Annotated in this window: 34 protein-coding genes; 17 read left to right on the top strand and 17 right to left on the bottom strand. The window is 45.7% G+C overall.

Annotation, left to right across the window (positions count from 1 at the left end):
- Window positions 1-494 precede the first annotated feature (494 nt).
- The 3 genes from J2T20_RS23720 to J2T20_RS23730 all read left to right on the top strand — a co-directional run bounded on the left by J2T20_RS23720 (window position 495) and on the right by J2T20_RS23730 (window position 4,841).
- On the top strand, window positions 495-1,724 hold the full coding sequence (locus tag J2T20_RS23720; RefSeq protein ID WP_307592181.1) for a Zn-dependent hydrolase: 1,230 nt from the start codon (window positions 495-497) through the stop codon (window positions 1,722-1,724).
- A 538-nt stretch (window positions 1,725-2,262) separates the two neighbouring features.
- Window positions 2,263-3,396: an alanine dehydrogenase gene (ald, locus tag J2T20_RS23725; RefSeq protein ID WP_307592182.1), complete on the top strand. Its 1,134-nt coding sequence runs from the start codon at window positions 2,263-2,265 to the stop codon at window positions 3,394-3,396.
- Window positions 3,397-3,581: 185 nt separating this feature from the next.
- Window positions 3,582-4,841 (top strand): PucR family transcriptional regulator, encoded by a 1,260-nt coding sequence (locus J2T20_RS23730; protein WP_307592183.1) that lies wholly within the window; start codon window positions 3,582-3,584, stop codon window positions 4,839-4,841.
- An 81-nt stretch (window positions 4,842-4,922) separates the two neighbouring features.
- Here J2T20_RS23730 and J2T20_RS23735 read toward each other — a convergent pair whose 3' ends face one another.
- The gene (locus tag J2T20_RS23735) at window positions 4,923-5,885 is read right to left on the bottom strand and encodes a GGDEF domain-containing protein (protein WP_307592185.1); all 963 of its coding nucleotides are present in this window, start codon (window positions 5,883-5,885) and stop codon (window positions 4,923-4,925) included.
- A gap of 470 nt (window positions 5,886-6,355) precedes the next feature.
- Here J2T20_RS23735 and J2T20_RS23740 point away from each other — a divergent pair, with 470 nt between their 5' ends.
- The 4 genes from J2T20_RS23740 to J2T20_RS23755 all read left to right on the top strand — a co-directional run bounded on the left by J2T20_RS23740 (window position 6,356) and on the right by J2T20_RS23755 (window position 9,687).
- Complete coding sequence (locus J2T20_RS23740) at window positions 6,356-6,685, top strand: ArsR/SmtB family transcription factor (RefSeq protein WP_307592187.1); 330 nt, start codon at window positions 6,356-6,358, stop codon at window positions 6,683-6,685.
- Between the two features lie 31 nt (window positions 6,686-6,716).
- The gene (locus tag J2T20_RS23745) at window positions 6,717-7,226 is read left to right on the top strand and encodes an SRPBCC family protein (protein ID WP_307592189.1); all 510 of its coding nucleotides are present in this window, start codon (window positions 6,717-6,719) and stop codon (window positions 7,224-7,226) included.
- A gap of 901 nt (window positions 7,227-8,127) precedes the next feature.
- Window positions 8,128-8,868, top strand: coding sequence for a hypothetical protein (locus tag J2T20_RS23750; RefSeq protein ID WP_307592190.1), 741 nt, complete (start codon window positions 8,128-8,130; stop codon window positions 8,866-8,868).
- A gap of 84 nt (window positions 8,869-8,952) precedes the next feature.
- A complete protein-coding gene (locus tag J2T20_RS23755; RefSeq protein WP_307592192.1) occupies window positions 8,953-9,687 on the top strand; it encodes a protein-glutamine gamma-glutamyltransferase in 735 nt (244 codons plus the stop codon).
- Between the two features lie 82 nt (window positions 9,688-9,769).
- Here the strand turns inward: J2T20_RS23755 and hflX are convergent, their stop codons facing one another.
- The 8 genes from hflX to J2T20_RS23795 form a co-directional block, all read right to left on the bottom strand.
- Window positions 9,770-11,035, bottom strand: coding sequence for a GTPase HflX (gene hflX / locus J2T20_RS23760; protein WP_307592194.1), 1,266 nt, complete (start codon window positions 11,033-11,035; stop codon window positions 9,770-9,772).
- Window positions 11,036-11,402: 367 nt separating this feature from the next.
- Complete coding sequence (locus J2T20_RS23765) at window positions 11,403-12,641, bottom strand: glycosyltransferase family 2 protein (RefSeq protein ID WP_307592196.1); 1,239 nt, start codon at window positions 12,639-12,641, stop codon at window positions 11,403-11,405.
- 11 nt (window positions 12,642-12,652) lie between these two features.
- Complete coding sequence (locus tag J2T20_RS23770; protein WP_307592197.1) at window positions 12,653-14,191, bottom strand: lipopolysaccharide biosynthesis protein; 1,539 nt, start codon at window positions 14,189-14,191, stop codon at window positions 12,653-12,655.
- On the bottom strand, window positions 14,166-15,287 hold the full coding sequence (locus J2T20_RS23775) for a polysaccharide pyruvyl transferase family protein (protein WP_307592199.1): 1,122 nt from the start codon (window positions 15,285-15,287) through the stop codon (window positions 14,166-14,168). The genes J2T20_RS23770 and J2T20_RS23775 overlap by 26 nt, the downstream gene beginning before the upstream one ends.
- A 30-nt stretch (window positions 15,288-15,317) precedes the next feature.
- Window positions 15,318-16,370 (bottom strand): glycosyltransferase family 2 protein, encoded by a 1,053-nt coding sequence (locus J2T20_RS23780; protein ID WP_307592201.1) that lies wholly within the window; start codon window positions 16,368-16,370, stop codon window positions 15,318-15,320.
- A 53-nt stretch (window positions 16,371-16,423) separates the two neighbouring features.
- Window positions 16,424-17,326, bottom strand: coding sequence for a glycosyltransferase family A protein (locus J2T20_RS23785; protein WP_307592203.1), 903 nt, complete (start codon window positions 17,324-17,326; stop codon window positions 16,424-16,426).
- Between the two features lie 172 nt (window positions 17,327-17,498).
- The gene (locus J2T20_RS23790; RefSeq protein WP_307592205.1) at window positions 17,499-20,471 is read right to left on the bottom strand and encodes a DEAD/DEAH box helicase; all 2,973 of its coding nucleotides are present in this window, start codon (window positions 20,469-20,471) and stop codon (window positions 17,499-17,501) included.
- Entirely contained in the window at window positions 20,468-22,087 is a 1,620-nt protein-coding gene (locus J2T20_RS23795) for an SWIM zinc finger family protein (protein ID WP_307592206.1), read from the bottom strand. Before J2T20_RS23795 ends, J2T20_RS23790 begins: the two co-directional genes overlap by 4 nt.
- A gap of 570 nt (window positions 22,088-22,657) precedes the next feature.
- Here J2T20_RS23795 and J2T20_RS23800 point away from each other — a divergent pair.
- From J2T20_RS23800 to kdgT, 4 genes are all read left to right on the top strand, one after another.
- Window positions 22,658-23,398, top strand: a complete 741-nt coding sequence (locus J2T20_RS23800; RefSeq protein WP_307592208.1) for a CPBP family intramembrane glutamic endopeptidase — start codon at window positions 22,658-22,660, stop codon at window positions 23,396-23,398.
- 194 nt (window positions 23,399-23,592) lie between these two features.
- Window positions 23,593-25,911, top strand: a complete 2,319-nt coding sequence (locus J2T20_RS23805; protein WP_307592210.1) for a helix-turn-helix domain-containing protein — start codon at window positions 23,593-23,595, stop codon at window positions 25,909-25,911.
- 111 nt (window positions 25,912-26,022) lie between these two features.
- Window positions 26,023-27,039 carry a tripartite tricarboxylate transporter substrate binding protein gene (locus J2T20_RS23810; RefSeq protein WP_307592212.1) on the top strand — a complete coding sequence of 339 codons (1,017 nt, stop codon included), beginning with the start codon at window positions 26,023-26,025 and terminating at the stop codon, window positions 27,037-27,039.
- A 164-nt stretch (window positions 27,040-27,203) separates the two neighbouring features.
- Window positions 27,204-28,196 carry a 2-keto-3-deoxygluconate transporter gene (gene kdgT / locus J2T20_RS23815; protein ID WP_307592214.1) on the top strand — a complete coding sequence of 331 codons (993 nt, stop codon included), beginning with the start codon at window positions 27,204-27,206 and terminating at the stop codon, window positions 28,194-28,196.
- 95 nt (window positions 28,197-28,291) lie between these two features.
- Here the strand turns inward: kdgT and J2T20_RS23820 are convergent, their stop codons facing one another.
- The 4 genes from J2T20_RS23820 to J2T20_RS23835 form a co-directional block, all read right to left on the bottom strand.
- Window positions 28,292-29,887 (bottom strand): glycosyltransferase, encoded by a 1,596-nt coding sequence (locus J2T20_RS23820; protein WP_307592215.1) that lies wholly within the window; start codon window positions 29,885-29,887, stop codon window positions 28,292-28,294.
- Between the two features lie 154 nt (window positions 29,888-30,041).
- Window positions 30,042-30,668, bottom strand: a complete 627-nt coding sequence (locus J2T20_RS23825) for a glycosyltransferase family 2 protein (protein WP_373457851.1) — start codon at window positions 30,666-30,668, stop codon at window positions 30,042-30,044.
- 137 nt (window positions 30,669-30,805) lie between these two features.
- Window positions 30,806-31,693 (bottom strand): hypothetical protein, encoded by an 888-nt coding sequence (locus J2T20_RS23830; protein ID WP_307592217.1) that lies wholly within the window; start codon window positions 31,691-31,693, stop codon window positions 30,806-30,808.
- Window positions 31,694-32,243: 550 nt separating this feature from the next.
- Window positions 32,244-33,083: an SDR family oxidoreductase gene (locus tag J2T20_RS23835; RefSeq protein WP_307592218.1), complete on the bottom strand. Its 840-nt coding sequence runs from the start codon at window positions 33,081-33,083 to the stop codon at window positions 32,244-32,246.
- Between the two features lie 225 nt (window positions 33,084-33,308).
- Between J2T20_RS23835 and J2T20_RS23840 the strand changes: the two genes are divergently transcribed.
- A complete protein-coding gene (locus J2T20_RS23840; protein WP_307592220.1) occupies window positions 33,309-34,313 on the top strand; it encodes an AI-2E family transporter in 1,005 nt (334 codons plus the stop codon).
- Between the two features lie 112 nt (window positions 34,314-34,425).
- On the opposite strand, the gene J2T20_RS23845 is transcribed toward J2T20_RS23840, so the two are convergent.
- On the bottom strand, window positions 34,426-34,818 hold the full coding sequence (locus J2T20_RS23845) for a hypothetical protein (RefSeq protein ID WP_307592222.1): 393 nt from the start codon (window positions 34,816-34,818) through the stop codon (window positions 34,426-34,428).
- A gap of 171 nt (window positions 34,819-34,989) precedes the next feature.
- On the opposite strand from J2T20_RS23845, the gene J2T20_RS23850 reads away from it, so the two are divergent.
- The 3 genes from J2T20_RS23850 to J2T20_RS23860 all read left to right on the top strand — a co-directional run bounded on the left by J2T20_RS23850 (window position 34,990) and on the right by J2T20_RS23860 (window position 38,389).
- Window positions 34,990-35,685: a response regulator transcription factor gene (locus J2T20_RS23850; protein ID WP_307592223.1), complete on the top strand. Its 696-nt coding sequence runs from the start codon at window positions 34,990-34,992 to the stop codon at window positions 35,683-35,685.
- On the top strand, window positions 35,682-37,148 hold the full coding sequence (locus J2T20_RS23855) for a sensor histidine kinase (protein ID WP_307592224.1): 1,467 nt from the start codon (window positions 35,682-35,684) through the stop codon (window positions 37,146-37,148). The genes J2T20_RS23850 and J2T20_RS23855 overlap by 4 nt, the downstream gene beginning before the upstream one ends.
- Before the next feature lie 125 nt (window positions 37,149-37,273).
- Window positions 37,274-38,389, top strand: a complete 1,116-nt coding sequence (locus J2T20_RS23860) for a hypothetical protein (protein WP_307592226.1) — start codon at window positions 37,274-37,276, stop codon at window positions 38,387-38,389.
- Between the two features lie 168 nt (window positions 38,390-38,557).
- Here J2T20_RS23860 and J2T20_RS23865 read toward each other — a convergent pair whose 3' ends face one another.
- Window positions 38,558-38,707: a hypothetical protein gene (locus J2T20_RS23865; protein WP_307592227.1), complete on the bottom strand. Its 150-nt coding sequence runs from the start codon at window positions 38,705-38,707 to the stop codon at window positions 38,558-38,560.
- Between the two features lie 40 nt (window positions 38,708-38,747).
- Between J2T20_RS23865 and J2T20_RS23870 the strand changes: the two genes are divergently transcribed.
- Window positions 38,748-39,626 carry a CapA family protein gene (locus J2T20_RS23870; RefSeq protein ID WP_307592229.1) on the top strand — a complete coding sequence of 293 codons (879 nt, stop codon included), beginning with the start codon at window positions 38,748-38,750 and terminating at the stop codon, window positions 39,624-39,626.
- A gap of 369 nt (window positions 39,627-39,995) precedes the next feature.
- On the opposite strand, the gene J2T20_RS23875 is transcribed toward J2T20_RS23870, so the two are convergent.
- Window positions 39,996-40,511, bottom strand: coding sequence for a PAS domain-containing protein (locus tag J2T20_RS23875; RefSeq protein ID WP_307592231.1), 516 nt, complete (start codon window positions 40,509-40,511; stop codon window positions 39,996-39,998).
- Window positions 40,512-40,731: 220 nt separating this feature from the next.
- A complete protein-coding gene (locus J2T20_RS23880; RefSeq protein ID WP_307592233.1) occupies window positions 40,732-40,920 on the bottom strand; it encodes an alpha/beta fold hydrolase in 189 nt (62 codons plus the stop codon).
- 266 nt (window positions 40,921-41,186) lie between these two features.
- Between J2T20_RS23880 and J2T20_RS23885 the strand changes: the two genes are divergently transcribed.
- A partial coding sequence (locus J2T20_RS23885) for a helix-turn-helix domain-containing protein (protein WP_307592235.1) occupies window positions 41,187-41,791 on the top strand: 605 nt, incomplete at its 3' end.

The raw sequence follows: 41,791 nt of genomic DNA on the forward strand, positions 1-41,791 counted from the left end.
TTGGCTCTGTGGATGAATCAGCAATAAAAGAGAAAAAGTTTTTTCTTTCGAAGCCCCCACTTCAAAACCTTTGGTTTAAGTGGAGGGTAGTTCACATGAACTAAAGAATTAATTGATGAAAAAGGTAAGAGTAATGAAGGGGGGAGTTTGGAACTGTAGGAGCGATAGCGACCGCCTCCCTCCTTATGATTCGGTTTTCTTTGTCTCTGGATTTCATCCGCGAGAAGCGGTATATTCCAAGAGATCTGGGGATAACAGCGGCCGAAAGTCTAAACATTCCCGTAGTTACGGCTGACTCCTTAAATGCAAAATCTCTAGTTCATCACATACAGTTCAAAAAACCCCGTTTACCCCTGTCTTGTAACATAAAATGCCTCATTCCAAAAAATAATTATTACATTATGTAAAGTGAAAATATTTATTATTGGTATAACATATATAGAAAGCAGTTATTTGTTTTTAATCTACCTAATTGTTCGAACGGAGATGATGTGATGCAGTTGAGAAAGTTAACCGTGAACGGCGAGCGACTGAAGAATACCATCGAGACCTTTGCGGATTTTGGCCGTACGGACAACAATGGTGTGACGCGGCTCTCTTTATCAGAAGAAGACATCAGAGTCCGGAGTTACTTCCGTTCTTGTTGTGAAGAGTTGGGAATGTCGGTGAAGGTTGATGATATGGGTACGATGTATGCGACACTTGCGGGTGTTCAGGAGAAACCACCTATCGTGATTGGATCGCACATGGATACTGTAAAAAAGGGCGGACGGTTTGATGGTGTGCTTGGAGTAATCGCCGGATTGGAGATTGTACGAACTCTGGTGGATCATGGGGTTAAGCCTGAGATTCCAATTACCGTTATGAATTTTACTAATGAAGAGGGAGCTCGATTTGAGCCTTCGATGATGGCATCCGGTGTCTTGTCTGGAAAATTTGATAAGGCCGTAATGTTAGGCAAAAAAGACCCGGAAGGAACTACGTTTCAGCAGGCGCTCGAAGCAAGCGGATATGCAGGTGATTCTGCGAATCGAATTCAGGAAGCCACCGCTTATCTGGAGCTTCACATTGAACAGGGTCCTGTCTTAGAGAGAGAGAATTTAACCATCGGTTTGGTGGATTGTGTAGTGGGCATGGTTTGTTATGAGATTGAAGTTACCGGTGAATCCGATCATGCGGGCACAACACCCATGGAGATGCGGAAGGATGCCTTGTTTGCCGCGAATGATCTAATTACAGAGCTGCGCAGCAAGTTGGGGGAACTTGATTCCGAATTGGTCTATACCATGGGACGCATGAACGTCCTGCCTAATATTCATACCGTTATCCCTAATCAAGTGATTTTTACGGTTGAAGCCAGACATAAGGATATGGATGTGGTTCACGAAGTCGAAGCCATCATTCAAGGTCTACCCTCGCTGCAAGGGGAATGTGAAGTCACAGCAACCAAGCTTTGGGGCCGTGATACGGTATGGTTTGATCCCGACATTTGCAACCGGGTGGAGCAAGCAGCATTGAGCTTAGGATATTCCCATAAAAAAATGGCCAGCGGTGCGGGTCATGATGCGCAGTTCGTAGCCAGTTTTCTTCCATCCGCGATGGTATTTGTGCCCAGTGTAAATGGTAAAAGCCATTGTGAGGAAGAACTCACCTCCTATGAGGATTGTGAGAAGGGTGTAAATGTCCTGCTGGAAACGGTGCTGTCTTTGTTATCTTCTTATTGAAGAAGCAGGAATGTAAATCGGACCCATTACTGATGTTATGTTTGTGAGACTAAACATCCCTTCACTTACTTTAGTTTGAACTTGATGTTACCTTTATGCACAATAGGCTTTGCTTTTCATGTTCCACCTAACAGCCCGCTCATTGAGCGGGTTGTTTATCTTTTTATACTTAAACAAAGGTGTCTAGGTGAAAAGTAACGTAGGAGAAGTTTGGAACTGTAGGAGCGACAGCGTTCGCCCAAAAGCTTTCCGTAGGAAAGATCGCTTCGAAAGCATGAGCTGTCCCCGGATTTCAACCGCGATCAGCGGTACGATTAAAGAAATCTGGAGACAACAGCGACCGAAAGTCCAAACATTCACCGTAGTTACGGCTAGTTACCGGACATCCATTTTTGTTTAAGTATTTGTAATAAATAGCCCCGTTGTGTAAAAACACAATCATGACAGATAATGTTTTTCTTTTTTAACAAATTGAAAAAAGAATTCATATGTTATGATTCTTCACATAAGAGATACACACAAGACAGGAGAGATTAAAATGATTATTGGAGTTCCTAAAGAAATTAAAAACAGCGAAAATCGTGTAGGCATAACACCGGCTGGTGTAGTTACTCTACTTAGAGCAGGGCATGAGGTTCTGATTGAGACAGGTGCAGGTCTGGGCAGTGGATTCCCGAATGAAGAGTATGAGCTGGCTGGAGCCAAGCTAATTGAGGATGCCGGAACACTTTGGGGCGCTTCCGACATGGTCATTAAGGTAAAAGAGCCGCTGGAGAGCGAATATGAATATTTCCGTCCAGGCTTAATATTGTTCACTTATTTGCACCTTGCTCCCGAGCCTGCTCTGGCAGCGGCGCTTCAACAGCATGGCGTGATCGGTGTTGCCTACGAAACGGTGGTAGATGGACGTACTTTGCCGCTGTTAACACCTATGAGCGAAGTGGCCGGACGCATGTCCGTACAGCTGGGAGCCCAGTTTCTGCAAAAGAATTACGGCGGACAAGGCATTCTTCTCTCCGGTGTTCCCGGGGTCAGCAGAGGTAAAGTCAGTATTATCGGCGGCGGTGTAGTGGGTACTAATGCAGCCAAAATGGCGATCGGCTTGGGAGCAGATGTGACTATTGTTGATCTGAGTGCAGAGAGACTGCGCCAGCTGGATGATATTTTTGGATCACAAATCAATACGCTGATTTCCAACCCTTTCAACATTGCCAAAGCGGTTGCTGAAGCTGACCTGTTGGTAGGCGCTGTGCTGATTCCGGGTGCTAAGGCTCCTAAATTGGTTACCGAAGAGATGGTTAAGAGTATGAAACCCGGCTCCGTTATTGTCGATGTGGCGATTGACCAAGGTGGTATCGTGGAGACGATTGACCGAATTACCACACATGATCATCCGGTATTTGAGAAATTCGGCGTGCTTCATTATTCGGTAGCCAATATGCCGGGTGCAGTTGCCAAAACATCTACTATTGCATTAACGAATGTTACAATTCCATATGCCCTGCAAATTGCTAATAAAGGCGTGGTTAAGGCTATTGAAGACAATGAAGGACTGAAAAGCGGTGTTAATGTAGCTAATGGGAAGATCACTTGCGAAGCCGTAGCAGAAGCTCTTGGGGAAGAGTATTACACGGTTGAGCAGGCCTTGGAGCAAGAGCCTACTTTAATATAAATATAGAACCAATAGAAATGAAATAAACAATAAAAGAGAATATGAGGGTAACCTAGAAACAGTCCAATCATACCGTGGGCTGTTCTTTTTTTCATGTCATATAGTCAGCTTAGGATAAATCATACTATAATAAAATCACTCTTTATTGCTAGATTCGGCTATTTTTCAGGTTGGGGTGGGGACATTTGACAGGATCAGATTCATCGTTTGATCGATTTTTTGACAGCATGGAATCCCTTGCGGATACCATCAGTGAAGCACTTCAGTCTCAAGTCACCATAGAAGACAGTAACCATCACGTCATTGGATATAGTTCTCATCAATTTGAGAGTGATCCCGCAAGAATCTCCACGATTATAGGCAAGCGTGTGCCTAACCATGTGATTATTGGTTTACGCAAAAAGGGTGTCATGCAGCAGCTTGAGACCGCCGTGCATGCGATCCGAATTCCTGCTGTTATGGAGGTGGGGCTAGGTCCCCGACTGGCTATATGTATTAAGCATCAAAAAGAAATTCTAGGTTATATATGGGTTGTGGATACCGGAAATCTGGCTGATGGACATGCGGAGAGCATAATAGAAAAGGCCGCCGGCATTGCCGGTCGTTATCTGTTGAAGCAGCGGGGCTGGAAAATGAAGCAGGAGAAAACGCAGGAGGATTTTTTCTGGAAGCTGCTGACTTCGCATTATGATTCAGAGCCGGCGATCAAGCAGGAAGCGGAAGCATGGTCGATTCTGCTGCCGAATAACTATTATATCGGTGTATTTGAGACTACTAAAGTGATCGATGATGCCTTTGTTCTCAAGGTTCGCCAAGCTGTGGCCTCCTATCCCGGGCTTCGTCTGCTGCTGCTTACAGCGGAGCACGACCGCCTAATTATTCTGTTCAGCTTCACCTTTACTATCGGGGGTACCCATGCCCTTTCCTCGTTTATGCGTAAGCTTGTGAAAGAATTATCTAAGAGTGAAGGCTGTCAGATATTGGCTAGCTGCAGTCATGATTATGACGAATATACGTCAGTTTCCAGTGCCTACCGGGAAGCAGTCTCTATTCTTAAGATCAAGAAGCTGCTGCCCTTTCACGGCCGGGATTTACTGTTGTATGAGGAAATTGGATTATGGGCTTATTTTCCGGCAATTATGGAGCATAAACGAATTCAGACCCGCAAAAGCCCTTTGCTGCATCTTCTTAAGGAACATGACCGCGAACATAAGAGCGATTTCTTAAAAACAGTGGCTGTCTACTTATCCCTAAACGGCAATCTAAAAGAATCCGCCTCTTTTTTGCATATCCACACCAACACGCTGATGTATCGATTGAACCGGATCGCAGAGATTACAGGCAAAAGCCTGAAGGACACGGATTACCGAACCTCGATGTATTTGGATCTATTGACGGAGGAGACCGGGCAGTTGAACGAGTGGTTTGTGGAAAACAGGGAATAGTATAAAAAGGCGATAAGACCACGCTGCCGAGTAACGGAGGTGCGTCTTATCGCCTTTTATTGTTAAAGCCCTAACGCTGCACTACTCTACAGTCTCAAGCTTCGATGAAACCCTGTTTCTGCCAAGTACCTTGGATTCCAGCAGCAGCTGATCCGCATTGACATATGCCTTTTCTATAGATACCTTAGGATTGATTTTATAGTAGTATAAGCCGAAAGAAGCTGTGTAGGTAATTTCTATATTTTGATCTTTATATTCGGCTTTGACTGTGCTTTTTTCAATGCCATGCAGAATCTCTTCTACTAAAAAAAGGGTTTGCTCAAAGGTTTTATTTCTCATGAAAAGAGTGAATTCCTCACCGCCGCTTCTGAATAAGTAATCATCATTATTTAGGAACGAGGTTAAGGTATCAGCAAAATGCTGGATGACACGATCACCCACGGCATGATTATAGGCATCATTAATTTTTTTGAATTTATCGATATCTGCGACGGCAACGCCAATCCACTCTTCGCCTTGTTCCAGCTCTTTCATTGTCTTATCCATGTAAGAACGGTTGAAGGTGCCCGTCAAGAAATCCTGATAAGCCATTTGCTCGAACTTGTCCCGTTCAAACTTATTCTGAACACTTTGAGATTTGGAATAAAAAGAACGGCTTACAATGTAATTCAGCAGGAACACGCTAATTAATCGGTCCCAATTCCCTTCTTGGAGGAATAACAGTAGCAGTCCGTTTGAAAGGGCTATTTTTCCCATATCCAACATACTTCTGTTCCCGATGTAAAGGTTAATGATTTCCTGACGTGTAGTGATATCTCTTGAGATCCAACAGGTTATCGAAATAAAAGTAGAGGATAATACGCTAGAAATTACAGTTAGCAGAAAGATTAATAGCCAGAAGCCAAATGGAAAGCTTGAAAAACCAGGGTACAAATATTGGTACAAGTAATAGGAAATCGAACCTGTTAAGGCAAAGGAGCCTATGTTGTAAAAGGTATCCAGAAATTCCTCGGGATCATCCGTTTTGGTGAGTTTTTTATACAAATATACAGTGACCCTATAAAGGGATTCGAATATAAAGACGCCTAGAGGACCGGAAAATATGCTCAAGGAGGCAGTGTAACTGATCCCATATTCTATGTTTGAGTTGCGGTTGGTGCTTACTATGCGCAGGTGATAATAAATACTGGAAAAAACCCAGTACACCAGCAGAGCTATCAGATAAGTGTTGCCAGGGATCGTAATGCGCCCTGAATTCCAGGCAATGGCTATGGAAATGAAAAATAACAAAAAATCGAAAATCCTTGCTTTCGACATAGTTACGAACTTTCCTTCCCCCTAAAGTATTGTAACTATTATACTCCAATACTTTTTAGTAAAGAAAAGATATTTTGTATCGGGGATTGAGGGGTGACTAATAATATTCCTTTACAGGAATATTCCCGTTGTGGTATATTTGGTTTGTAAGTAAGTGCTTTAGGATAAAACAGTATGGTTAAAGGAACATCAAACTCATGGAAACAACAACATTTAGTGCACTGGCTGAACCGAATCGCTTACGAATTGTGGAGCTCTTGCTTAGTGTTAAGGGTCCCTTGACTGTAGGAGAAATCGCAGATCGTCTGGGGTTACAGCAGCCGCAAGCTTCCAAACATCTGCGTGTCCTGCTGGAGGCAGGATTAGTGGAGGTAGAGGCCGTCGCCAATCGCCGTAATTACAAGCTTCGAGTCGAGCCGCTTCAAGCCCTTGATGTATGGCTAGAAACCTATCGAAAGGTCTGGGATGAACGATTTGACAATCTGGAGGCCTATCTGCAGAAGCTGCAATCCAAAGAGAATAATTGATTTAAAAATCGATTTTCAGGAGGAATTTGAGATGTCTAACAAAATGATCACCTCGGTAGAAGGACAGGAACTGATTCTGGAGCGGGTTTTTAATGCGCCGCGCGAGCTGGTATTCAAGGCTTTCTCAGAGGCTGAGCATCTTAAACAATGGTGGGGACCGCGCGGCTGGATCCTTCCCGTTTGCAACATTGATTTTCGCCCGGGCGGTATTTGGCATTACTGCATGAAGTGTATAGATGAGAAGCAAGGTGAATTTTACGGAATGGAGTCATGGGGTAAGGCTATCTACGAGGAGATCGTGGAGGGAGAATCAATTGTCTATGTGGACTACTTCTCGGATGCCGAAGGTAATGAAACGGAAGGGATGCCTTCCTCGCATGTTACGATGATTCTTGAGGAGCAGGATGGCCAAACGAAGCTTATCAGCCGTTCTAAATACGTTTCACCGGAAGCCCTCCAAACCGTTATGGATATGGGGATGGAACAAGGGATTTCGGAAACTTGGGATCGTCTTGAAGAGCATTTGCAGTCGATACAATAACCCTATAAGGTTCAGTTGTAACCAATACATGGAGAGGGCCGTCCCAAAAGCCATGCAAATGGCTATTGGGACGGCCCTCTCTTTGGTGAAAATGGAGTTATCACACAACCATTTCAAAGGAGAGGTTTCTTTTGTACCTTTGAAGTACAAAACTATCTCATTCGTCAAAAATATCTGCTTTTGAGACACCCCTTTCTTGCTTCAACGAGAATTGATGTATAGAAAACAACATTTGCCCATTAAAAATGCCTCTCTCGCACCGAATATTACATTTCATACAACAATTCAGCGCCCAACACCCCGTTACCCACCAATTCCTGTACTTTCTACAACAATTCAGCGCCCAACACCCCGTTACCCACCAATTCCTGTACTTTCTACAACAATTCAGCGCCCAACACCCCCGTTACCCACTAATTCCTGCACTTTATACAACAATTCAGCTCGCAACCCCCCAGTTACCCACCAATTCCTGTACTTTCTACAACAATTTAGCTCGCAACCCCCCAGTTACCCACTAATTCCTGCACTTTATACAACAATTCAGCTCGCAACCCCCCCCTTACCCACCAATTCCTGCACTTTCTACAACAATTCAGCTCGCAAGCCCCCCGTTACCCACTAATTCCTGCACTTTCTACAACAATTCAGCGCCCAACACCCCCGTTACCCACCAATTCCTGCACTTTCTACAAGAATTCAGCGCCCAACACCCCCGTTACCCACCAATTCCTGCACTTTCTACAACAATTCAGCGCCCAACCCCCCCGTTACCCACCAATTCCTGTACTTTCTACAACAATTCAGCCCCTGATAGGTGAATACGCCTTTTTAGGTTGCAACCTTTTAGGGTAATATACGTTTGGAAAGGTAAGATAAGGTGAGGGAAAGGGGCGCGGTCATGTACAGAATGAGAAAAGGTGGATATATTTTCTTGGGGATCATCATGCTGCTGCTTGCCGCCTGTAACGGAACGCCAAATACAGAGCCAGAACCTAAGGGGCAAACACTGGAGCAGCCCCAAGTGACAGAGGCAACGGCCGAGCCACAAAAAACTGTTGAGCCTCAAAAGACTATAGAGCCTTCAAAAACCATAGAGCCACAAGAAACTGAGGAGGCACCGGAGGAAGGGCAGCCGCCAACGGCCTTGGAAGCAGCAAAAACTGTAATATCTGCTCTAATGTCAGGCAACATGAGTACGCTGGCATCCTGGGTGCACCGCGAGAAGGGTGTTAGGTTCTCTCCTTATGCATATGTCGATACAAAAACCGATCTCGTATTTACCAGAGATGAGGTAGAGGGATTGATGAAGGATCCTAAGGAACTTGTGTGGCGGACGTTCGCCGGATCTGGTGAGCTGATCAAGATGCCGTATGCGGAGTACCATAAGCGGTTCGTCTATGATGCGGATTTTATAAAGGATGCCAAGATTTCATTAAATAAGGGGCTTGGACAAGGTACAACAATCAATAATTTAAATGAAGTTTATCCTAAAGATAGCTACGACTTCATCGAGTACCATATTGCCGGGATTGATCCTAAGTTCGAAGGGATGGATTGGCGCAGCCTTAGATTGGTATTTGAAAAAATCGGTCAAGACCATATACTTGTAGGTATTATCCATGATCAATGGACGCCATAAGTAATTATTACTCCGCACCAACCCAAGACCCGACACGTACACTAACCTATATTGGGGGAACTCCATCATGAAGGGGGAATTGCGGTGTCGTATTATTATCAACATCCTGATGTAATGGGTTTTGAGCGGAAGATGAGGACTGCCATTATGGAGGCGGCGGCTGCTTTGAATGCGAGCGGAGCGGATTTCGCCGTTTATGAAGACTCCCGCGGGAATCCGCAGTTTTGGACGCGGACAGCTAACGGAGGTTTGCTGCTGAAGAAGGGAGTTCTCCCTTCAGTCGGACTTTCCGACATCTTTCGAAACGGGCATTTATATGCCTTTGAGTGTGGGACTGCAATGGTAATTGTATTGTACAGGGCTACGATAGAGGTTATAGGAGAGAATGCGTTTAACAGGTATTTTCAAGATTTGTTCCTGTGGGATTGGCACTATGACAGCAACCTGCGGTTAATCGCCACCCATCATATATCTGAAGCTTCCCCAGGAGATGTGGTGTATTTCAAAAATCCTGACCATGCCCCTGACAAGGTCGAATGGCAAGGCGAGAACGCAATTATGCTTGAAGGCGGCCTGTATTACGGGCATGGAATTGGTATAGCGCCAGCAGAGGTGATCATTGATTCCCTTAATCAAGAAAGATTTCCCGGAAGTGTAACTTCGTCTTATCTGACCAATGAAGCACTGCACCCGGATTTTGCGTATTTGCAATCACTGTCTCTAGGAAGAGAGCCCTCGCCGGTAGATCATAGGAATTTGGAGTCTACAATATTCTCCAGAATCGGTACCCAAAGCTATATCCATAAGATGAAACGATAAGATGTCCATATAAGAGAGTATTCTAAGCCGAATTATGGCCGATGGAATACTCTCTTTATATTTTCATGGGTCCATAGCGGTTTTAAATCTCTATGAAATCGCTCCGAAATCTCTCGTAATCGGCAACCCTGCATTCCAATGTAAGCCGGGTTCCCTCTTCTTCATAGCTGGCCGATTGAACATGGGCATGCTCATTGAAATAGGAGACGACTGCGCCGCGGTCAAACGGAACCAGGATCTCACACTGAATATAGTCATTAAATACATGACTTCGAATCAGTTGAGTAAGCTCCTCGGCTCCGCTTTTTTCTTTGGCGGAGAGATAGACAGAGTCCCCTTGGACAAGCGGATAAGGCTGCTCCGTTAAATCGGCCTTGTTGTAAGCGTAGATTGTCGGAATTTGATCCGCACCCAGCGCCTTTAAGGTCTCATCAGTTACCGCCATATGCTGCTTATACTCGGGATCGGCATAATCGACTACGTGAATCAGCAGATCGGCTTCCGTCACCTCTTCGAGCGTAGAGCGGAAAGCTTTAACCAGATGATGGGGAAGCTGGCTGACGAATCCGACGGTGTCTGTCAGTAGAAACGTTTTGTGATCAGGCAGCATGATGCTGCGTACGGATGTCTCAAGCGTCGCAAACAACATATCCTTGGCAAACACTTGTTTGTTGGAGCCTGGGTGATAGGTTTCTACCATCACATTCATTAAGCTGGACTTGCCGGTGTTGGTATAACCTACTAGACAGACGACCGGCACTTCATTCTTGTGGCGCTGCTTCCGCTGAATCTGACGTCTGGACACCTGGTGCTGAAGCTCCACCTGCAGGGCTGAGATTCGTTCTTCAATTCTTCTGCGGTCTAACTCCAGCTTCGTTTCACCTGCGCCCCTATTCTTTAATCCGGCGCCTCCGCCTTGTCTCCCCAAAGATTCACGCAGCCCGGTCAGACGGGGCAGCATATATTGTAATTGGGCCACTTCGACTTGGAGTTGGGCTTCCTTGGTTTTGGCCCGCTCCGCAAAGATATTCAAGATCAGAATCGTCCGGTCAATGACCTGTCGATCCAATGAAGACTCCAAATTACGAATCTGGGAAGGAGTAAGTTCATCATTAAATATAACAATGGGGGCATCCTCCGCTTCTAAGAGCGCAGACAACTCCTGAATTTTACCGGTTCCAATATAATGGGAAGGGTTAACGCGGCTGGCCTTTTGACTTAATTCTCCCGTGACCCTTAGATCACAGGCGGCAGCCAAATTACGCAGCTCCTCCATTGAATAGGCGAAGTTGGTATCATTTTGGAGCTGGACACCCACAATTACTGCTTTTTGCTGTATAGATTCCATATTATTATTCATCCTCTCGGTACTGAAAAGTAGACCCAAAAAAGCACAGGCCATCTGCCTGTGCTTACAGTATCTGTAGAGGACTCAGAAATTCACATAGAATGAATACACCAAAGAAAGGCTCGGAAAGGCAAGATCATACGTGATCTTACCGGCGAGCAGCAGGTTATTCGTAAGCTTCTATGGGGTTAAATGGATAGACCAATCCTGAGTCCTCTGCACAGCGGCAGAGCTTCTTGCGCTATTTAGTTTAGCCGCGAAAAGTTCTAACTCGGATATAATCTATCACACCTAACCCCTCCGTTCCTGTAGTTAAAACGATTTTACCACGATGACCATTATATGGCAATGTAGTGGCGAGGTTTCTTTATTTTTTAAGCAAAGTGCGGATAAGAGATACCCTTAACAACTGCTTTTTCATTAATTTCACGCGGAATTCACGTCTTAACCTGTCGTAAATGCCCGGGCAATGGGTGTGGGCCCATACATACATCGCCTCGAAATCCTTGTAGCTTTTGGCTGAATTCATAAGGTAATAATAGATGGTATCGTAGACATTATGGTTGAACCATTGATTCATTTCCTTTGCGTTGTAACCGTATTGTTCAATCGCCATATTCTTAATGAGCATTTTCTCTTCCAAATTCTCGATGAGAAAACTCTGACTTAAGTTGAACGTAATATTGTTCCCGTGGATTCGATAGACACCCGCAATCACATCTATAAATCCGGCATCTCCAATAAGTAATGAACGCAGATAAATGGAGGCATCATTGACCATATTCATATTCAGGATATCCATTTGGATCAAAGCTTCACGCTTAAAGACGGTGGTTAGGGTGGAAGCAGGCTTGGGATACCCTTTTTGCTCAAAATTCATGAAATAATCCTGTTTGTTGATGATTTCACTAAGTCCCAGACTGGAGATCTTCAACTGCTCGGTCTGCGAGTATTTAAGAAATACATTTGCGGCCACAAAAGATGTTTCAGGATGGAGGAGATGAAAATCCACCGCTTGGCTTAAATAACTCCGGTCAATCAGATAATCGTCATCATCTAAAAAGAGGATATACTCCCCATCAGCATGTGCAGCAAAGGCTAAGCGCCGATTATGGCCTGGCCCGCGGTTCTTTTCGTTACGCATATAGATTACACGCGCGTCTCCGCCAAAACTTTGCTTCATTAGAATATCAGTGCCGTCTGTAGAACAATCATCAATCACAATAATTTCTTTACGGGGATAGTCCTGCATGAGAATACTTTGGATCGCTTGATTGAGGAACTCTTTTCGATTGTACGTGGTAATGATAATGCTGACTTTCGGAAGTTCAGCTTCAAGACTAGCTGCCGATGGGTTATTCTCCGGTGGAGGGAAGTTACGTTTCATGTCCACAAGACCCATCACCAGCTCAGGAAGCTGCTCTTTCTCCACATGGAACTGCTCTGACAGGTAGTAAAGCAAGGTATCTTCTGAGGCTTTCCCCCATAAAAAAGCCTGAACAACCCCGGATAAAGTCTCTAAATTAGTTGCAGTAGGGTTAAGAGTATCCGTTAGCTGATCCAATAACTCGTCATACGATTGCTGCCAATCCTCGCTATGATTCATAATCAATCCTCCTACACGCTTACTTTAGATCCGGAATTCACCTTACGCTTCATTTTCGCCCGATACCCTTTGAAATGGTCCCAAGCATACAGGAAGACGGATTTCTCCATCAAGGAGGAGATCAAGAAATAGATAGGGAGAATTACAATTCCCAAGATCGCCCCCCAGACGATAATTTCGATATAGGAGGAGATGTTCATATTCATCGTTTCGGTAACCGCAATAATGACTAAAAAGACGCCTATGTTCATGAACCATCTTTTGAAGGTTACCCAAGGGCTCCGGTTCAGCAGTACTTTATTAGCATAGATAACGATATCAATAGAACGGTATAACAGGGCTGCAATGGTCCCCAGCAAAACTCCGTATATCCCAAAGAAAAGAACGAACACGATGGAGGCTATTAAATTAATCGCCGATTCCAGGATGGATCGATTCTGCGTTTTCTGAAAGTGTCCGGCTATCGTAATCACATTGTTCGCGGAAGTTCTTACATTGGTTAACAGCTTAATCGCTACGAACAACACAGGCAGCCAGAAATTGATATAATTCACATCGGTTACACCGGCGGTATACAACCGCATAAAGGGCAGAATTAAAATGTAAGCCACAGTGAGAATGGCAAAGATCAACCCCATGAAATACACTTCGAAGGCATCATAGAGCTTAAGGAAGGCTTCTTTGCTCTCGTGATAGCTTTGCCCAAGGGCGGATTTCACGCTGCCATTCACGGTTTGGACGACGTTGTCTACAATCGTAAAGATCATGTTGTACATGACATAGATACTGACAATTTTCAAATTGGTAAATAGGGTTAGAATGAGTACATCTGTGTTTCTGAATACCAAATAGGAGATTTCATGAACCAATACCGAGTTCTTTTGTCCAATCGCTGCAAAATCAGGCTTCAGGCTTAAATCGATCCATTTGTAATTCTTTTTCATGTATACATAAAATACGACAATTTGCAGCAGGGTCAGCACGAAGAAGGAAGCTTGAACCGCAATAATGTTGACGCCTTGCAATAACAGGATAATGCGCACCACGTTGTTCAGGACATTGGCTGCGGTAACGATGGAGGTTTCAATATAGCTTTTTCCCTCAGCGATGAGGAGAATTCTGAATTTCCCTTGAAAATAGTAATTAATTGCCCCGCCCAGCCCTGTCAATAAAATAATGAACACGATACTAAGCTTATTAATCTCCGAATGGATCACCAGCGGATACACGATAGCTATCATTAATACCGCGAAAAAGTAGTACACCCCTGTTTTTTTATAATAGCTGGAGGTAGCTGCCAGAATAGAGTTGATGTGGCTCCGGTCATTTTGAGCTATCGGTTTATACAGTGCTTGTAGGGAGGCTGCCCCGACACCCGCTTCCAGAAGAGCCAAATAACTGATGATCTGGACGATCGAAGCAATTAATCCGTTGGCCTCCGAGCCATAGTTGACCATGATCAGCCGAGGAATAAAGAAACCGAGAAAGATGGTGATGAATTGACTTCCTAGCCCAAAGGACAAGTTAAGAATACTCCGTTTTGCTCTCATAAGTCCTCCTGCCCAGAAGCGATAAATATGAGTCAAGCTTCTCGAAGTGTCTCTCTGCTTGTATAACCTGTACGGATACATCGATTCCGTTGGTATGAAAGCTGTTAAAAACCTGTTCCGGCTGGAGGTCTTCCATACCTTTGAAGTCGGTGTATAAGCCTGTAAAGCCTGCATCCTGCATGACATTGATCATTTTGTTGCTGTAGGCGATCGGGAAGACCGGCTTCTCGAATACCCAGCCTAGGATCATTGCATGAAATCTGGAGGCTACAACAAAGCTTGATTCGGCAAGCACAGACAGAATTTCCTCAATGTTTGTTGTGAACAAATGTGTTCGGGTTCGACCAACGAACTCCTGCGGCAGTCGGTTCACGATCTGTTCAATCGCTTCATGATCCCCTTCATGCTCACAAAAGGACAGGAAATGCACCTCAAAGCCTTGTTGAATGCAATACATTGCAACTTCTTTCATTTTTTCATAATAGAGCAGGTCGTAACTGCCCAAACCCTTGGAGGACGGCTTGATCACGGATATAGCCACGTAATTCTCCTTAGCCTGTTCTTTCGGTGGAGTGAGCTGAAATATAATGTCGGGCGCCAATCGTACATTTCGTAGATCCTCAAACAGCTGATAGGAATATTCCTCGCGGAAGCATATATCCGTATATTGCGCGAAGAGCTCCTTATGCGTCTGATAATACTCGTCATCTGTGAAGGGACCGAAGTTAGCACCCAGTAAAAAGTAGGGTTTCGACTTGTTCCGGATCGATTCTGCTTTGTGGAAATACTCTTTCCAGTACTCCCCCTGCATGAAAATGGAGCCGCCGATATGCACGATTCCATCACTATGGTTCACCAGAAACCTTTGCATGAAATCCGGCTGCTTTATTTTTTTGAATAGAAAGTTAATGCCTCTGATCCAGAGGGAATCCGAAGCGTATACCCGGAGATTCTTCAGGTCTTTGAAGGAAAGCTTATACTTTCCCGGAGCGAGGATGGCGAATCGGGCATCCGGATATCGCTCGCAAACAACCTTAATGAATAAATCATCACCCAAATTGAACTCCGTATAGGCATATATCAATATTTTTTTCATCGCTCCATCTCCTTTCCGGCTCAATTCACCCTAGCTGTTTGCTTGAACCTTGATCACTGTCTTGATTCTGCTTTTCAAATGAATAATGCTTCGATCCAAATGAATGAACCTCTGATATAACACGGGGGAGAACAGGAAGGCCTTGATCTGAAAGGACAGTTTCTTGTCAGCTCCGTTATAATGCTTCATGATTCCATGCATTTCTTGCGTGAGCTTCGGGTACGTCTGATCAATATCCTGAAGTAAATCTTGAATCCGTACGCCTTGAGTGCTGCTGAGACAGGTATTAAGGTTGAAAAAGTAGTTCTCTGTCATTTCCCTGTTCAACAGCAGATCAGATATGGGTTTTAATTCGCCGGAGAAATGGGCCTTGAAATACGCATCCACCCGCTTAAAAGCTTCCACAACATCGAATTTTTTGACATTATAGCTGTTGGAGATCGAGGAACCCCGCTGCAGGTAAAAGGATAGGACCTCCGGAAGGGAAGTTACTTTAGATGCTCTGGACAAGGCTTTATAGATAAATTCCTGATCTTCGCCGTTTATACACTGCTCTGTATATTGGATTTCATGCTTCAGCAGGAAGTCTCTCTTGTAAGCAATACTTCCGGTCCAGATCCGCAAACTTTTTTCGACGAAAATCTGCTGTAACGCTTCAATGCCCGTGATGTGGTTTAAACTTGAAGTGAAGCTGACAATCGTTGATTGATCCTCCCTAACCAGGTTATATCCCCAACAAATGATGTCGGGCTCCCGGTCGGTTACATTCGTCTGAAGGGTCTGCACCAGGTCTGTTGAAACGTAATCGTCACCGTCCAGAAACATCACATATTTCCCGGAAGCGGCGTATAAGCCTGTATTTCTGGCAGCGCTTACTCCATGGTTGTCTGTTCTTAGGATCCTGCACTGCAGGGAAGGGTGAATCGCCATAAAGGCATCAATAGTGTTATACGTCTGATCGGTAGAGCCGTCATCGACAATAATGACCTCGAATTGTTTTTCACTTTGGTGAAGAAGTGAATCCAGCATCGGGGCCACATGACTTTCCAGATTGTACACAGGAACCACAATGGTTAAATTCACTTGAACACTCCTTTCTTTGAAAAAGAACGGGAAATTACGCGGCAGACGATTACTTAAATCAGTTGTCTTGAGAATATTTGTTTTAGGCCTTTTTTGTAGCCTTTAATGGCAGGATAGTTCTTCTTAGGCCGCTCTCTGAGAATCAAGTAGAGTGTTGTCCATAACAATGCAAGGTAACCTATGGGTCCTGACTTTTTATCTTTAAGCAGATGGACGTGGTTAAGTACCCGGGTGTAAGCGACATCCTCCAGATTATCTCTGGAAGCCGGTGATTCATGATGAATGAGCTTAAGTTCGGGGTTGATATAAAGCTGGCCTTTATTCAGTGCAATTCGGGACATGAGGATATCCTCGCCGACGCTGTAGCTCTTTAACCAAGGGACCGGCTTCAGATCTTGAATAGCCTCTTTCTTAAAAGACATATTGCAGCCGTGCTGAAATTCTGTCTTGAAGGTTCTCCTAGCCTTGTGCCAATTGTACATGGAACCGGCTTGACCGCTCAGGGACAGTTTTCCACTGAATAGGGACTGTTGAAACGAGAGAAGGCATCGAATAGTGCCCAAAAAGCTGTTTGTCATTCCGATAGCTACGCCGCCGACACCTACACAATCCGGATGATCGCGGTAGGTTTGAAGTAAGGTGGAGAAATAATGGTCCGGAATCTCAACGTCATCATCAAGGAACAATATCGTGTCCATGGTGGCTAATTCCACCGCCTTCACTCTGGACAGCCACAATCCCGGGTTCTTCTTGTTGTAGTAGATAAAAGAATAACCGTTCTCGTCTAAAATAGACTGATACTCGTCAAGTTGCTGCATGGGTAGATCGCCGTCATCTACGATGATAACTTCAATGTTGTGGTGTGCACTTAGGTTTTGATTAGTCATAGAATGAATGCACCGTGTCAGATCCTGTACCCGATTCCTCGTGCAGATTACCACTGACAATCCTTGCATGGACTCCACTCCTCTTTATCTAAATATCCACAGCTAACTTAAACTTACTATTGGAGTCAAAAGGTTGTATATACTACTTTAGTTTACTTATTTGTCATATTTACATATTTTAGGAGGGTGAATTTACGCAAAAAAAGAACATCCAAGGCTGCTGGATGTTCTTTTTTGGGGTTTAATCCATCCATTCCCGACGCAGGGTGAACAGATCCTTCAGCGCCTCGGTGGACAGCTCGGTAATCCAGCCTTCGGAGCTCGATATCACATTATCACTGAGCTGCTGTTTGCTCTCCAGCATCTCGTCAATCCGCTCTTCAAGCGTTCCAAGGGCAATGAACTTGTGTACTTGAACATCTCGGGTCTGGCCCATTCGGTAGGCACGGTCCGTGGCCTGATTCTCAACCGCCGGATTCCACCAGCGGTCGAAGTGGAATACGTGATTCGCCGCCGTCAGGTTCAGTCCAACACCCCCTGCTTTCAGGGAGAGAATAAATACATTAGGCTGATCACTAGGCTCCGATTCCTGGATAGAATGGTCTGCATTGAACTGAAATTGTTCAATCATCCGATCCCGGGCCGTTTTGGAGCTGCTTCCGTTCAGATAAAGCACAGGCTCCTGCAGCTCCTGCTGCAATACCCGCTGGAGCATTTGACCCATGCCGATATATTGGGTGAATATCAGACACCGCTCTCCTTCTTCGCGCAGCTCCTTGACCATGGCCATAAGCCGTTCCAGCTTGGAGGAGCGGGTAATTAAAGTCTCTGTGTCCAAGATACTATCGAGGGGTGGCAAAGGCTCCTTCTTCAGCAGCATCGGGTGATCGCACAGTTGCTTGAGCTGTGTGAGTGCTCCGAGAATAGCGCCCTTACGCTCTATTCCCTCCAGCTTTTGCATCCGTTCCATGAGACTGTTCACGGCCTGATCGTAGAGGGCACCCTGCTCTGCTGTGAGATGGACGTAGGTCTTCATTTCATTTTTATCGGGAAGATCCAACTGGATATTTGGGTCCTTTTTCTTACGGCGGAGCATGAATGGCTTAACTAGCTTTTGCAGGTCGGCCGTGCGCCTTTCGTCCCGTTCCTTTTCAATGGCATTACTGAACCGGTCTTGGAAAGCCTTCGCGCTGCCCAAATAGCCCGGTGTTATGAAATCATAGATTGACCATAGCTCTGAAAGCCGATTCTCGATGGGTGTTCCGGTAAGCGCAATGCGGTGCTGAGCCGGGAAGCTGCGTACGGCAGCGGATTGCTTGGTCTGGGCATTCTTAATATTCTGAGCCTCGTCCAGGCAGACCGTTGCCCAAGTAAATTCCTTCAGCAACTCCTGGTCCAGAGCTGCTGTCGCATAGGAGGTTAGCACCACATCCGCTTGCCCGGCCGCTCCCTGGAAGAACCCCCCGTCCAGACGTCTGCTCCCGTAATGAAGCATTACATTGAGAGAAGGGGCGAACCGGGTCAGTTCCTTCTGCCAGTTGCCCAGAACAGAAGTAGGGCAAATAATCAGGGAAGGCCAGGAGGACTGATGATCAGCCGTATTCTCCTTCAGATGAAGCAGATAGGCAATCAACTGCACCGTTTTTCCTAGTCCCATATCATCGGCTAAGCAGGCCCCAAGTCCAAAGCGGCGTAAAAAGGCGAGCCAGGCAAAGCCCTGACGCTGGTAGGTACGAAGTTCTGCCTGAAGAGCAGCGGGTACGTCAAGCTCCGGCCATTCCTTCTGCTGTCCAAGCTGGGCGATCAGCTGGATAAGGTGGCTGTTCAGTTCCACCTCCAGCCGGAGGCGGGTTGGGTCCTGTTCCGATGCATCTGTAGAGTCGCCGTTTCCGTCACCCTCACTATTTCCGAGCAAATGCAGCTGTAATACATCCTGGAAAGATAGGCCCTGACTCTTATCCATACCGTCCATAGCCCTGCGAATCTGGGCCAGTAGGGCTGGGTCCAGTGTAATCCATTGCCCCCGGAAGCGAACGATCCGTTCATTGCGGGCAACCAGATCATTGAACTCCGCTTCGGTCAACTCGGCATCGCCAATAGCTACTCGCCAATCGAAATCGATAATCGAATCTAACCCGAACAGAGATTGGTTCCCGCGGCTTCCCGATTCTGCACTCACCTTGGCGCGCAGCCGGGGTTTCTTCCGGCTGGCGGTTTCCCACCAGGCAGGCAGCAGGACCTGCCAGCCTGCATCCAGCAGACGTCGGCTGTCGAGTGTCAAGAACCGCCACGCCGTTTCACTGTCCAACGGATGTCCGAGTACATCGCTGCCGCCGGAGAACCGTTCTTCCGGCAGAGCTGCTCTTAAACGCGTCAGCCAACCGGAAGAACGTTCCCGCACATGCGGCATCCACTCCGCCGGCCATAAGCCGGAGGCTTCGCCGTCGTCATCAAGACGTACGGGAACGAGCGCCGACTCATCCAGCTTGTCCTGCAGAACAAGCTTAAGCCGCCAGTCGGTTTCTTCTTCATCCGGTTCGAGCAGCTGCAGGGCGGGTCGGAACGGCGCTGTATCCGCCTTCCAGCCGACCGCCATAAGCCAGTCGCTTGAATCCATTCCCATTGCAGCGGTACGGTCCATGTCGAACAACCGCGGAAATTCTCTCCGTAAATCGCCCGCTTCCTGCTGGGTTCCATAATACAGCTGAGTTACGGCGGCCGAGAATGCTGCCCGCAGTCCTTCAAGGAAGGCGGAATTCTCTGCACTTTCCCGGAGAACATCCAACTCTATATCTTCCGAAGCAGCCATAGCCGACAAGGCTTTATCATCCCAAATCCATTGGAGCTTGCCCGTTTGAAAGGCTGAAAGACCAGGGACATACTTCTTGTCATTCAGACATCCGGCGAGTAAAGGAGACAGCCTTATCAACTGAGCGGCTTCGCCTTCCCAAGCCCACTCGATATGGGTTAGCAGCTTCTGTTCCGCGAAGAAGGGAATGACCTGCTCGGCAGGAAGAATAATGAGCTGAGTCCCCTCTGTAGGTTCAATGGTCAACTCGGTTCCATAGAAGGAAGCCTCATGCCAAGCAAACAACCGCTGTTTAAGAAGAAAACCCGGCACGTAATCATCTGTTTCTGTAGATCCGAAGATCAGAGCGTCCCCATACTGGCTTAAGGCAGCATGAACGGTAATGGTTTGTATATACTTACTCATGGTATAAGCTTTCCTCTCCGAAGCTCCTCCTGCAGCGCACGAAGCCGGCTGTGACGAACGGTGAATGCGCCGAGGAAGGATTCCCAGCGTTCTTCCTGCTTCATTTTTTTATATAATTTTTGCAGACGTTTCAGCAGTTTGACCGCAGCTTTATAGCTGCCGCGGTTTTTCTCGGATACATATCTTTCGACCGCCTGATGGTAGAAGGGCAGCAGAATTTCTGGTGCATTCTTCTCCAGCGGCTGCAACTTCGTAACGCGGAAATTAGCAGGCTCCCGCCCTGCGGATAGCTGGTAATCCATCCATTCCTGCCATTTGCCGTACGCTAACAGCTTCTCATCATAGATGTCACGGGAAGCAGGAAGCATCGCGACCAGTGAAGTCCACATCAGCGGCTGTGCATCCGGAAGCTCCTGAACGGCCTTCTCCCAATACAGAGAATACTCATCCAGCTTATAAAATCGGCGATGGCTGAGCAGGTTGCTAGTATACACAAGCCATGTCACTAAACGGGGCCATTCCCCAGCTTCAGATAAAGGTGTAAGAAAGCGCGTTAACGCCTCGGGGTGGAAGTCAGGACGTTCAGCGGCAGTTTTAAGCAAGGTCCAGGCTTCTTCATCTTCAGATAGCTGGAAGTGAATCCAGCTTTGGGCCAGCAACCAGGAATAACGGGATAAGGTTGAACCCGACTTCTCTTCAAGCTGCCGGAGCTGGTCCAATTCCTCGGAATAGAGGGACTTGTCCTGCATATTAGGGATGATCCAATGGCTCCAGAACAAATAATAGCAGGTTGAGAAATGGAATGGATCACGAGTTTCTGTAATCATTTCCTGACGGAGTTGGGCTAAGGTATCTGTTACACGGTGCCATTGCTCCGGCTCGGCATCCAGCTGAAGCGTGCTGTCAAAGCTGTGTTCAATGGTCTGCTGCAGCTCAGACACCGCGAGATGGGTATAATAACCCATGAAATTGCCAAAGGAATGGCTTTGATTCCGGGCGGGCTTGATTAACATTTCTAGCAGAAATAGCTGGGCGTGCAGCCTGAACAGCTGCTCTGTGACAGGGCTAAGTGATGGTTTTAATTTAAATATGAGGGCTAATGCGGCTTCGACAAATTGCGGATTTCGGACTTGCTGCGACAAAGGAGCAATGCAGCGTTCGAACCAATCATGCCATTCCCTAACCTTCATGGAAGGGATGTGAAGGGCTGCTTCTTGCAGCTTAGACTGAGGACTATGGCTATTTCGCTGGGTACTGGATTCCGTGAACACCGCCGGGGCGGCTTTGGCATTGACCAGCGCGGGGACAGAACGATTCTGCCAATCCGCGAAATTCAGCAGTACAGCAGCCATATGTTTACAGGGCCCGTTAACCGGACAGTCGCAGTGGTTACGCGAAAAGGACTCCAGATTGATTTCAACTGCATATTCTTCTCTTCCCTCAACAATGGCCTCCATTTCAGGAGGATTGGTCATGGAGAACTGAAGGACACGGCCCTGTTTATAATATTGAAATCCGCGTTTAAGCGTCAAATCGTCGAAATAATAAGCGGCATTTTGAATGAGGATACTCCACTGAGCATCATCTATGGCATAGGTAGGCGTTGTTTTCATCATAGTAGCTCTCCTGATGGTTCAATAGTCTCTAATTCATTCTGTTCATGGCTCTTTCTCGAAATCAGTGCTTGATTTTCCGTTTACGTCACTGTGCCGGGAACGATTTCGATTTAACTTCGCCTGATGTTTCACCGGGTTTGGGGTAACTACGTCTTACAGGTAGCGAATCCGGGTTGCGGACCCGTCCTTCGGTGAATTAGAGGGGAAAATGCCCGCTAATACTGACCAAAACGCCATGAATATGAGATTAAAGGGAAAATACCCTTATAATTTTACCCATACCGTCCCAAAGAGGTATATCCTCAAAATTAGCGGGCGAAATTTCCTCTAATTTCCCAAACGGGGTACCGGGAGCAGAAATAGAGGGAGAAAATCTCTCTATTGGGCGTAACGGATTTCTGTCTTTCTCGTCACCTGTCAAGAACTGATTTTAGTGTTGAGTCCTCTTTATTATATCACTTTTGCCGGAGCTGGCCTCGCTATACCAAGAATTCACTCTTGCGAATCGATTGAAGGTACCTACTATATCAAAAGTCCTTGTGCAGCTTGAAGCAGAGAGAATATGATCTAGTGAGTGCTACCCAATTGGAAATAGAATACGAGGGATCGAATATGATCGTGCTGCACTTGTTAATCCTATATTTAGCGGTAGGTGTTCCCGTATGGGGATATTACTCCTATAAGAAATTTAAGATAGACATCTTAAGCCATCCCGGCAAAAGAATGACCTATTACCGTCGGACCGTTATCGAGCTATGGACTATGGCTGCAGTATTCGCGGGATATGTGTATGGGTCAGGAATTTCATGGTCTAAGTTGGGCTTCGGCGGTGCCGATTGGGGATGGCTCTCTATTTTGTTTTTTGCGGAATTAGTCATTTTTATTGTAGCCCCGCTTATTATGGTTGCTTTCGTCCGTGGATACAGAGAAACAATGGATAGGCAATTTCAGAGCATAGGAGATTTTTTACCAGGCACGACTCGGGAGAAGCGATTCTGGATCGTTATATCATTAACGGCCGGTGTTTGCGAAGAGTTATTATTCCGTTCTTTCCTGTTTTATTATTTGCCTCTCCTCCTGCCGGGATTGTCCGGGGTTTGGGTTATCGTCATTAGCAGTCTTATTTTCGGCTTGGGTCACTGCTATCAGGGGATAAAGGGGATTCTATCCACGGCTGTTTTAGGAGGGCTTTTTGGATGCCTGTATTATTTTACCGGCTCGGTAATGCTCTGCATGCTGCTCCATTTCCTGATTGATGCCAGAATTCTCGCTTTGCTTCCCCGAGATAAATCTGTTGGATTAACCTTATAGAAAACTAAGTCAAGTAATAGATCCGCCTTAGATAAGACACCGCAACACGGGTGTCTATTAGGTATGAAGCTAAAGAATAGAAATGAGGCTTAATATCTGAAATTTTAAAGGATATAATAGATCTGTGTTGAAGTTAACGGTGTGGTAAATACTGCTATGACCTTAGAAGAAAGTGGAAGGATGAAGCTTTTCTAATGCTGCGATATAAATTTAAGTACTTGCTCAAGAACAAACAGACACGACTTATTCTAATGCTTACCCTCGGTATTTCGATACTGATTACTTTAATCGGCCTATATTCCTATCGTGAATACAGAAATGCGCTCGATACCGAGCTTAATACGCCTAATGTGGAGCTGCTGCAGATTAATCAGGACGTCACCAATCGGGCTATGAGAGAATCCGATAACATGGCGGTCGATTTGTCCTTTCAGCCGGCGGTTATTAAATATATTGCTGCGGAGACTTCCAATAACGAAGCCGCGGTCAATGAGCCGCTGTCCTTGTTGAAATCCGCTGCTACGGAGCCGGACATCCATTCGATCAGCATCATTAAATTTAAAGATCAATCCGTTCTCTCCAGCGAGTTTGGCTACAAGGCCGCTTGGGAGGATGCTCCCGATTTTGAATGGAGTGCTTGGATCGATGAGATTAAAGAGAAACCGCTTTTAATCAAAAGAAGGCTTTACAACGGTGATAACCCAAAGTTAAGGGGGACTGAGCTGGTCTCCTTGGCACGGCCTATTGTTCAGAACGGAGAGATTAGCGGTGCGGTCATGATCAATCTGGACTATGATTGGCTGTTCTCGCAAATGTATACCCATTTATCGAATTATCAATTTGTGTACAACCTGGATGGAGAATTGATATATCCGAAATTGAACCTCCCCTTCACAGTGGCGGAAATGAATGAAATGCTTACTCTAATTGATGTAAGTCCCTTTGCTCATGTGAGCATTAAAGGTCAGGACTATATGGCCAACCAAACCTTCTCCAATGTGACCGGCTGGAGGCTGGTTTCACTGGTTCCTATGGAGCAGCTGCTCAAAAATGTGAAGATTGCCCGGAATATGATGCTGCTGCTGTCGTTCATTTCGATCTGTGTGGGCTGCTCGGGAATATATTACTATAATTTTGCCGCGTTCCGCCCTCTAAAGAGAATCAACAAGCTGCTTAGCCCCGACCAGAAGGCAGGCGGTCATGGCGATCTGCATGATCTGGAGCCTGTCATCGGGAAGCTTGTAGGCGATTTCCAGAGTAAGTCGCTTGTCGCGGATTGGAGCCTGCCGGAGCTGAGGTCTAAATTTGTCCAGGATCTAATTACACGGAGTATTGGAACACAAGAGACACATACGAAATGGGAGCATTACTTTCAGGGCTGGAAGGAAGGCTCCTTTGAGATCATCGTTATTTCTATTGATCGTCATTGGCAGTGGGCATCGGCCTATATGGAAGAAGATCAGATGCTGCTCAAGTATGCTATGAACAATGTAATCACGGAATATCTAGAATCTTCCTGGCGAACCGTAACGGCATCACCTCAGAAGGACAGTGTGGTGGTTCTGCTGCAATCAAAGACATTAGAGGAAGAGGCGCTTCGTGAGGATGCCGGGAAGTTAATAGAGATGCTTCAGGAATTATTGAAATTATCAGTGTCCATAGGGATAGGGTCCTCAGCCCCCGGTATATTGAATGTGACTCGGTCATACACGGAAGCCAGTCTTGCCTTGTCCTACCGTCTTTATGAAGGGTATGGACAAGTCCGTGACTATTCCATTATGAATCACATCCATGAAGAGAATGCTCAAGCGGCAGATGATTCCTTGAAGACAGAGGTGCTTCAAGCTCTTAAATCCTCCGATAGTGATACCTCTGTACAATGGATACGAAGATGGGCGGCCGAGATTCGAAAAAAAGCGATACAGCCGCAGAAGGTATTCCGTATGGTGGATGATCTGCTGCAGGAAATACTAACCCTGGCCATTATGGGGGGACATGCTCTTCCGCCGGAGCTTGCCGATTATACTTGGCATCAAGTCACTACGATGGATTTGTCTGAGATTGAAGAGATGCTCTGTCATGTGGTCACTCATATGTCCAAGGAATTAGGTCAGCATAGACAATCCAAAGAGTATCAGCTGGTTCAAGCTATGATTCAATATATGCAGAACAACCTTCAGCTTAATATCGGTCTGCAGGAAATTGCTTCTCATGTGAATATGGGCGTTTCCTCCGTCAGCACTATTTTCAAAGAAGAGACAGGAACGACGGTCTACGATTACTTAACCAACCTGAGAATTGATAAAGCCTGTGAGCTGTTAAAGGACAGCAGTCTGAAGATTGCCGATATCGCCCTATTGGTCGGATATCAGAACGAGAACAGCTTCATTCGAGTTTTCCGGAAGAACAAATCCATTACACCGGGTAAATTCCGCGAGAACAGCAAATATTCCAATGAGTATGCAGATCAGCCAAAACCGCGCCATTCCGGCGTTTCTGAAGACTCCGAGTAAGATTATACGATTGTTGAAACGCCTCCAAATGAGATACACTCCGATTGAGAAAAGATTCACAAAACCAACGGATGACGTTTTGGAGGTGAAAGCACAGGGAAGAGGGATCGTATGAAACAGATTACAAGGAAAGGCATCCGATCGATTTGGATAGCTTCCGGGTTAGTGGTTCTACTCTTAATAGGGATAGGATATCAGTATTCTGACCCCTTAGGCTCAGGCCCTTCAGATGTGGACTTCCCTAAGAAGCCCATTACTTTGATTGTTCCTTATGCTGCCGGAGGCGGTACAGATATAACGGCTCGGGCCTTGGCCAAAGCGACAGAGAAATGGCTCAGCCAACCGATTGTAGTTGTGAATCGAACGGGCGGCGGTGGATCTGTTGGACTGATGGAGGGCGCGAATGCTAAAGGAGATGGGTACACAGTTACTTTTCTCCCGGCGGAACTAACCACCTTGCCTCATCTGGGATTACTACCTATTACCTATGAAAAGTTTAAACCGATTGCCCAGACCAACTTTGATCCTTCCGCCATTACCGTAAGAGCAGAAGCGCCATGGCAGACCGTAAATGAACTATTTGATTATGCTAAAGCGCATCCAGGTGAGTTGAAAATGGGGAATGCAGGAACGGGCAGCATTTGGCATTTGGCAGCTGTAACCTTGGAACGGGAAACAGGTGTGAAGTTTGCACATATTCCTTTTGAAGGAGCAGGACCTGCTGTCTCTGCGCTCATGAGTGGATTTGTGGATGCGGTACCGGTTAGTCCGGCCGAAGTGAAGAAGTATGTGGACGAAGGAAAGCTGCGGACACTGGCGATTAATGCCGACAAGCGTTCAGAGGCGCTTCCAGCTGTCCCTACCCTAGAGGAGCAAACCGGTATTTACGTGGACTTCACCAGTACGTGGAGAGGGCTCGCGGTACCCAAGGATACACCGAATGAGATTGCAGAGCTGTTGGCAAATGCTTTTATCAAAGGGACGGAAGATGCGGAATTTAGGGCTTCTATGAAAATGAATGGACTCGGGCTGTTGGTCAAGGACGGTAAAGAGTTCGCTAAGCAATTAAAAGAAAGCCATGATTTGTTTGCGAAGATGATTCCGGAATTGGGGCTAAGCCGTAAGTGAAATGAAAGCGTACTTATAGTAAGCGAATCTCAGGAGAAAGAGGCTGCTGCAGAAGTGGTGATCTCCTGGGATGGGTTCAGTGCGCCTTCTTTAGGAAGAAATATGCATTTATGAATAATTATAGCTATTTATTTCATCTAATTTAGAAAGGTATGGTAAAGAAAATGAAAATTAAAAAGGCAATAGATAAGGTTCCAGGCGGTATGATGTTAATTCCATTGTTCCTGGGAGCTATTATCCACACAGCAGTTCCTGGTGCAAGCGATTATTTTGGCGGATTTACTAAAGGTCTAATGACGGGTACGGTACCTATTTTGGCTGTTTGGTTCTTCTGTATGGGAGCTGCTATTGATGTAAGAGCTACGGGAACCGTTCTAAGAAAATCCGGTACACTGGTATTAACTAAAATTGCTGTAGCTTGGGTTATTGCTATGATCGCTGTTCAGTTCATGCCTGCAGGCGGAATTCAAACCGGATTTTTTGCCGGATTATCCGTTCTGGCCCTCATCTCCGCAATGGATATGACCAACGGAGGCTTGTATGCTTCCATCATGCAACAATACGGTACGAAAGAAGAGTCCGGCGCATTTGTATTGATGTCACTTGAATCCGGCCCGCTCGTAACCATGCTTATTCTGGGTAGTACCGGAGTAGCTGTTTTCGAACCTCAATTGTTCGTAGGTGCTGTACTTCCTTTCTTGGTCGGCTTCATTCTGGGTAACCTTGATCATGACCTGCGTGAATATTTCGGCAAAGCTACACATACATTGATTCCATTCTTTGGCTTCGCTCTGGGTTGCTCTATTGACCTGGGAGTAATCGCTGATACAGGATTGCTGGGTATTCTGCTTGGTCTTGCTGTAATCGTAGTTACAGGTATTCCTTTGATCCTGGCTGATAAGTTCATTGGCCGCGGTAACGGTACTGCCGGACTTGCTGCTTCCAGTACAGCAGGTGCAGCGGTTGCCAACCCTATGCTTGTAGCCAATATGAAACCTGAATTCCTGCCTGCGGCAGAAGCGGCAACGGCTCTGGTAGCAGCCTGCGTAATTGTAACCGCCATCTTAGTTCCTATTCTCACTGCTTACTATTCAGACTACATGAAGAAAAAGAACCCTCCTGTAGATGTACCTCCCGTACAAAAAGCTGCGGTATAATAAAGTCAGCTAACAACTAAGCATCAAACTTATAAGGACTGTTAGAATGGCCCATGAGGTCATCCTAGACAGTCCTTTTTTTCGTACGCCGGAGTTTATTCCACCCACGGAATCAGCTTCGGCTGCTGATCTAGAATAGACATATATTGTTCCTTCCAGCCGTATTGTCCTTCGGGGTCCAGATGCATGTAGCGCAAATACTTTTCCATACGATATTCCGGTTTAGACCATCCCAGGTGCTTCAGCCGGAGATTGCTTAGCTGGTGTGGAAGCTCGAAGATATTCTCCGGAAACCGCCCGCAGTGCTGCGGCAGTTCATTCCACACATAGTGAAAATCCTTATTGTATTTAAGCAGAAAGGGACGGTAGCTTAGATGCGAGCGCCAATAGGTATCCTCACGGTAATGATCCTTGTTCCAGAAATCGTACAGGCGGAAACAGAAAAGTTCAACATTGCCTTCCTGTAATAAAGTATCTATCTCACCGGCGAATCTTTCCTCGAACATTTCATCCCCATCCAGATTGAGAATCCACTCCGGGGCTATCTTAATAACCTCTTCCCATTGCTGCTTGCGGAGCTCAATCTCATTGCTGAACTTGGAGATCTCATTGTGTACCATATGGACCGGAATACCCTTAAGGAGCTCTAGGCAGAGTGCAGCGGTGTCATCCGTGCTGCCGTCATCGATGATTACAGCCTCATCAATATATTCACGATGCGCCTCCAGGACCTGCCGCAGAAAGTGTGGACTTTCATTTTTGACAATCATGGTGAGTGTAAGCTTCGGACGTTTGCGGACGAGAGGGATGGGTAGAGGTTCAGAGGCAATTAGTTCAGGTTCCGGTTCCAGGATGTCGTCACTGTCCGCGGTTAAGTCCAATGCAGTGCTTTTGATAAAATCGTCTACTTTACTCAGATCACTGTCCCTATACAAATGTAGCGCGGGATAATGGGTGTCCACATACAGTGGGATGCCAAGAGCGGCGGCGCGGATACAGAAATGCCGGTCTTCTCCCCAATAAGAGATATTCTTGATAATGTTATAGGAGACACCGGACTCTATAGCATGCCTGCTGATCAAGGTACAAGCGCCAAGACCGCCGACCTCATAAACGCCTGGGATTTGCAGCTTTGTTAGAAAGTGATTAAATCTGTAACTGATCTCTTCAGCACTGAGCCGTTCACCCGGCAGACGCTCCCACTGGCTGTACTCATCATGCATCCATACCTGTGGCTGAAGGATCGTATTCGGCTGCCACTGAGTCCAGAATACTTCGGAGATGATATCCTTGCCCGAGGCGGCAAGATGCTCCAGCGTAAGAGGGTGCAGGAGGAGATCAGAGTCAATCAGGAATAGATAATCATATTTAAGCAGTGCGGCGCGTTGGATCATCATATTTTTGAAATTGGCCACTTTCCAGACGAGATTAGCGCTCCAAAAATGAGTGGTATCATCACGGATGTAAGGATCCCGGTAGCCGGAGGTCTGTAGAAAGACATTGTCGCGGTTACCCTTAAATTCCTCAAGCAGCAGGCTGGATTGTTCATCCTCATTGTCATCGATCAGATAGTAATCCAGTTCAATGTTATCCAGCTTTAGGCGAAGCAGCGAATCCAGGAATTGGCGTAGAATTGGCGGTTTCTGATGAATGGGACTGCCCAGAAGCACACGGGTTTTGATCTTCTTCATACTGTGCCACCGTTGTCATGTTGCTCGGTCTCTGTGGCAGTTTTATACCAGAAGACTGCAGTCCTCAGGTTGTTTTTTTGCAAAAAGTAATATCCGATACGACAGCAGAATTCCCCTCTCGGAACATCGTATTGGAACGAGCGCAAGGCTGCGGCTAAGCCTTTTTGTTCTTCGCCCAGCCCATGGTAACCATCGGCCAGTTTGCCGCATGCCGAGATGTTATCCTCAATCCAGCCTTGCTCTGTCCCGAGAAACTGCTCATAAAAAGAATAGCCCGTTCATACCTCTTATGATCAAGCAGCTCATTGGCAAAATAGTACAAATCCCGCGGCGAGAAGGTCTCCCCAGCCGACAATCTCTGCTCATATATGTATAAATTACGGTTACTGTCATGATGGAGGCCGCTGTGCGTTACGGCAATGTCGCTGTTCATAATGTTTCCGTTAACCTCCAAATATTCATGCGCGTCTCCAATCCAGCGAAATCCATTGCTTCTTTTCACCAGGCGGTCACGCTCTTGGAGTACATCATCCGCATCCGACCAAAAGATATACTCCTTGCTTGCCTGAGCGAAAGCATAATTACGAGCCGCAGAAAAATCGTCAATCCACGTAAAGTCGTAAATTTGTTCTGTATAGTTACGAGCGATGTCTTTGGTATCATCTGTAGATCCGGTATCGACAATAATGATTTCATCGACCAGATCAGAGACAGAGGCTAAGCAGCGCCCAAGAGTCTCTTGTTCATCCTTAACAATTAGGCATAAACTTATCGTTATCATCCAATCTCTCCGTTCCTAAGTAAATATGGGCTATATGCTACAATATATTTACTAAGATCTATGAACAGAAGAAAGGGAATATCCCAAGGCCATTACAATGGCTAGGAATATTCCCTTCTTTAGTTTGGCGCTGTATTTTAGTCGGAATTCTTAGATTCATTGCCTTTACCGCCGAAATTAAATCCTAATTGTCCATTATGACCGCCTACTTGACCTTTGATGCCTAAGCCGATTCCCTGACCGCCGCCCACTTGGGCATTTGCCTGGGCGCCAAGCCCATTCTCCCCGCCAATCAGCATTCCGGTATTGAATCCGGCGCCTTGGCTGAAGCCCAAATGACCGTCTACATTAGCATTGAAGCCGGAATCTCCGCCGAGCTGTGCCTCTGTATTGAAGCCGGCCCCTTGTCCGCCGCCCAATTGGGCTTTTGCCTGGGCGCTTAACCCATTCTCTCCACCAAGCTGCAACCCCGTATTAATGCCGGCACCTTGGCTCATACCTAAGTGACCGTCTGCGCCGGCATTGAGACCGTATGATCCACCGAGCTGTGCTCCTGTATTAAAGCCGGCCCATTGACCACCGCCTACTTGGGCCTTCGCCTGAGCAGCCAGCCCGTACTTTCCACCCACCGATGCCTCAGTATTGAACCCGGCACCTTGGCTGCTGTCCAGATGCGTTTCACCTTGTGCATGTATTCCATATTGAGCACCCAGATGGCCATTAGCTTGAGCACTCATGCCATTGTAGGCTACGTGTCCGTCTGCATTAAAGCCCAAGCCGTGCTTACCGCCTACCTCTGCTCCTGCTTTTAGGTTAAGCCCCTGCCCGCTGCCGATATTTACTTTTATATGGCCATCTACAATCTGCTTTTTTTCACTTTGGCTGTCCGGTTGCGAAACTGCCGGGCTGCTGTCTGAGCGGTGGAGATGGTAGTAATGGGAGTATGGGAAATTAATGTTTCGAGGAGTATATGGATAAGACGGCTGTCGAGCTTGACTGTTAGGATATTCATTCCCAAAGGTCATATGGAAAACCTCCATTATAAATTTGATTATACAGCCTATTCATAATGGAGTTGTAATGACACTCGCATACATAGCTAGATAGGGTATCTATAAAATTTCGGGATTTTCACGTTCCGGACGTCCACGATTAAGGTACATTTCGAGCCGAAGGTAAAACTTAACTGCACTTTGTACACTTATTTTGGGGGAATCGCCCAACAAAGTGGTTTTAGTTGTATTTAATGCAGCTATATGGAGGAAAGAACTCATTTTCCCCCTTCATTAAGGAATATAGTTGTAGAGAGTGCAATTAAAGCGCCGGCACGCGGAAAAAGCGATCTTTTAAGTGTATAAACTACAACTATCCGTGGAAGACACAGGCATACCTCCGAAGAAGCTTGTATTTGTAAGGCGTATGCCGCCGAAGAAGCTTGTACAAGTAAGGCATATGTCGCAGAAGCATCCTCTTCAACAACAAGACAAAAAAGCCGCTCATTGAGCAGCTTAAGAATGTGCTTGAAGAAGTTGTATAAAGTAGAAAGCTTAGGCTGCAGATGAATGCTGCCCTCAGTTACAGATTCAGCTGAACCTTCCGTGTTGTCAAAACACCATTCAGACCGGTCGGATCCGTACTCACTTTATGAGAAACGAATTGCTCCGCACGCTCTGACGTCCGGATACGTACCGGTTTGGTTTCCATATGTACCAGATCCCACATCACCTCGGCTACGGAATCGGCTGTTTGAGGCTCTATATTGCGTTTTAGAAAGGTTGTAGTATAGGCGTTCAGAATCTCTTTGTACTCATCTTCCAGAATTCCACCGGTGCTTGAGACATGACCCAAAACGGTTTTATTGAATTCAGTGGCGATCGCACCCGGTTCCAGCAAAGTAACATCGATATTGAAAAGAGGTTTATAGTAGGTGGCTAAGCTTTCAATTAGACCCTCAAGAGCAAACTTGCTGGCACAATAGATTTCATTGATAGGTTGCCCCACAAGTCCCCCTACACTGGAGGTCGCCACAATATGTCCATACCCGGCTTGACGCATCAGCGGCAGCGCGGTTTTAATCATCTGCATTACACCATATACATTGGTATCAAACACCTTCTGAATATCCTCCATAGGCGCTTGACCCAGCGATCTTAAATACCCGAATCCCGCATTGCAAAAAAGAACATCGAGCCTGCCATACTCGTTCTCAATAGTATCTATCACCCGCTGAAGCGTATCAGGCTTCGTAACATCCATTTCTACAAAATTTAAGTTGCTTTGGTCCCCGTACAACTCTTGGTCACGTTCCAAATTTCGAGTTCCCGCATATACAATCCAGTCATTTTTGGCGAAAATAAGCGCTGTTGATAATCCGATACCGGATGAAGCGCCGGTAATACAAATGATTTTTTGCATAGGGTAAATCCCTCCAATGAGTTGGGTTTTTTTATCCAGAATTCTCCACTGAATTATAACACACCCACGTTTGTGGATGAATGCAATAGGATTTTATACGAAAAAGGTAGAAATAAGGAGAAGGGAGTCGAATGATGGTGTATTTATGGTTGCTATAATGGATTTCGTTACTGTAGACTATTATAATAGGTAAGTATGAATTGGGTTAGTGAATGGAGAGAAAATATGGAAGTGTTCAAGCGTTATTACGCAAACTTAACGATCCGACGTTTTTCTATTCTAGTGATCATCGCAGTGCTGCTGTTCAGTATTAGAGATATGCTTAATTTGGTATTGCTGACGTTTTTGATTGCTTATGTCATGAACAGCTTCCAAGTGCTGCTGACCAAGCGGATCAATAAATACATCGCGGTGAACAGTAAGGTTATTATTGTCATTCTGTATCTGGCGTTAATCACCACGATTGTCTTTGCCCTCGTCAACTATTTGCCGAAAGTCTACACGCAGATCAAGCAGTTAACTAACTTTCTAGCTAATCTGACACCTGAAGATCTCCCCCAGAATGATATTACACAATATCTTTTCGGCACACTTAAGGATCTGAACTATCAGTCGTACATGACTCATGGAATTGAATACGTGCTCAAAATCAGTAATTGGGGAACCACCTTTGTATTAGCAACCATTCTAAGCTTTGTGTTTATCTTGGAGAAGAATAGAATTGTTAACTTTACCTCCCGTCTGAGAGAGAGCAAGATTTCATGGTTCTATATAGAACTGGAGTATTTCGGTAAGAAGTTTATTTCGTCCTTCGGTAAAGTTATCGAAGCGCAGATTCTGATTGCTTTGTTCAATACACTCTTTACGGTTATTGGGTTATCGATTTTGCACTTTCCTTACCTGTTCGCGCTTTCGATTATGATTTTCCTGCTTAGCTTAATTCCGGTGGTAGGTTTTATCATCTCCTTAATTCCGCTCTGTATTATAGGCTACAATCTGGGGGGTCTGATTACGACCGTCTATGTACTGGCTATGATTGCTGTGCTGCATGTTATGGAGGGTTATTTCCTCAATCCGAAGCTTATGTCTTCTAAAATGAACCTGCCGATGTTCTACACATTTATCGTCCTGCTGTTCTCCGAGCATTATCTGGGTGTGTGGGGTCTGATTCTGGGCATTCCGATTTTCGTCTTTTTCCTGGATATTTTGGAGATTAAGCGAGATAAATAATATAAATAAGATAAATAAGAACCCCCGGCCACTGGCCGGGGGTTTGTTTGCTCATAACACCACACTGGATCTTACGGGCAAACGGGGTTCTCCGTGTTCCGCCTATGTATCCTTATATACTAAATGTGGTAAGGACACTCTGGGTCACTATGTCCTTCAGCTCGGCCTTTTGCACTTCATATTGCTGAACAGTGATGCTCCCGCTGGCCAGGCGCAATTGAAGCTGATTAGTAAGCTGAGACACCTGTAAATTAATTACATCTGCTATATCCCCGTTATGTTCTGTTACTATATCTTGAAGTGACTTCCCGTCATACAAGGCTTCGTATAGTTCTTCGTCCGACGATTGATTCAGTGCAACCAATAGTTCATCTTCATCCGCTACACTGGTAGTGGACCATTTGGCGACCGGGCTTGCACTCACAGTAAGCTTACTCCAAGAGGTTCCCCCGAAAGACATAGCCACAACCATGGTGCCGACAATTACTACTCGTTTTATATTCATAATAAATCCTCTTTTCTTGATCTGGTATATACTCGATATGTTAAAAGCATTATTAGTGATAGGATTCTTGCTTAGTTCCATTGTAAAGGGTCAACCTGATAGAAACCTTAAACGTTCTTTAAAAAAAGATAAAGATTATAACAATCATCCTATGCGAAAAGGTGAACACACATGAATAAAAAAGTGCTGGTAGTTGATGATGAGCCGGGTATTGTAAGTGCAATTGCTTATGCGCTGCGGCGTGAAGGATATGAGGTAGACACAGCCGGGGATGGGGAAGAGGCGCTGAACAAGACGAGAACTTTTCAACCCCATGTCATTGTATTAGATGTAATGATGCCGAAGATGACGGGGTATGACGTATGCCGGAAGCTGGAGGACCGGGCGGACATCGGGATTATTTTACTGACAGTTAAAAATGATATTGTCGATAAAATTGTCGGTCTGGAGCTTGGAGCGGACGATTATATGACCAAACCCTTCGAAATTCGCGAGCTGCTGGCTCGGGTAAAGGCGCTGCTGCGCAGACTGGAAAAAAACACGGGAGAAGTCAAAACGGAGATGTTCCAATATGGGGCTTTGCGAATTCATCCTGCTCACCGAACCGTAGATTTAGGGGATGACAAGCTGGAGCTCACTCCGAAGGAGTTCGACCTACTGCTCCTATTGTTGTCTCATCCACAGCGGGTATATGCGCGCGAGGAATTGCTGGAGCTCGTATGGGATCTGGAGTATGCCGGCGGTACGCGGACGGTAGATATTCATATTCAGCGGTTGCGAAAAAAGCTGGGCGAGCCTTATCAAAATATCCTGCAAACCGTCTTCGGTGTCGGGTATAAGGCATCTCCGGAAAGGGAGTACACATGAGAGTCAGCATTAAGCTGAAATTCAGCCTTTTTCTTGCTTTACTGCTCATTCTGGCAGTTAGTGTGTTAAGTTATGTCGTTCTCCGCGGAGTGGAGAGGAACCAGCAGACTCAAACCGAAGGTTACCTGAACCAGCATATCAAAACCGTTAATTTACGGGTGAAGCAAACCTTTTATACAGGGACACGGCTTGAGCCGCAAGCGTTCATGAGTCAGCGGGGGCGGGGGCTTGCGTTGGAGCTGGCTGGTTTTACCGGGTTGGAGGTGACACTCTATGATGCGAAGGGCCTTCAAGTAGGCACATCCATTCAAAACGATCCGGCACCGGGGGATCAAGAGGTGAAGGACGCGTTATCGTATGCGCTGCAGAATAAGATCGCGTATCAAAGTAAAGGCGATTCACTGCTATATTTAGCCCCGCTTCAAGGCCCGGAGGAACAAATGGGGGTTGTTCAGCTTCACTATTCGCTTCAGAGCAATCAGGCCTTTCTAAGTACACTCCAAAATCTATTTTTGACAACGGGAGCTGCCGTTTTGGTCTTGAGCTTCATCATCGGCTATCTGTACTTTAATCGAGCGGTTGCAGCCATTAGGCGGCTGAAGCAGGCCGCGGAGGAAATTCAGCATGCCGAATATATCACAGCCCCGCCGATTAAGCGGAAGGATGAGCTGGGAGAGCTGGCGCAGGGAATCTTTTTTATGAGTAAGGAAATTGAGAGTAATATTGCTGCCAAGGATGAGGAACAACGCAAACTACAGCTGGCTATTCAAAAGCTGCAAGCCCTCGAACAGCAGCAGAAGCAATATATCGGGAACATCAGCCATGAGTTCAAGACACCGCTGACCTCTATCAAAGCCTACGTGGATCTGCTGAATATGTACGATGATGATCCCAAGCTGCTGTTAGAGGCCAAGGTCAGCATTGCCAAAGAAACGCAGCGGCTGTATGAAATGGTGGAGAAGGTGTTGCAGCTGACGGCGCTGGAAAAGTATGATTTTGAATCACAGGCCGAGCTGCTGGAGGTTTCGGAGAGTCTACGTGATATATGCGGACGAATGAGCGGCAAAGCGGAGCGCTACGAAAACACGATCAAGCTTGAGGTTGAACCGGCTCAGATCTGGATAGATAAAGAGAGCTTTATGCATATTTTTATCAATCTGCTGGACAATGCGATCAAATACAACGTTCCGAACGGGACCATTCATATTCATAACGAAATCAGAGACCATCGGGTGTGGATTACCATCCGTGATACCGGTATCGGCATCCCCCAAGAATTCAGGGATAAAATCTTTGAGCCCTTCTACACGGTTAACCGGGATCGATCCAGACAATCCGGCGGTACCGGGCTGGGACTGTCGCTGGTCCGTAATTTAGTGGAGAAACAGAACGGAACAATCACTTTACTGGAACAGGAAGGGGAAGGCTCGGCGTTTCAGCTTTCTTTTCCGATCAGAGCTTAGATTAATAGGTTTCTTCTCCCGTCGACAAAAGTTTACAAGTTGGAAACATGTTGAGATCGTTTGGAAATATTCATTGTATAAGATTAGAGCAACATACAGCACAAACGGGTAAGGGGGACTAGAACTTGAAGACTGCCAACAAAAGCAAGATGAGCAAGATGGCCCTGATCCTCATGAGCATAGTGAGTCTGCTGTCCATAGCCGCCTGCGGATCGGGAGATGCGGAAACCCGGACAGTCGTAGAGAAATCAGGACAAAAAATTACAGTGATGGATAACGCCTCGGAGTCGGTCTACACCCAGCTTAAGCTGGAGGGGATCGATAAGCTGGACGGCGTCCGCGGAATGGATTGGCTCAACGATGACACGCTTGTTGTAGATAAGGAAAACACCCAGATGACCGCTGTAACCGTTGAGGGAGAGAAACGTTACCCGCATAATTTCTATCTTCGCAACCTTTCCACAGGGAAGGAACAACCGTTGAAGGAGAGCGAGCAAAGTCTGGGTTTTGCGCTGTTGTCGCCGGATAAAAAAAACGTCTTCTACAAAGAGACCTATGAGGCTACAGGCATCGGCTATATTATGAACCTTGAAACGGGCGTTACTGTAAAGACAGGCGATGCCGAATTCATGACTACGGAAGGCGAATGGAGCGACAATGAGCATGTTATTTTTCCGAATATGGAAGGTGATATTCTTAAGGTCGATCTGAACGGCAAGAGTGAACTGGCTGTAGATACCGGGGTAACTTACGTTCATAATGTGGTGCAGTCGGGGAGCAAGATCTATTATGTCGCCCATGAGGACAGCCAATTGATCGCCTATGATACGGATAGCAAGCAGTCTAAGGTGATTAAAAAAGAGGTTATGTGGGTGATTCCGTCACCGGACGGGAGTAGATTGGCGATTGTAAAACGTACTGCTCCCACCGAGATGACTCTGTTCCTCTGCGATGATGAAGGCAACGAGCAATCTGCTTTGGCCTCAGGCACCCAAGTATTCGGCACCAGCTGGTCACCGGACGGGAGCAAGCTGGCCTACACGACCACTGCCGAGAATGGTAACGAAAACCGGTTGTTCATAACCGAAGTGGAAACGGGTGAGCAAACTCCGATTTCTAATGATATGCAGGCATCCGACAAGCTTCGCTGGAGTCCCTCGGGCAAGAAGTTGCTGACCTCCACAGCTGTGCTGAAGGACAATACTTATCAATTTATTGCTTATGTAATAACGTTATCTTAGGAGGCATAAATATGGAGGGTGCCGGACATCGCAATGACGATAAGTCCGGCACCCTCTTTACTTGCCGCTAATTCCCTGTCCAATTTCATTTGTTATTGGGGTGGTTTCATTGTCATCTAAGTTAATTATTTTATTAGTAGTATGGATATCATTCATGACAACTTCTGCTTACGTGCTTGCAGATACAAACCGTTCAACTTCAGCACCAACAGCAAGCTCTACAGAGATGCCTAAGCCACCACCGACAGCAACATCCACACCTACATCTTCACCAGTGCCTATAGCTTCACCTATACCAACAGCTAGCCCAGCAGACATAACAAAAACCGTTCTAATTTCGGCTATTGGAGATAACACCTTGGGTTACGATGATGATTTTCGTACAGCCGGGCGTTTCGATACGATTCTAAAGTCGGTGAAGACGGATTACAGTTATTTTTTCAAAAATGTTCACGGTATCTTATCGAAGGATGACCTAACCATAGGTAATTTAGAGACGACCTTCACTACTGCGGAAAAAAGAGCATCAAAAATGTATAAATTCCATGGTTTACCTACTTACGCCAACATTTTAAATGAGGGTAGTGTAGATGCAGTGAACTTAGCTAATAATCACACAATGGATTACCTCGATGTTGGCTACAAAGACACAATGAATACGCTCAAAAAATACAATATTCCGTTTTTTGGTTATAACCATCTGGCGATTAAAGAGGTAAATGGCGTTAAGGTGGGTATGTTTGGCTATACGGGTTGGTCATTTGACGGTACAGCTAAGGAGAACATTCGTTTATCTGTTAAGAAGCTTAGGGATCAAGGAGTGACAATCATTGTGGCTTCATTCCATTGGGGTATCGAACGTGATAACTACCCGAATGACACTCAAAAGAGTATCGCACATTACGCAATTGATAACGGAGTAGATTTGGTTTTGGGGCATCATCCGCATGTGATTCAAGGAATAGAGTTATATAAAGGGAAGTATATTGCCTATAGTCTGGCGAACTTTGTATTCGGCGGGAACCGAAATCCAACGGATAAAGATACTTTTATACTGCAAGTTAAGTTTTCTAAAAAGGGTAATTTGCCATTTGCAGCTACCTTGACTGTTATTCCTTGCAGCATATCTTCAGTGAATGATAGAAACGATTATCAACCGACTCCACTTCAAGGGAAAGACCGTCAACGAGTCATTCAAAGAATAAACAAATACTCTTCGAACGTAACCGTGAGTTAGTTATAGTCTGCATCATCTCAACTGCCTGGAGTACAGGCGGTTTTTTTTGCGTCTGGTTATTTGCTCATCAAAAAGGAGGCTGGGCGGGCGCCCGAGCCCCGATTGTTGTACTCCGTACAACAATTTCGCCCCCAGGGCAGCGCCCGAGCCCTGATTGTTGTACTCCGTACAACAATTTCGCCCCAGGGCCGCGCCCGAGCCCCGATTGTTGTACTCCGTACAACAATTTCGCCCCCAGGGCCGCGCCCGAGCCCCGATTGTTGTACTCCGTACAACAATTTCGCCCCAGGGCCGCGCCCGAGCCCCGAATGTTGTACTCCGTACAACATTTGACCTTTGTCCGGCATGTACATTAATTACATGCCGGAGTTAGCCTTTATCAAGTTTAACCTTCATTTCTTCCATTTGGTTAGTATAGATCTCTATTTGCTCTTTAAGGATCGAAAGAGACCGCTGTTTATCTTCTAGTGCGGACTGGAGTAGCTGCAGCTGGTTTCTGGCTTTATTCGCAGCGGCTTCTGACCGGCTAATTTGTTGTTCATACTCCATTTGTCGGTGTATAGGAAACACAACACACTCATGGCGGACACTTCCATCCATTTCCAACCGCACTGCGTTTAGCAGCACCGGAATTTCTTCACCAGAACTCGACATTAAAGTTAGGAACATTTCATTGACCTTAGTATTGAGCAGGATTAAAGGAGTAAAGTAGATCCGAAAGAAAATACGGCTGGAATTCGATAATATGGAATCAATAGACAACCCTCTTAATGCGTTGTAATCATAACCCAGTAGATCGAGCAGCGTTTGGTTTACAACCGAAATTTTATTGTCATCCAACAATGACAAATAACCGCAAGGAATACGGTTGAGCGTATCGTTCATCAACTCACCTAATTTTTTATGATTTGTCGTTTATATTAATATACCCAAAAATTCATGTATCAATTGTATGGTTTCCTCCGGATGACTCATATGGGGGCAATGGCCCAGCCTGTAAAGTTTTTCTTCATCAGGTCTATTAGTCTTGTTAAATCCTCTTTAGTAAAACCCCCGTAGTAATCAGAAAGCTTATTTTCGTAGAAAGGTGAAGGGCCTATTAGTACTAGGCGTTCAAATCGTTTAGGTTCACGGATCGATAGTCAAACAGAACGACGCGATAATCCTGTTCCAATGCTGAAGCGATCATACGCCACATGGTTTGACTGCAGCCAAAGTCTGGAGCGAAGATCATATATTGTTTACCTTTTCCTGGAATGTTCACGTTATTACGCTGAAGTACCGTTTGATTCACTACACGATCCTCTTTTCTTTCAGCAAGTGTTTGAATTGTTTAATATTAAATTTTTAATAAACATATTATATCTATTTTAATAAACTGCCCGGAATTCCTCTTCCTCAACCAAAGGTAGGTGGGGGATGGATAGGGCGGTCTTAATTTTTTCTTGCTTCAGAGCAACAAATAAAAAAGTCGTGCCTATTGAAATTTTTGCAGGAAATTTTGTACAATGGATATACAAACATTTGTTCTAAAATAGTTGGAAAGCGAGGTCCTGACTGATGGCAAACGACAAAAATGGAAATTACATTAAAGGAACTAAAAAAGAATTGCCAGAAGATTGGGTAACCTATGGCTTTTGTTATGCTGTGTTTCCAAGCAAAGAACAACAACCATGGCTTGAACGTTCATTCGGTTGCGAACGTAAAGTGTACAACGAGTATGTTGCTGGATTGTATGAGTACCTTGAATCTATTGAATACACTGGCGGACGCATTTCGTACAAAGTTCCAAACTACACGACTATTACTATTAAGTTTGATTTTCTTGATAAATCGAATGATTCTTTTGTATATAACGACGCAAAAATGCGTTTTACGGCAGCTATTAAAAAGTACAACGAGCAGTATGCGAAAAAACCAATTCAATATAAAAAATCAATTCGAAATAAAATCAAAAATGAGGGTTACATACCGAATGTTCGCGATATTAAAGGCTTACCTAAATTTCACAGTAAGAAGCAAGGTAAGCTAAGTTATACAACCAATCAAACAAACGGCAATATTAGCGTCGTTAAAAATGAAAACGACGGTTATTTGCTTCGCATTCCAAAGTTTCAAGATGGAATTGCAATTCATCTCCATCGTGAACTACCCGTTGGTGGAGT

Source organism: Paenibacillus wynnii (assembly GCF_030812855.1).
Taxonomy (GTDB): Bacteria; Bacillota; Bacilli; order Paenibacillales; family Paenibacillaceae; genus Paenibacillus_AQ; species Paenibacillus_AQ wynnii_A.

What these genes read in the sequence shown, in the direction of transcription:
- J2T20_RS23720 (WP_307592181.1), top strand. Translation starts at nt 495, where the DNA reads ATGCAGTTGAGAAAGTTAACCGTGAACGGCGAGCGACTGAAGAATACC.
- ald (WP_307592182.1), top strand. Translation starts at nt 2,263, where the DNA reads ATGATTATTGGAGTTCCTAAAGAAATTAAAAACAGCGAAAATCGTGTA.
- J2T20_RS23740 (WP_307592187.1), top strand. Translation starts at nt 6,356, where the DNA reads ATGGAAACAACAACATTTAGTGCACTGGCTGAACCGAATCGCTTACGA.
- J2T20_RS23745 (WP_307592189.1), top strand. Translation starts at nt 6,717, where the DNA reads ATGTCTAACAAAATGATCACCTCGGTAGAAGGACAGGAACTGATTCTG.
- J2T20_RS23750 (WP_307592190.1), top strand. Translation starts at nt 8,128, where the DNA reads ATGTACAGAATGAGAAAAGGTGGATATATTTTCTTGGGGATCATCATG.
- hflX (WP_307592194.1), bottom strand. Translation starts at nt 11,035, where the DNA reads ATGGAATCTATACAGCAAAAAGCAGTAATTGTGGGTGTCCAGCTCCAA.
- J2T20_RS23765 (WP_307592196.1), bottom strand. Translation starts at nt 12,641, where the DNA reads ATGAATCATAGCGAGGATTGGCAGCAATCGTATGACGAGTTATTGGAT.
- J2T20_RS23770 (WP_307592197.1), bottom strand. Translation starts at nt 14,191, where the DNA reads ATGAGAGCAAAACGGAGTATTCTTAACTTGTCCTTTGGGCTAGGAAGT.
- J2T20_RS23775 (WP_307592199.1), bottom strand. Translation starts at nt 15,287, where the DNA reads ATGAAAAAAATATTGATATATGCCTATACGGAGTTCAATTTGGGTGAT.
- J2T20_RS23785 (WP_307592203.1), bottom strand. Translation starts at nt 17,326, where the DNA reads ATGCAAGGATTGTCAGTGGTAATCTGCACGAGGAATCGGGTACAGGAT.
- J2T20_RS23790 (WP_307592205.1), bottom strand. Translation starts at nt 20,471, where the DNA reads ATGAGTAAGTATATACAAACCATTACCGTTCATGCTGCCTTAAGCCAG.
- J2T20_RS23795 (WP_307592206.1), bottom strand. Translation starts at nt 22,087, where the DNA reads ATGATGAAAACAACGCCTACCTATGCCATAGATGATGCTCAGTGGAGT.
- J2T20_RS23805 (WP_307592210.1), top strand. Translation starts at nt 23,593, where the DNA reads ATGCTGCGATATAAATTTAAGTACTTGCTCAAGAACAAACAGACACGA.
- J2T20_RS23810 (WP_307592212.1), top strand. Translation starts at nt 26,023, where the DNA reads ATGAAACAGATTACAAGGAAAGGCATCCGATCGATTTGGATAGCTTCC.
- kdgT (WP_307592214.1), top strand. Translation starts at nt 27,204, where the DNA reads ATGAAAATTAAAAAGGCAATAGATAAGGTTCCAGGCGGTATGATGTTA.
- J2T20_RS23820 (WP_307592215.1), bottom strand. Translation starts at nt 29,887, where the DNA reads ATGAAGAAGATCAAAACCCGTGTGCTTCTGGGCAGTCCCATTCATCAG.
- J2T20_RS23825 (WP_373457851.1), bottom strand. Translation starts at nt 30,668, where the DNA reads ATGATAACGATAAGTTTATGCCTAATTGTTAAGGATGAACAAGAGACT.
- J2T20_RS23830 (WP_307592217.1), bottom strand. Translation starts at nt 31,693, where the DNA reads ATGACCTTTGGGAATGAATATCCTAACAGTCAAGCTCGACAGCCGTCT.
- J2T20_RS23835 (WP_307592218.1), bottom strand. Translation starts at nt 33,083, where the DNA reads ATGCAAAAAATCATTTGTATTACCGGCGCTTCATCCGGTATCGGATTA.
- J2T20_RS23840 (WP_307592220.1), top strand. Translation starts at nt 33,309, where the DNA reads ATGGAAGTGTTCAAGCGTTATTACGCAAACTTAACGATCCGACGTTTT.
- J2T20_RS23845 (WP_307592222.1), bottom strand. Translation starts at nt 34,818, where the DNA reads ATGAATATAAAACGAGTAGTAATTGTCGGCACCATGGTTGTGGCTATG.
- J2T20_RS23850 (WP_307592223.1), top strand. Translation starts at nt 34,990, where the DNA reads ATGAATAAAAAAGTGCTGGTAGTTGATGATGAGCCGGGTATTGTAAGT.
- J2T20_RS23855 (WP_307592224.1), top strand. Translation starts at nt 35,682, where the DNA reads ATGAGAGTCAGCATTAAGCTGAAATTCAGCCTTTTTCTTGCTTTACTG.
- J2T20_RS23865 (WP_307592227.1), bottom strand. Translation starts at nt 38,707, where the DNA reads ATGTCTGCTGGGCTAGCTGTTGGTATAGGTGAAGCTATAGGCACTGGT.
- J2T20_RS23875 (WP_307592231.1), bottom strand. Translation starts at nt 40,511, where the DNA reads ATGAACGATACGCTCAACCGTATTCCTTGCGGTTATTTGTCATTGTTG.